Origin of the sequence: Mucilaginibacter antarcticus, from assembly GCF_042686155.1 — a bacterium.
Taxonomy (GTDB): domain Bacteria; phylum Bacteroidota; class Bacteroidia; order Sphingobacteriales; family Sphingobacteriaceae; genus Mucilaginibacter; species Mucilaginibacter antarcticus.
In genome coordinates this window covers 57260-112766 of record NZ_JBHUON010000013.1, presented here as the reverse complement: position 1 = coordinate 112766, position 55507 = coordinate 57260, and the positions used below count along the sequence as shown (strand labels likewise).

General features: G+C 42.6%; 66 protein-coding genes (2 of these 66 cut by a window edge). 25 read left to right on the top strand and 41 right to left on the bottom strand.

Annotation, left to right across the window (positions count from 1 at the left end; all coding sequences use genetic code 11):
* A protein-coding gene (locus ACFSYC_RS12150; protein ID WP_377127775.1) for a UbiD family decarboxylase crosses the window boundary here: on the bottom strand, positions 1-735 show its 5' portion. The gene continues 1095 nt to the left of window position 1, outside the view; the window shows 735 of its 1830 coding nt (coding positions 1-735); the start codon lies at positions 733-735; its stop codon lies beyond the left edge, outside the window.
* A gap of 116 nt (positions 736-851) precedes the next feature.
* Between ACFSYC_RS12150 and ACFSYC_RS12145 the strand changes: the two genes are divergently transcribed.
* The 3 genes from ACFSYC_RS12145 to ACFSYC_RS12135 all read left to right on the top strand — a co-directional run bounded on the left by ACFSYC_RS12145 (position 852) and on the right by ACFSYC_RS12135 (position 2627).
* Positions 852-1304 (top strand): DoxX family protein, encoded by a 453-nt coding sequence (locus ACFSYC_RS12145; protein ID WP_377127772.1) that lies wholly within the window; start codon positions 852-854, stop codon positions 1302-1304.
* Between the two features lie 111 nt (positions 1305-1415).
* Positions 1416-2252: a sulfite exporter TauE/SafE family protein gene (locus ACFSYC_RS12140; RefSeq protein WP_377127769.1), complete on the top strand. Its 837-nt coding sequence runs from the start codon at positions 1416-1418 to the stop codon at positions 2250-2252.
* Positions 2253-2627 carry a DUF1634 domain-containing protein gene (locus tag ACFSYC_RS12135; protein ID WP_377127766.1) on the top strand — a complete coding sequence of 125 codons (375 nt, stop codon included), beginning with the start codon at positions 2253-2255 and terminating at the stop codon, positions 2625-2627.
* Here the strand turns inward: ACFSYC_RS12135 and ACFSYC_RS12130 are convergent.
* Positions 2624-5077 carry an outer membrane beta-barrel protein gene (locus ACFSYC_RS12130; RefSeq protein WP_377127763.1) on the bottom strand — a complete coding sequence of 818 codons (2454 nt, stop codon included), beginning with the start codon at positions 5075-5077 and terminating at the stop codon, positions 2624-2626. The genes ACFSYC_RS12135 and ACFSYC_RS12130 overlap by 4 nt on opposite strands.
* A 193-nt stretch (positions 5078-5270) precedes the next feature.
* Here ACFSYC_RS12130 and ACFSYC_RS12125 point away from each other — a divergent pair, with 193 nt between their 5' ends.
* Complete coding sequence (locus tag ACFSYC_RS12125; protein ID WP_377127760.1) at positions 5271-6242, top strand: alpha/beta hydrolase; 972 nt, start codon at positions 5271-5273, stop codon at positions 6240-6242.
* 6 nt (positions 6243-6248) lie between these two features.
* Here the strand turns inward: ACFSYC_RS12125 and ACFSYC_RS12120 are convergent, their stop codons facing one another.
* The gene (locus ACFSYC_RS12120; RefSeq protein WP_377127757.1) at positions 6249-6719 is read right to left on the bottom strand and encodes a DinB family protein; all 471 of its coding nucleotides are present in this window, start codon (positions 6717-6719) and stop codon (positions 6249-6251) included.
* A gap of 74 nt (positions 6720-6793) precedes the next feature.
* On the opposite strand from ACFSYC_RS12120, the gene ACFSYC_RS12115 reads away from it, so the two are divergent.
* From ACFSYC_RS12115 to ACFSYC_RS12100, 4 genes are all read left to right on the top strand, one after another.
* Positions 6794-8542, top strand: coding sequence for a DUF885 domain-containing protein (locus ACFSYC_RS12115; protein WP_377127754.1), 1749 nt, complete (start codon positions 6794-6796; stop codon positions 8540-8542).
* Positions 8543-8558: 16 nt separating this feature from the next.
* Complete coding sequence (locus tag ACFSYC_RS12110) at positions 8559-9482, top strand: DUF5996 family protein (protein WP_377127751.1); 924 nt, start codon at positions 8559-8561, stop codon at positions 9480-9482.
* Positions 9483-9610: 128 nt separating this feature from the next.
* Positions 9611-11041, top strand: a complete 1431-nt coding sequence (locus ACFSYC_RS12105; protein ID WP_377127748.1) for a C1 family peptidase — start codon at positions 9611-9613, stop codon at positions 11039-11041.
* Between the two features lie 2 nt (positions 11042-11043).
* On the top strand, positions 11044-13350 hold the full coding sequence (locus ACFSYC_RS12100; protein ID WP_377127745.1) for a caspase family protein: 2307 nt from the start codon (positions 11044-11046) through the stop codon (positions 13348-13350).
* Positions 13351-13398: 48 nt separating this feature from the next.
* Here the strand turns inward: ACFSYC_RS12100 and ACFSYC_RS12095 are convergent, their stop codons facing one another.
* Positions 13399-14319 (bottom strand): hypothetical protein, encoded by a 921-nt coding sequence (locus ACFSYC_RS12095; protein WP_377127742.1) that lies wholly within the window; start codon positions 14317-14319, stop codon positions 13399-13401.
* Positions 14320-14500: 181 nt separating this feature from the next.
* Here ACFSYC_RS12095 and ACFSYC_RS12090 point away from each other — a divergent pair, with 181 nt between their 5' ends.
* The 3 genes from ACFSYC_RS12090 (at position 14501) to pruA (ending at position 17347) form a co-directional block, all read left to right on the top strand.
* A complete protein-coding gene (locus ACFSYC_RS12090; RefSeq protein WP_377127739.1) occupies positions 14501-14992 on the top strand; it encodes an RNA polymerase sigma factor in 492 nt (163 codons plus the stop codon).
* A gap of 58 nt (positions 14993-15050) precedes the next feature.
* Positions 15051-15614, top strand: coding sequence for a hypothetical protein (locus tag ACFSYC_RS12085; RefSeq protein ID WP_377127736.1), 564 nt, complete (start codon positions 15051-15053; stop codon positions 15612-15614).
* 101 nt (positions 15615-15715) lie between these two features.
* A complete protein-coding gene (pruA, locus tag ACFSYC_RS12080) occupies positions 15716-17347 on the top strand; it encodes an L-glutamate gamma-semialdehyde dehydrogenase (RefSeq protein ID WP_377127733.1) in 1632 nt (543 codons plus the stop codon).
* A gap of 132 nt (positions 17348-17479) precedes the next feature.
* On the opposite strand, the gene can (ACFSYC_RS12075) is transcribed toward pruA, so the two are convergent.
* From can (ACFSYC_RS12075) to ACFSYC_RS12060, 4 genes are all read right to left on the bottom strand, one after another.
* Complete coding sequence (can, locus tag ACFSYC_RS12075) at positions 17480-18142, bottom strand: carbonate dehydratase (protein ID WP_377127731.1); 663 nt, start codon at positions 18140-18142, stop codon at positions 17480-17482.
* A gap of 198 nt (positions 18143-18340) precedes the next feature.
* Positions 18341-19048, bottom strand: a complete 708-nt coding sequence (gene can, locus ACFSYC_RS12070) for a carbonate dehydratase (protein ID WP_377127728.1) — start codon at positions 19046-19048, stop codon at positions 18341-18343.
* Positions 19049-19122: 74 nt separating this feature from the next.
* The gene (locus ACFSYC_RS12065; RefSeq protein ID WP_377127726.1) at positions 19123-20730 is read right to left on the bottom strand and encodes a SulP family inorganic anion transporter; all 1608 of its coding nucleotides are present in this window, start codon (positions 20728-20730) and stop codon (positions 19123-19125) included.
* A gap of 72 nt (positions 20731-20802) precedes the next feature.
* Positions 20803-21123 (bottom strand): hypothetical protein, encoded by a 321-nt coding sequence (locus ACFSYC_RS12060; protein ID WP_377127723.1) that lies wholly within the window; start codon positions 21121-21123, stop codon positions 20803-20805.
* 105 nt (positions 21124-21228) lie between these two features.
* Between ACFSYC_RS12060 and ACFSYC_RS12055 the strand changes: the two genes are divergently transcribed.
* From ACFSYC_RS12055 to ACFSYC_RS12015, 9 genes are all read left to right on the top strand, one after another.
* Positions 21229-22770, top strand: coding sequence for an acyl-CoA carboxylase subunit beta (locus tag ACFSYC_RS12055; protein WP_377127720.1), 1542 nt, complete (start codon positions 21229-21231; stop codon positions 22768-22770).
* 130 nt (positions 22771-22900) lie between these two features.
* Positions 22901-23326, top strand: a complete 426-nt coding sequence (locus ACFSYC_RS12050; protein WP_377127717.1) for an endonuclease domain-containing protein — start codon at positions 22901-22903, stop codon at positions 23324-23326.
* A 65-nt stretch (positions 23327-23391) separates the two neighbouring features.
* On the top strand, positions 23392-23811 hold the full coding sequence (locus ACFSYC_RS12045; RefSeq protein WP_377127714.1) for a GNAT family N-acetyltransferase: 420 nt from the start codon (positions 23392-23394) through the stop codon (positions 23809-23811).
* Positions 23812-23924: 113 nt separating this feature from the next.
* Positions 23925-25043, top strand: a complete 1119-nt coding sequence (locus tag ACFSYC_RS12040; protein ID WP_377127711.1) for a M42 family metallopeptidase — start codon at positions 23925-23927, stop codon at positions 25041-25043.
* 53 nt (positions 25044-25096) lie between these two features.
* The gene (locus ACFSYC_RS12035) at positions 25097-26002 is read left to right on the top strand and encodes a nucleotidyltransferase family protein (RefSeq protein ID WP_377127709.1); all 906 of its coding nucleotides are present in this window, start codon (positions 25097-25099) and stop codon (positions 26000-26002) included.
* An 82-nt stretch (positions 26003-26084) separates the two neighbouring features.
* On the top strand, positions 26085-26282 hold the full coding sequence (locus tag ACFSYC_RS12030; RefSeq protein WP_377127706.1) for a hypothetical protein: 198 nt from the start codon (positions 26085-26087) through the stop codon (positions 26280-26282).
* A complete protein-coding gene (locus ACFSYC_RS12025) occupies positions 26233-26625 on the top strand; it encodes a DUF6660 family protein (RefSeq protein ID WP_377127703.1) in 393 nt (130 codons plus the stop codon). The genes ACFSYC_RS12030 and ACFSYC_RS12025 overlap by 50 nt, the downstream gene beginning before the upstream one ends.
* Positions 26626-26685: 60 nt before the next feature.
* Positions 26686-28866: a TonB-dependent receptor gene (locus ACFSYC_RS12020; protein ID WP_377127700.1), complete on the top strand. Its 2181-nt coding sequence runs from the start codon at positions 26686-26688 to the stop codon at positions 28864-28866.
* Positions 28867-28923: 57 nt separating this feature from the next.
* Positions 28924-31185: a glycoside hydrolase family 31 protein gene (locus tag ACFSYC_RS12015; protein ID WP_377127697.1), complete on the top strand. Its 2262-nt coding sequence runs from the start codon at positions 28924-28926 to the stop codon at positions 31183-31185.
* Positions 31186-31335: 150 nt separating this feature from the next.
* On the opposite strand, the gene dnaK is transcribed toward ACFSYC_RS12015, so the two are convergent.
* The 31 genes from dnaK to ACFSYC_RS11860 form a co-directional block, all read right to left on the bottom strand.
* A complete protein-coding gene (gene dnaK / locus ACFSYC_RS12010) occupies positions 31336-33249 on the bottom strand; it encodes a molecular chaperone DnaK (protein ID WP_377127694.1) in 1914 nt (637 codons plus the stop codon).
* 294 nt (positions 33250-33543) lie between these two features.
* Positions 33544-34167 (bottom strand): 50S ribosomal protein L17, encoded by a 624-nt coding sequence (gene rplQ, locus ACFSYC_RS12005; protein WP_377127691.1) that lies wholly within the window; start codon positions 34165-34167, stop codon positions 33544-33546.
* A gap of 185 nt (positions 34168-34352) precedes the next feature.
* A complete protein-coding gene (locus ACFSYC_RS12000; protein ID WP_377127689.1) occupies positions 34353-35345 on the bottom strand; it encodes a DNA-directed RNA polymerase subunit alpha in 993 nt (330 codons plus the stop codon).
* A 97-nt stretch (positions 35346-35442) separates the two neighbouring features.
* A complete protein-coding gene (gene rpsD / locus ACFSYC_RS11995; protein ID WP_377127686.1) occupies positions 35443-36051 on the bottom strand; it encodes a 30S ribosomal protein S4 in 609 nt (202 codons plus the stop codon).
* A 67-nt stretch (positions 36052-36118) separates the two neighbouring features.
* Positions 36119-36508 (bottom strand): 30S ribosomal protein S11, encoded by a 390-nt coding sequence (gene rpsK / locus ACFSYC_RS11990; protein WP_377127683.1) that lies wholly within the window; start codon positions 36506-36508, stop codon positions 36119-36121.
* 140 nt (positions 36509-36648) lie between these two features.
* On the bottom strand, positions 36649-37026 hold the full coding sequence (rpsM, locus tag ACFSYC_RS11985) for a 30S ribosomal protein S13 (protein ID WP_377127680.1): 378 nt from the start codon (positions 37024-37026) through the stop codon (positions 36649-36651).
* A gap of 69 nt (positions 37027-37095) precedes the next feature.
* A complete protein-coding gene (gene ykgO, locus ACFSYC_RS11980) occupies positions 37096-37212 on the bottom strand; it encodes a type B 50S ribosomal protein L36 (protein WP_022833269.1) in 117 nt (38 codons plus the stop codon).
* Positions 37213-37221: 9 nt separating this feature from the next.
* The gene (infA, locus tag ACFSYC_RS11975) at positions 37222-37440 is read right to left on the bottom strand and encodes a translation initiation factor IF-1 (RefSeq protein WP_090643449.1); all 219 of its coding nucleotides are present in this window, start codon (positions 37438-37440) and stop codon (positions 37222-37224) included.
* 71 nt (positions 37441-37511) lie between these two features.
* Positions 37512-38294, bottom strand: a complete 783-nt coding sequence (gene map / locus ACFSYC_RS11970; RefSeq protein WP_377127675.1) for a type I methionyl aminopeptidase — start codon at positions 38292-38294, stop codon at positions 37512-37514.
* Between the two features lie 6 nt (positions 38295-38300).
* Positions 38301-39641, bottom strand: coding sequence for a preprotein translocase subunit SecY (gene secY / locus ACFSYC_RS11965; protein ID WP_377127672.1), 1341 nt, complete (start codon positions 39639-39641; stop codon positions 38301-38303).
* A gap of 15 nt (positions 39642-39656) precedes the next feature.
* Positions 39657-40103 (bottom strand): 50S ribosomal protein L15, encoded by a 447-nt coding sequence (gene rplO, locus ACFSYC_RS11960; RefSeq protein WP_377127669.1) that lies wholly within the window; start codon positions 40101-40103, stop codon positions 39657-39659.
* Positions 40104-40107: 4 nt separating this feature from the next.
* The gene (rpmD, locus tag ACFSYC_RS11955) at positions 40108-40287 is read right to left on the bottom strand and encodes a 50S ribosomal protein L30 (protein ID WP_377127666.1); all 180 of its coding nucleotides are present in this window, start codon (positions 40285-40287) and stop codon (positions 40108-40110) included.
* Positions 40288-40292: 5 nt separating this feature from the next.
* Entirely contained in the window at positions 40293-40811 is a 519-nt protein-coding gene (gene rpsE, locus ACFSYC_RS11950; RefSeq protein ID WP_345103235.1) for a 30S ribosomal protein S5, read from the bottom strand.
* A gap of 12 nt (positions 40812-40823) precedes the next feature.
* Positions 40824-41180: a 50S ribosomal protein L18 gene (gene rplR / locus ACFSYC_RS11945; RefSeq protein ID WP_377127663.1), complete on the bottom strand. Its 357-nt coding sequence runs from the start codon at positions 41178-41180 to the stop codon at positions 40824-40826.
* A 5-nt stretch (positions 41181-41185) separates the two neighbouring features.
* A complete protein-coding gene (gene rplF / locus ACFSYC_RS11940) occupies positions 41186-41743 on the bottom strand; it encodes a 50S ribosomal protein L6 (RefSeq protein ID WP_377127660.1) in 558 nt (185 codons plus the stop codon).
* A 19-nt stretch (positions 41744-41762) separates the two neighbouring features.
* Positions 41763-42161: a 30S ribosomal protein S8 gene (gene rpsH, locus ACFSYC_RS11935; RefSeq protein ID WP_377127657.1), complete on the bottom strand. Its 399-nt coding sequence runs from the start codon at positions 42159-42161 to the stop codon at positions 41763-41765.
* A gap of 164 nt (positions 42162-42325) precedes the next feature.
* Positions 42326-42595, bottom strand: coding sequence for a 30S ribosomal protein S14 (gene rpsN / locus ACFSYC_RS11930; protein ID WP_377127654.1), 270 nt, complete (start codon positions 42593-42595; stop codon positions 42326-42328).
* The gene (gene rplE / locus ACFSYC_RS11925; protein WP_377127651.1) at positions 42588-43157 is read right to left on the bottom strand and encodes a 50S ribosomal protein L5; all 570 of its coding nucleotides are present in this window, start codon (positions 43155-43157) and stop codon (positions 42588-42590) included. Before rplE ends, rpsN begins: the two co-directional genes overlap by 8 nt.
* Positions 43157-43495 (bottom strand): 50S ribosomal protein L24, encoded by a 339-nt coding sequence (gene rplX / locus ACFSYC_RS11920; protein WP_377127648.1) that lies wholly within the window; start codon positions 43493-43495, stop codon positions 43157-43159. Before rplX ends, rplE begins: the two co-directional genes overlap by 1 nt.
* A 1-nt stretch (position 43496) precedes the next feature.
* Positions 43497-43865, bottom strand: coding sequence for a 50S ribosomal protein L14 (gene rplN / locus ACFSYC_RS11915; protein WP_377127645.1), 369 nt, complete (start codon positions 43863-43865; stop codon positions 43497-43499).
* A gap of 1 nt (position 43866) precedes the next feature.
* Positions 43867-44121 carry a 30S ribosomal protein S17 gene (rpsQ, locus tag ACFSYC_RS11910; protein ID WP_144246489.1) on the bottom strand — a complete coding sequence of 85 codons (255 nt, stop codon included), beginning with the start codon at positions 44119-44121 and terminating at the stop codon, positions 43867-43869.
* Positions 44122-44141: 20 nt separating this feature from the next.
* Positions 44142-44351, bottom strand: coding sequence for a 50S ribosomal protein L29 (gene rpmC / locus ACFSYC_RS11905; RefSeq protein ID WP_377127642.1), 210 nt, complete (start codon positions 44349-44351; stop codon positions 44142-44144).
* A gap of 87 nt (positions 44352-44438) precedes the next feature.
* The gene (rplP, locus tag ACFSYC_RS11900; protein WP_377127639.1) at positions 44439-44861 is read right to left on the bottom strand and encodes a 50S ribosomal protein L16; all 423 of its coding nucleotides are present in this window, start codon (positions 44859-44861) and stop codon (positions 44439-44441) included.
* 47 nt (positions 44862-44908) lie between these two features.
* Complete coding sequence (gene rpsC / locus ACFSYC_RS11895; RefSeq protein ID WP_377127637.1) at positions 44909-45766, bottom strand: 30S ribosomal protein S3; 858 nt, start codon at positions 45764-45766, stop codon at positions 44909-44911.
* 5 nt (positions 45767-45771) lie between these two features.
* Positions 45772-46200, bottom strand: a complete 429-nt coding sequence (gene rplV, locus ACFSYC_RS11890) for a 50S ribosomal protein L22 (RefSeq protein ID WP_377127635.1) — start codon at positions 46198-46200, stop codon at positions 45772-45774.
* Positions 46201-46203: 3 nt separating this feature from the next.
* Positions 46204-46470 carry a 30S ribosomal protein S19 gene (gene rpsS, locus ACFSYC_RS11885; protein WP_095703461.1) on the bottom strand — a complete coding sequence of 89 codons (267 nt, stop codon included), beginning with the start codon at positions 46468-46470 and terminating at the stop codon, positions 46204-46206.
* 2 nt (positions 46471-46472) lie between these two features.
* On the bottom strand, positions 46473-47300 hold the full coding sequence (gene rplB, locus ACFSYC_RS11880; protein WP_377127631.1) for a 50S ribosomal protein L2: 828 nt from the start codon (positions 47298-47300) through the stop codon (positions 46473-46475).
* Positions 47301-47308: 8 nt separating this feature from the next.
* Positions 47309-47599 carry a 50S ribosomal protein L23 gene (gene rplW / locus ACFSYC_RS11875; protein WP_377127628.1) on the bottom strand — a complete coding sequence of 97 codons (291 nt, stop codon included), beginning with the start codon at positions 47597-47599 and terminating at the stop codon, positions 47309-47311.
* A gap of 1 nt (position 47600) precedes the next feature.
* Positions 47601-48230, bottom strand: a complete 630-nt coding sequence (rplD, locus tag ACFSYC_RS11870; protein WP_377127626.1) for a 50S ribosomal protein L4 — start codon at positions 48228-48230, stop codon at positions 47601-47603.
* A gap of 1 nt (position 48231) precedes the next feature.
* Positions 48232-48849 (bottom strand): 50S ribosomal protein L3, encoded by a 618-nt coding sequence (gene rplC / locus ACFSYC_RS11865; RefSeq protein WP_377127623.1) that lies wholly within the window; start codon positions 48847-48849, stop codon positions 48232-48234.
* A gap of 322 nt (positions 48850-49171) precedes the next feature.
* On the bottom strand, positions 49172-49657 hold the full coding sequence (locus tag ACFSYC_RS11860; RefSeq protein ID WP_377127620.1) for a TlpA family protein disulfide reductase: 486 nt from the start codon (positions 49655-49657) through the stop codon (positions 49172-49174).
* Between the two features lie 84 nt (positions 49658-49741).
* On the opposite strand from ACFSYC_RS11860, the gene ACFSYC_RS11855 reads away from it, so the two are divergent.
* Positions 49742-51271 carry a rhomboid family intramembrane serine protease gene (locus ACFSYC_RS11855; protein WP_377127617.1) on the top strand — a complete coding sequence of 510 codons (1530 nt, stop codon included), beginning with the start codon at positions 49742-49744 and terminating at the stop codon, positions 51269-51271.
* Between the two features lie 62 nt (positions 51272-51333).
* The gene (locus ACFSYC_RS11850; protein WP_377127615.1) at positions 51334-51723 is read left to right on the top strand and encodes an acyl-CoA thioesterase; all 390 of its coding nucleotides are present in this window, start codon (positions 51334-51336) and stop codon (positions 51721-51723) included.
* A gap of 34 nt (positions 51724-51757) precedes the next feature.
* Here ACFSYC_RS11850 and ACFSYC_RS11845 read toward each other — a convergent pair whose 3' ends face one another.
* On the bottom strand, positions 51758-52702 hold the full coding sequence (locus ACFSYC_RS11845) for a hypothetical protein (protein ID WP_377127612.1): 945 nt from the start codon (positions 52700-52702) through the stop codon (positions 51758-51760).
* A gap of 16 nt (positions 52703-52718) precedes the next feature.
* Entirely contained in the window at positions 52719-53978 is a 1260-nt protein-coding gene (locus ACFSYC_RS11840) for a prephenate dehydrogenase/arogenate dehydrogenase family protein (RefSeq protein ID WP_377127609.1), read from the bottom strand.
* A gap of 132 nt (positions 53979-54110) precedes the next feature.
* On the opposite strand from ACFSYC_RS11840, the gene ACFSYC_RS11835 reads away from it, so the two are divergent.
* The 3 genes in view from ACFSYC_RS11835 to ACFSYC_RS11825 are tightly spaced (at most 6 nt apart) and all read left to right on the top strand, a layout consistent with a single transcriptional unit that may run on beyond the window.
* Positions 54111-54938 (top strand): hypothetical protein, encoded by an 828-nt coding sequence (locus ACFSYC_RS11835; protein ID WP_377127607.1) that lies wholly within the window; start codon positions 54111-54113, stop codon positions 54936-54938.
* Between the two features lie 6 nt (positions 54939-54944).
* The gene (locus ACFSYC_RS11830; RefSeq protein WP_377127605.1) at positions 54945-55379 is read left to right on the top strand and encodes a hypothetical protein; all 435 of its coding nucleotides are present in this window, start codon (positions 54945-54947) and stop codon (positions 55377-55379) included.
* A 3-nt stretch (positions 55380-55382) separates the two neighbouring features.
* Positions 55383-55507 carry the 5' end (the start) of a DUF92 domain-containing protein gene (locus ACFSYC_RS11825; protein WP_377127602.1) on the top strand. 583 nt of this gene lie beyond the right edge of the window, so only the first 125 of its 708 coding nucleotides appear in the window; it begins with the start codon at positions 55383-55385; the stop codon falls past the right edge of the window.

The window sequence follows — 55507 nt, the reverse complement described above, 5'->3', positions numbered from 1 at the left end:
GTAGCGAAAGCGGCGGTTACCCAAAGCACCCGCGAAGGTCATTTCAGACAGGCCCTCCGGCAGCGGCATCACCGCAGCCACCGGGTGAGATGGCGGACCACCGACAAATATGCTCACCTTTAGCGGCTGCCCCTTGGCATTGGCTTTGGTTTGATGCACGCCTATACCGCGGTGTAATTGGTAGTGCAGGCCTATCTCTTTATTTAATAGGTAATCGTTACCCGCTAGCTGGATGCGGTACATGCCCAGGTTGGCGTTCATCACGCCGGGCTTGTCGCTATCTTCGGTATACACCTGCGGCATGGTTACAAAGGGCCCACCGTCTTTGGGCCAGTTTACTATCTGCGGCAGATCACTGATATTGCACTTCTCAAAATGCCTTTTGCCCACCTTCATAGGTAATGCAGACAGAGCGGTAAGCGCGACATTAGCATACGTAAACGGTTGCTTTATCGCCTTCAGCGGATCGGTTTTGATATCAACCAGCGTTTTCACCTTATCCAGCGAATCGCGGAAGATGAACTTAGAACGCTCCAGCGTACCAAACAAATTTGATACTGCCGGGAACTTGCTGCCCTTAACGTTTTCGAAAAGCAGAGCCGGTCCACCTGCCTCAAACACACGCAGATGGATCTGTGCCATTTGCAGGTGAGGGTCAACTTCTTCTTTTATACGTATTAAATGACCGTGCTTTTCAAGATCGGCAATGCAGGCCTGTAGACTTGGGTAACCCATGTATTAATTGTATATGCTGTACGTGGCAAAGGTACAAAAGGCATTTAATGTAACGTGCCTGCGTAAAGCCCAAATATCGCAGCCCTTCATTAATGCTATTACAGTATCTTTAAACCATGAAACCTTTGATAGTACTCATCGTATCGTTCGCTATAAGCTGCCTTGCTTTTTACGCAGCTCAACATGATCCCCACATCATTTTAAGCGGACGAATAGCGATGGCCCTGATGTTATTGTTTACTTCGGTTGCTCATTTTGCGTTCTTTAAAGGCATGCTAATGACTGTGCCCCCTTTCATCCCCTTTAAAAACTTCATGGTTTATTTCACGGGAGTGCTGGAGGTTGCAGCTGCTGTTGGCTTAATGTTTACAGCCACGCATTATATAACCGGGCTAATGCTTATCCTATTTTTCATCGCGCTTATCCCCTCAAACATCTACACTGCCCAAAACCACATCAACCTCGAAAAAGCCGATTACACGGGCAAGGGCTTAAGCTACCTGTGGTTCAGGATACCTTTACAATTATTTTTCATTGGCTGGGTAGTATATTTCGCAGTACTTAATTAAAACGGCGACAGCAGCAGCAATGTCCTCCGTCTCTAAAGCTATCCAATCCCACTATATCCATAGAGAAACATTAAACTATCGCCCGCAAAAATTAATTATTAATTTAGGCGCATGTCGGTAATTGAACTTACGGTTATCATCCTCATCGGGTCGTATTTCGCGGGCTTACTAGGGTCGTTAACCGGCTTGGGTGGCGGTTTCATTATTATCCCGCTATTTAGCTTGGTATTAGGCATCAACATTCATTATGCTATTGGCGCCTCGCTGGTATCGGTTATAGCGACTTCATCAGGTTCGGCAGCAGCATTTATTAAAGAGGGCATTACCAATATGCGCCTTGGTATGTTTTTAGAGGTAGCTACAACCTTAGGCGCACTTGCCGGCGCCATGCTGGCTATTTACACATCAACCCATTACATTGCCGTATTATTTGGTTGTATTTTGATAATGTCGGCAGTAATGTCATTACTTAAAAAGTCAAATGAAACAGTGAAATATAAAAGCCGCCTGGCCGAGCGGTTAAAACTTAACAGCAGCTACCCTACTGCCGATGGCATTGTAAAGTACAATGTTGTTAATGTAGGAGGTGGTTTTTTTATGATGTTGTTTGCCGGGGTAATATCAGGGCTGTTAGGTATAGGATCAGGCGCGCTTAAAGTTATCGCTATGGATAACGTAATGCGCATACCCTTTAAAGTATCAACAACAACCAGTAACTTCATGATAGGCGTTACCGCCGCCGCCAGTGCGGTAGTTTATTTGCAACGCGGCTATATTGACCCGGGACTTTCCATGCCGGTAGTTATTGGAGTGTTACTTGGCGCTATGACAGGATCAAAAATATTAGTGCATAGCACATCATCAACCTGGGTGAGAATACTTTTCGCAATAGTAATTACTATTGTAGGCCTGCAAATGGTTTACAACGGCTTAATAGGTAGGGTATAAATGAAAACAAAAGACGTTATAATACAGGATATTATTGGTTGGGTGCTGCGCATTGGCGTTTTGCTATCGATAACTATTGTTGTATTTGGCGGTGCGATCTATTTATACCGTAACGGACAAAAACTTGCAGACTATCATACTTTTAAGGGCATCCCTGATTTCGTAAGGCCTGGGGCAATTGTAAAGGGTGTATTTAGCTTAAGGGGCCGGGCCATCATTCAAGCCGGCATTGTATTGCTCATTGCAACACCCGTAATGCGCGTAGTATTTTCAGCAATAGGGTTTATCTTAGAAAAAGATTACCTGTACACCTTTATCACTATTATAGTATTGGCTGTTATATTTTTCAGCCTGCTTACCGGGCAAGCTGGTTAGTTTGCCAATGTGTTACCGGCTAAGCCACCCGCCCGCTTTTGCTCTTCTTCATTTCCTGCCGGATGCTTGACTGTATTTTTCAAAGATGCATTGCCAAAACGATACGTGAACCCTATACGAAAAACACGGGTTTCCACCTTGTCGTAAATCGTCACATTTAGATTTTGATAGTTGATGGTTGAGCGGTCTCTTAACGTGTTAAATATATCAGACACACTGGCATTGATAGTACCCTTTTTGTTGAAAACCTGCTTGCTCAATCGGGCAGTAACCCAGTAATTCGATTTTAATTGGCCTATACCATAAAAATTTGGCGATTCGTACCTACCAGACAACTCGGCCAAAATGGTGTTGCTAAGCCTAAAGCTTTGGGTAGTAGTAAAAATAATGTCCTGCGTGCCTTTATTCAGATTTCCGTTTTGCGAATAGGCTTTAATGCGTTGGTAAGAAGCGTCCAACGAGAAGCTAGCGTTCCACCAATTATAAAACTGAACCGGGGCTAACAAGCGTAAACCCAGAATAGAATAAGTACCAAAATTATTGGCGCTAGTGATACTTACTTTAGACGAGTCGTTTTGTTGCAATACCCGCAGGTCATAAAAATCCGTCGTTACAGCACCATACAAAGCGGTTTGTAACATTTTATTATAAGTATGAGTAAGCTCTATTTTGTCAGTATACTGGGGCAACAGGCGGGGGTTTCCTCTAAAATAATCGTAAAGATCAACATACGACAAGAATGGGTTTATAGAGCTATACACAGCCCTGTTAACACCCCTATTGTAACTCAAGTTAAATTCGTGTTTATCATTAACAGTATAATTTAGTTGCAATTGCGGAAACAAGTTAAGATAATGCCTTATCACAGGTTTATTCATAGTGGCCGACATACCATCTGAGTTGGTTTGCTCAGCACGTAAACCGGCCGTAACACCAACCTTACCCATTTTGCCGATGTAATTCACATAGGCCGAGTTAATGTTTTCTTTAAATAAAAAGGTGTTGCTAAAAGTGGGCGAACTGGTATAAACACCATTCACTTTAGGACCAAATACCAGGTCATTGTCGCTGTTTACGTTACTGTACTTTAAACCAGCTTCTAAAACACCAGTTTTGGACAGTGGTGTAGTTACATCCAGCTTAGCGGCCCAAATGCGGATAGTTGAGGGGGTGAGGTTTTGAAAGTAAAGCGGGGCCCTGTAAGCTCCCCCACCGGCCAGGTTAAAATGATTATTAATATACTCGGACGATTTTCTGTTAACATCGTTATAAATAAAATCAGCCATTAGTGTGGTGCCTTTGTTACCTAGTTTGCCTAAGTAGTTAAGGTCATAACTAATATTGTTAAGCCCCCTGTCGGTGTTTGATGTGGTATTGATGATAGAATCAAGTTTGCCTTGATTAGACATTTGAAGCCAGTTATCCTTTACAAAAGCATTATCGGTAACAGTACCGCTTACTAAAAACCCGATGCTATGTTTAGGCGACAGTGCGACATCCATCCCCGCCCTAAACGTATGGTTTTTACTTAACTGTATTGATTTATAACTTACATTATACACGCTTAAAAGATCTTGATACATGATTGTCCGATTAGTAACAAAATCATGAAACTTCTTATCTTCGGAATAGTTGTAGTTTCCAAATACGTTAAAGGCGCCTTTACGGTTATTAAACGTTAAACCACCGTTAAACTTGTAGTAACTACCATATCCTCCGCCACCATTAATAACAATATTGGTACCGGCATTGGCTCCTTTTTTTGAAACGATGTTAATTACCCCACCCCCTGCAGCATCATACTTAGCCGATGGGTTTGTTATCAATTCAATTTGCTGAACTGATGTCCCCGCCATACCCTGCAACATATCTGCCAGGTCTTGCCCTGATAAGTTAGTTGGCTTGCCGTCTATGGTAACTAAAGCACTTTGCTTGCCAAGTATAGCAAAGGTGCCGCGACTATCAACATGCACACCAGGCGCCTGTTTTAAAATTTCGGCCACAGAATTACCTTCGGCAATGATACTGCCTTGTACGTATAATACTACCTTACCGGGTTTAGCATCAATGTACGATCGTTGTGCGGTTACAGATACCTCTTTTAACTGGGGCAGGTGAATTATCAGGTTAATTTCGGGGACGGCAAATCTTTTGCCTGTTTCTACAGTATAGGGGCCGGTTAATGATTGGTCATAACCTATCTTGCTTATTATTAAAAGGTATTTCCCCGGCTTGGCAGCCATGTTATACTTACCCTCATCATCGCAGGTGACAGATTTGATAATAGAGGAATCGGCAGCAGATAACAAAATAACCGTGGCTGCCGTAGCCGGCAGATGTCGTTCGTCAGAAGCTTTACCATAGATGCCCGAAGAAACGGTTTGAGCGAAGGTAAAGTGACAGCTAACCAGTAAGAATGCCAATAACAAGCACCTTGTTAAAAACCTCATTATACTATACGTGCGAATGATCAATTAATTTAGCTCATAAAGATGATTATAAATACTACAAATACCACATTTATACGTTCAAATTACATTAAAAGTTATCAATAGCCTGCTGTTGTATGTTAATAAGTATCACGGTATTTAATGTTTTTTATTAATTTTCGTGCTTACTGTTACTGTGTTACCAAACTGCCCAATGAAAAAGGTTTATATTATAATACTGGCCCTCTGCTTCGCTTCAAAAATTTTTGCTCAGGCAGAGATTAAGCTGGACCCTACCTTAAGCGAATCGCCGGTGGCGTTAAAAACGCTATCCGGTACAATTGCAGGCACGCTAACCATCCCCAAAAATACAAACGGCAAAATACCGGTGGTTTTAATTATTGCAGGCTCAGGCCCGGTTGACCGCGATGGAAACAGCGCGAAGTTAAACCTGGCAACTAATACCTATAAATTAATAGCCGAAGCTTTGGGCAAAGACGGCATAGCATCATTACGCTATGACAAGCGCATGGTGGGCGAAAGCGCCATTGGTCAAAAGGAAGAAAACCTTCGTTTTGATGACTATGTAGATGATGCTATCGGCTTAATTAACCTTTTAAAAGACGACCAACGTTTTTCAAAAGTCATTGTTCTGGGCCATAGCGAAGGCTCATTGGTTGGTATGCTGGCTGCTGCATCAACAGTTGGTAATACTAATGCGTTTATATCTGTAGCTGGTGCCGGGCGTAGGGCGGACCGTGTGTTGAGGGAGCAAATGAAATCGCAACCTGCATATATATCAGAGGGTTTTAACAAGTTGATGGATTCGCTGTCGGCGGGTAAAGTGCAAAAGAATGTAAACTCATCTTTATACTTTATCGGCAGGCCCAGCATACAAAATTACCTGATGAGCTGGTGCAGATTTGACCCTGAAAAGGAGATCAAAAACATTAAGGCACCAATATTAGTGGTACAAGGGAATACGGATTTGCAGGTAACTGTCGCCGATGCGTCGAACTTAAAAAAGTCTGGCACCACCTTAATCATTATTAATAACATGAACCATGTGCTTAAAGAAGCGCCTGCCGATCGTGAAAAAAACATGGCTACCTATTTGGAACCCAACCTGCCCTTAAAGCCCGAGTTTATTACAACGGTGTTGGATTTTATTAAGAAGCTTAAATAAGAGCAACTAATAATTACCCTGTAACCGTCGTATTACAATGATTTCGCTAATGTGATATGCCGTATGGTCGGCAATCTGCAAGGCTTCGCGCAGGATGCTTTGTCCATCGCCGTGAGGTAGCGGCTTATAAATGTCAGCTTTTTTAAATAAGGATATAAATTCATCCAGCTCGTCGTCAATTTGCTTAAGTGAACTTTGCCAGGCGGCTTCGTCAACAGGCGCGGTTTCTGTGGGCCAATACTCATCAGGCCATTTAGGCGATTGGTGGTTTGCATCAAAACTAAACTGCAGCATATCCCATTGCGCTATGCGGATATGCTCAACCAACTGCCATATGCTGTAAGGCAGTTGCGCGGGTTTATCCCCACGTGCACTTGGAGGCAAACCTTTTAAAGCATCGCGCAGGCTGATGTGCGCGCTGCCACCTTGCAATAGTTTAACAATTTCGGCAATAATGATATCGTGTTGGGCACTCATGGTTTGATTTGTTTTATTGTTAATGGCATTTTTGGCTTAAATGTTCTAAGTTTATCCCATAAAATTAATGCACCATGCGTAAGCTTTACTTCCTTGTAGTTTCTTCTTTGTTTTTGATAGGGTGCCAAAAAGACGGCCCCGGAGCCTTGCTTACTGCAAAAGGCGATGAGGCCTTTGATAATTATAAAGACCATTACCTTGAAGCATTATGGAAAGTAAGTCCTGATAAAGCAGCAGGTGAAGGCTATCACAAATATGATAGTATCCTAGTTATCCCGAATGACAAGGGCCGCGAGGCTATCATCAACTTTGTAAAAACGCAGCAGGATTCGCTATCCCGTTTTGAAGTAAACGATTTGACAGAACCTAATAAAATTGATTACCGCATACTTCAAAATCAACTCGAGTATACAAATTGGCAACAAACCGTATTAAAGCCCTGGCAGTTTAATGCCGGCTATTACAACCCAGTACCCGCATTTGCACACATCCTTAATGAAAGTTATGCGCCGCTGGCTAAACGCCTGCGCAATTTGCATCAAAAAATGGCTAGCCTGCCTCAATATTACAAAGAGGCCGAAAAGGTGCTTAAAGACGCCGTGCCCGAACTAACAGCACTTGCCATTGACCAGCAAACCGCCGGATTAAACATTATTGACCGCGATTTTATAGACTCGATAAAAAAAGCCAACCTGCCGGCTGCTGAGCAAAAACAAATGACCGACCGTGCTAACCTTGCCACAGCAGCCATGCGGATGCATATTGCCTGGCTAAAAGCTGTAAAGAGCGACAAGCCCCGCAGTTTCCGCTTAGGCAAAGCGCTTTATGAAGAGAAGTTTAAGTACGAAATGCAGTCGGCCCTTACAGCGCAGCAGTTGTTTAACACAGCTACTGAGCGTAAAAAGCAAATTCATAAAGACATGGCTAAACTAAGCCGTCAGCTGTGGCCAAAATACATGGGCAAAAAAACCATACCGGCCGATTCGCTTGCAATGATAGCGCAGGTATTAGACACTATATCAGCCAATCATACTACCGCAGCTAACTTCCAGTCGTCTATTGAGGATATGTTGCCTAAGCTGTCGACCTTTGTTAAAGAGAAAGACTTGCTGACACTTGACCCGTCTAAGCGCTTGTTGGTACGTAAGAGCCCGGCCTATTTTGGCAATGTGGCCGGCGCTTCATTAAGTGCGCCGGGGCCGTATGATAAAAATGCCAACTCATATTATAATATTTTAAGCCTCACGGGGATGTCTACCGAAAAGGCACAAAGTTACCTGCGCGAATACAATAATTACACCTTGCAGATATTGAGCATCCACGAGGCTATCCCCGGTCATTATGCACAATTGGTATATGCTAATAAGGCGCCAAGTATGATCAAATCCATCTTCAGCAGCGGGCCAATGGTTGAGGGTTGGGCCGTTTATGGCGAAGAAATGATGTTGGATGCCGGTTATGATCCATCGCCCGAAATGAAGCTGATGTGGTACAAATGGCATCTACGCTCGGTTTGTAACGCTATTTTAGATTATGCTGTGCACTGCAATAACATGAGCCAGGAGTCGGCATTGAAGTTTTTAACGCAGGACGCATTTCAACAACAGGCAGAAGCAGAGGGTAAATGGAAACGCGTAAGCCTAACCAGCGTACAACTTTGCAGTTATTACCTGGGCTACAAAGAGATTGTGGACCTGCGCGATGCTTACAAGATTAAAACCGGAGCAACAAAATATAAGCTGAAAGAGTTTAACGAAAAGTTTTTGAGCTATGGCAGTGCGCCCGTCAAGTTAATAAGAACGGCAATGCTGGGGAATAAATAAAAGATCAAACCCAATCATGAAAACTGCCTGGCCACAACTAGTTTACCCCGATTTAAAGGACACTATAGCTACCGTACAACTTTGGACGCAGATAGTAGGTAAAATCCGCCTTAAAGCCATGCCATGGCTTAATCACTCGTGGCATGTTACGTTGTATGTGTCGCCCAGTGGATTGTCGACACATAGCATCCCGTATGGCGATCGCAGCTTCCAGATCGACTTTGATTTTATAGCACATCAACTTATTGTTACCTGCAGCAGTGGCCAGCAGCAAACCCTTGGCCTTTATCCACGGACCGTTGCTAATTTTTACCAAGAGCTATTTGAGAAACTGGCTACGCTGGGTATAGCTGTTGAAATATACGCTAAACCCAATGAGGTAGACCCGGCCATACCGTTTGCTGAAGACGAAGAGCATAAAACCTACGATAAACAACAAATAGCGGTTTTCCACAAAGCACTACTTAATATCGACAGTATCTTTACCAAATTTAGGGCAGGGTTTAGCGGTAAATGCAGCCCGGTACATTTCTTTTGGGGAGCGTTTGATTTGGCCGTTACCCGCTTCTCGGGTCGCAGGGCACCTTTACATCCTGGTGGGGCGCCAAATATGCCTGACAAGGTGATGCAGGAAGCTTATTCGCACGAGGTTAGCAGTTGCGGTTTTTGGCCCGGCAGCGACGCTTTTCCGCACCCCGCATTTTACGCCTACTGCTACCCCACCCCGGCCGATTTTGGCCAGCAACCAGTAAAACCCGCGGAAGCCTTTTACAGTACCGATATGGGCGAGTACTTTTTAAAATATGAAGATGTAATTAGGTCTGCAAACCCCGAAAAAGCTTTAATGGATTTTTTGCAAAGCACCTACCTCGCGGCAGCAAATACCGGCAACTGGGACAGGGAAAACCTTGAATGTGATTTTAGCTGGTTAAAACAATAATATATTATAAATATATTTAAATACGCGGTCGTTATCGTCTTTTAACCAGCATATTAAACTGATATAACTATTAAAAATATTTTTTATAATTATTATAGTAAGTATATTAGCATTACTAATTTAAGCTAATGAAAATACCTATACGCGCCTTATATTTCGCCGTACTTTTTTGTTTCGGCGTTTGTGGCGCTGCTAACGCCCAATTTGCTACCGGTCTTGATTTTGACGACGATGGCTATCAGCAAGTCCCTAAAAAAGCTACTTTAACCCGCGCCCTAACGGTATTACCTGCCAAGGCTTCCATTAAACAATACGCACCCTACCCTAAAAGCCAGGAACAGTTTGGCACCTGTGTGGCGTGGTCTGGCGCTTACTGCGGCCGCACCATTATAGAAGCTATTAAAAACAATTGGACCGACCGTAACTATATTACTGCTAACGCTTTCTCGCCTGCATTTTTATTTCGCTTGCTTGAACCCAATGACGCCGTTTGTAAAGGTGGCGCTAATGTCGAGGATGCCTTTAGCCTGATGAAAAACAGGGGCGCTATTCCATTTTCAGCGTTGCCGGTGCAGTGCGTATCAAACTTAACTGCCGAGCAGCTCAGCCTTGCCGCTAATGCCAAAATCAAAGACTTTGTACGCCTGTTTGATATCGGCGCAGCAGAAAATCTAAAGGTTCAATCAGTAAAAAAATCTATTGCTGAGAAAAACCCGGTAGTTATCGCTATTCGGGTTGCTCCTTCATTTCAAACTGCCAGAAACTGCTGGTTACCGGTTGAAACACCTGCAGCCAATATGGGCGGCCACGCCATGTGTGTGGTAGGCTTTGACGACAACATGTACGGCGGTGCTTTTGAAATTCAAAATAGCTGGGGCCAAACCTGGGGTAATATGGGTTATATATGGATCCGTTATGCAGATTTTGCCAATTTTGTTAAATACGCATTCGAGTTTGTTGATCCTCCTATAATAGCGCCAAACGTAACGGATTTGTCAGGCGAAATAAAGCTGGCTTTAGCGGGTAATACCGAGATGCCTGCCAACCTGCTGGTATCTACCCGTGGGCTTAAAGTTGTATCAGCCAACAAAACAGCGCAACCTTTAACCATTTATAAAACTAACGGAGCTTATACAGCAGGCACCAATTTCCGTATCTATTTAAGCAACGATCAGCCGGCTTACGTTTACGCCATTAGTTCTGATTTGAGCAATGAAATCACCAGGATCTTTCCGTACGAAGATGGTATCAGTGCGGCATTGAGCTATAAAAAAAATGCTGTAGCCATACCAGACGAGGACCACTTTATCCAGTTCGACGATAAACCGGGTACAGATTTTTTATGCGTTCTGTACAGCAAAAACGAACTGAATATCAATCAATTAATTAAACAGGTAAGCACGCAAACAGGCACTTTCAACGAAAAGGTTTTTAAAGCACTTGGCGATAGGTTAGTTGCCCCGGCGGACATTAATTTCAGTACAGACAAGATCGCTTTTAAAGGCATTAGCAAAGGGAAAGAAGTTATAGCGATGATGGTAGAATTAGATCATAAATAAGCATGAAAAAAATTGCTATACTAATATTTGCTTTGTTGTTTGTTTCGGCGCTTACAACGTCGGCACAGGTTATTTACGATAAAAAGTTCACTACAGCCGAAGCGCCGTTTGCTTATTATAACGATGATAACATGACCGGGCTGGTGCGTAACGGGCAATACGTGCTTACCCACAAAAAGAATTCCTATTCAATCACCACAACAGAGGTAGCAATAGATTATGCGCGCGACTTTACGATAGAAAGCACCATTACGCATTTAGGCGGGGTGACTAACTACCCACTTGGAATAACCTTTGGAGGGTCGGATTTTTTAAACCTGTATTATTTTGTTATTGCGCCTTCCGGAAATTTTTTACTCAGGGCAACAAATAAGGGTGCCCCCGTTGATCTTAAACCATGGACCGCTTCAACCGCAATCCGAACGGGCAGTAATGTGCCTAACAAATTGAAGATTGCTAAAGTAGGTACGGAGCTGGTAGGTTATATTAATGATATTGAGGTGATGCGCATGTTGTTTTACCGCCCCTTTGGTAATAAGGTTGGATTTTTGGTACAAGATGTACAAACCGCAGGATTCAATAATATAAAAATAGCTTATACAGATAACCGCCCTGCAATTGTAACCGCGCCAAAAACAGTTACACCTACAACGCGTAACGTTACCGCCCCGTCTCGTAATATTATCGAGATGGCTTATAGCACTGATTTTAACGCCGATGATAAAAATGAGTGGGTATTACCGCCTACGGATTCGGCGAAAACATCAATCAGCAATGGCGAATTTGTGATAAGCCGTACCGCCAAGTTAGGTTTTACGGCCTCTGTAACCGCGCCCGAAACTAAGGTAGATATGAGCCGAGATTTTATCATTGAAGCCGAGACCGAACATTACCTAGGCACCAATAATTATGGTTACGGCATAGATTTTGGCCGCGATAGCCTGGAGGCATACCAATTCACCATTGCCGCGGCGGGCTATTATTCGCTAGCACATTTTACAGACAAGGTTAGCAGCCTTATACCATGGACGGCTACCGACGCTATAAAGAAACAAATCGGTGCAAAAAATAAATTAACAGTTGAAAAGAACGGGGCCAAACTTAACCTATACATCAACGACGAATTGGTAGACACCTACCCTTCCATTATACTAAAGGGCTATCGTTTTGGCCTCACCGCAGGCAGTAACCAACACGTGGGTTTCAGTTCGTTGCGCGTGGGATACACAGATCAAAAACAAACACCCGTTGTTGCTAAAAACAAAACAGCTGATCAAAACGATACATCGCCCCCAACTATAAATATTAGCAGCCCGTCAGTAAGCAGGGGGCTGAAAATTGTACAAAATACAGACAAGGTGCATATTGTAGGACTAGCTAGCGATGCCAGCGGCATATTCCAGGTGGTAGTTAATGGCACCCAGGCTAAAGTAGATGCCCAGGGCAATTTTACCGCAGATATTGATTTAGCCATTGGCGAAAACCCGCTGATGGTAGTTGCAACCGATATGAATATGAACAAGGGGGTAGCCAGATTTTCGGTAACTAAAGAAAGCACTATTCAGAAAGAGAACAAAGTAGTTAACGTGGTACAAGCATCGGAAGGAAAATTTTATGCCCTGTTGATAGCTGTGCAGGATTATAAAGACCCATCTATACAAAGTTTAGATGGGCCGGTAAAGGATGCCGCCTTGCTGGCATCGGCGCTTAAAACCGGCTACACTTTTGATGCGGAAAATGTCATTACTTTAAACAACCCTGACAGGACCGGCTTTTTTGACGCTTTTGACGCATTGACCAAAAAAGTTACCGCAAAAGATAACCTGCTGATATTTTATGCCGGCCACGGCAATTGGGATGAAGCACGCATGCAGGGTTACTGGTATCCCGCCGACGCTAAGCTTAACCGCCGCGATACCTGGGTAACTAATGATGACCTTATTGGCTTTATACGTGGCATAAAATCTAAACATACCCTACTGGTTACTGATGCTTGCTTTGCAGGCAGCATATTTAAAACCCGCGGTATTGAGGCTGCCCCAAAGGGTATCCAAGAATTGTACAACACCCCAAGCCGCAAAGCCATGACCAGCGGATCAATGAAGGAAGTGCCCGATAAGAGCGTATTTATTGAGTACCTGGTTAAGCGCCTGAAAGAGAACACTGATAAATATCTGCCATCAGATCAACTATACACCAGTTTCCGAATTGCAGTAACAAACAACAGCGAGAACGGGCAGATGCCACAGTTTGGTGTAATAACCCAAACCGGTGATGAAGGCGGAGATTTTATCTTTATAAAGAAGTAATAGAAATCACAACTGCCGCAAGCGTTGGCGGTTTGGGGAGGGTACGCTTTAAAACGCCAACGAGTATTGCACATTCAACACCCATTTACGTGTTAAACCATCTGCACGCACCTGCCTGCCTTTTATAGGCATGGCGGCTAACAATTCTATCCGGTTATTATTTTTAAACTGTTTAGTTACGGTAAGACCTTCGTTTATAGTCAGCCCCCGGGTGCCATCAAGCACATCGCGTTGGCCACTAGGATTTAGATAAGTATCCTGCCCTAAATGGTAAATAGCCAATAGATTAGGCTTTAAAATGATGTTGGCCGGCAGGTTTATATAGTAACCCACCCTGAATAATACGTCGGGTTTACGTTCAAAATTATTAGTATTCGGAAAATATTTTATCCGGCTTTCGTCAGGATAAAGACCAGGCGAAAACGAACTTTTATTATTGTGAATCACCGGTAATTGCAGCGCAAGATCGGCCTCAAGATGCTTATGTAAAACGTAATTTATTCCACCAATAACATCGTAAGTACCAATGCTTGATTGGTAATCGAGCGGCAAAGGTAAGCCATTGGCATTTTTATCATTCGCAGTAGTAAGCGGAATTTTTATCCCACCTACTAAACGCAACTGATGCTTGGTGGTATTAGCCGCCCTATAAGTAACAACGCCATACACATCGCCTAAATTAAACCGACTGCCTAAAAAGCCCTTTGCATAGGTAGATGTAAGTTTTCCCTGCAACTGCCAATGCTCATTTAAAATGACACCATATTGAAGGTATGGGTTATAGGTTAGCGTTTGTTGCTCGCCATAGCCAAAGTTAAAACCAACATCGAGCATATGTTTTGGCTGCGCGTCACCATCTAGGTTTTTTAGTGCCCCCAAACTGCAAAAGCCGGCATCGCTGCAGCCTTGAGCAAGTGCATTAATTGAAAAAGCAGTTAAAGCAAGTGTAAAGCAAATATTTTTTATCATGATGGTAAGACATTATGTATTTACGTCTTAGTCGCATTCAAGTCAAATGCCTTACATAAGTTTAAAAAATATTGACATTGGCTGTCATGAGTATAATTAAACCGGTTTCTAAAAAAATAATTTCATTAATTGTAATTTTCCCCATCGCCGTTATACTAACTGTGTAGAAGTTAAATAATAGATGCCAAAACATTTACAATATCAGTACATCAACCTGGTTCAGCAACACGCGGGGATCATCCATAAGGTTATCGGCCTTTATGTCGATGATCCGGAGGACAAAAAGGATCTGTACCAGGAAGTCTTACTGCAGGGTTGGAAATCATTCGGCAGCTTTAAAGGCGATGCAGCTTTTAGCACCTGGCTTTACAAAGTTTGCCTAAATACGGTACTAACTTTTAAGCGACGCGAGTATAAGTTTAAAGAAGCAATTGCCGAAGCAGAACCACCAACACAAACTGTTAAAAATGAAAATAGCGAGTTGCTATATTACTTGATTAAACAACTGCCTGAAGTGGATAGAATGCTCATGATACTGCACCTCGACGGATACAAGAACATAGAGATAGCCGAGATTACCGGCACAAAGCAAAACTATGTTAACGTGAAAATACACCGACTAAAAAATCAATTAATCACCCAATTTAAAAACAAAGCCAATGGATCTTTTTAAAGAGTGGGATACACTGAATAAAACAAAGTTTAATACCACACTAACTAATCAAGAAATTATGAAAGCAATAACCCAAAAGTCAAACTCGAGCTTGTCAACCCTTAAAACTAATTTGAAGTATAATATATATTGGGCCGCCTTTTTTACAGCAGCAAACAGCATATGGATATTATTTAGCCTTAATAAAGGCGAGCTGCTAAGCATTCTTCTGCTATCATTTGTTATAAATGTCCTTTATTTGATCGTCACTGTTATTTATTATAAGAAAATACAACTAAATATTTCAGCTGATGCAGGTGTAACTCAGGCAATACAGCTTAATTATAAAATTATATCAAACACATTGATGTTTCAAAAAAACTGGGGAATGTTTGCCACGCCCATATCGCTGATTACCGGCTCACTCATAGTAAACTACTACTTTGGCCATACAGTGTCGGACTATTTTAACAACACCCATAAGCTGACATCTCTTCTTATCTGCCTGATCGTACTGGTTCCTTTAGCCGTTATTATGGGTTCAAAAATGACCCAAAAAGCCTTTGGGGGGCATTTAGATCAACTACAGAAATACATGATTCAATTAGAAACATTAGAGGATAAAGACACGCTACCGGCATAGGCTACAACAAAGTCCTTGCCTGTCATCAAAAAATCATTTGCATTGCTGCTCATTTACATATCCGCACATATTCCGTAACTTCGTGTAAATTAACTACTGCTATGCTAAAAGGATTTTTTAACGTTCCGACTCCGACGAACGAGACTGTACTAAACTACGGCCCGCAAAGCCCGGAACGTGCAGCGCTTAAAGCTGCCCTGGCCGAAGGCCGTGCCTATAAAATTGATATACCCATGTACATTGGCGATAAGCAGATCTTTGAAGGTAAACGCCTGGAGATCCGCCCACCGCATGACCATAAACACCTGCTGGCTAACTTTTTTGAAGGTGATAAAAGCACCGTTGAGCAAGCCATTGAGGCCGCCCTTGCCGCTAAAGCCGATTGGGAAGACATGCCCTGGGAGCAACGTGCTGCCATTTTTCTAAAAGCTGCCGATTTATTTGCAGGCCCTTACCGTGCAAAGATCAACGCAGCTACCATGCTGGGCCAATCAAAAAATGCTTACCAGGCCGAAATTGATGCCGCTTGTGAGCTGGTTGACTTTTTGCGTTTCAACGTAAGTTACATGACGGACATTTACGCGCAACAACCGCCGGTGTCGCCCAAGGGGATTTGGAACCGTGTGGAGCAGCGCCCGTTAGAAGGCTTCGTTTTCGCGCTTACGCCATTTAACTTTACTGCTATAGCCGGTAACTTGCCTGCAAGTGCCGCCATGATGGGTAACGTTGTGGTTTGGAAACCAGCCTACACCCAGATATACGCCGCTAACGTATTGATGCAAGTGTTTTTAGAAGCCGGCTTACCTCCAGGTGTTATCAACTTAATTTATGTTGATGGGCCGGTTGCAGGTGATGTAATATTTAATCACCCTGATTTTGCAGGTATTCACTTTACGGGCTCGACCAAAGTTTTCCAGGACATTTGGCAAACTATTGGTACCAACATACACAAATACAAAACTTACCCACGCATTGTTGGCGAAACAGGGGGTAAGGATTTTGTGCTTGCCCACCCAAGCGCTAACGCCGAAGTGGTAAGTACCGCCCTTGTCCGCGGCGCTTTTGAGTACCAGGGACAAAAATGTTCTGCAGCCTCAAGAGCTTATATTCCGGCTTCATTATGGCCTGCTGTTAAAGAATTTATGCAGCGCGATCTGGCTACCATTAAAGTTGGCCCTACCGAGGATTTTGAAAACTTTGTAAATGCTGTAATTAGCGAGGCATCGTTTGACAAACTGGCTAAATACATTGATGACGCCAAAGCAGATAGCAGTGTCGAGATTATTGCCGGCGGCACTTACGACAAGAGCCAGGGCTGGTTTATACAACCTACCGTACTGCAGGTGCAAGACCCATACTACGTAACGATGTGTACAGAGCTGTTCGGCCCGGTACTAACCATTTATGTTTATGAGGATGATAAATTTGACGAGATATTGCAGGTAGTAGATAAAACATCTATCTACGCCCTTACCGGCAGCATTATATCGCAGGATCGCTATGCTATTGCGAAGGCTACACAGGCATTGCGTAATGCAGCAGGTAACTTCTACATTAATGACAAGCCTACGGGTGCAGTAGTTGGGCAGCAGCCATTTGGCGGCGCACGCGGATCAGGCACTAACGATAAAGCCGGCTCAATGATCAATCTATTACGCTGGGTATCGCCACGTACTATCAAAGAAACCTTTGATCCGCCTAAGGATTATAGATATCCATTTTTGCAGAAATAAAGCTCCTTCCCCCCTAAAGGGGTACTTTCGAGAACGTTAATAAGAAAGGCCAAAGTTTATCACTTTGGCCTTTCTTATTTAATATCAAGCATAGCGAAATAAGTTATCCACTATATCCACCATTTCTCCCCTTTAGGGGGCCGGGGGGCTAAACCTAAACACACTCTCCATTTTACCATTGTCGGTAGTGCTAACTTCCATGTCTTTTATAATCCCTGTTTCAATACTGTATACCCAGCCATGCACAGATAAATCCTGACCATTGGCCCAGGCGTTTTGTACAATGGTGGTTTTGCAAAGGTTGTACACATTCTCTATCACGTTTAATTCCACCAGGCGATCAACGCGCTCTTGCTCATCTTCAATAGCAACAAGTTCATCGGCATGCAAGCGATACACATCTTTAATGTGGCGCAGCCAGTTGTCTATTAAACCAAATTCCTTATTACTCATTGCGGCTATAACACCGCCGCAACCATAATGGCCGGTAACGATAACGTGTTTAACCTTTAATACATTCACGGCATAATCTAACACGCTCAACATATTCATATCTGTATGGATAACCATATTGGCAATGTTACGGTGTACAAATATCTCGCCCGGCTTAGTATTGGTTATCTGGTTGGCAGGTACGCGGCTATCGGCACAACCTATCCACAACACCGGCGGCGACTGTCCTTTGGCAAGTTTGGCAAAATAGTCCGGGTCAATCTTCAGCGCGTCGGCAACAAACTTTTGGTTGCCTTCCAGTAGCTTTTGGTAACTAATACTATTGTCATTTTGAGCACACATAATATTTTGTTTTTCTTGTTATTTACTTACTTGTTGATGGTATATTCTTAGCAAAAGAACGTATTTTCTTATTAAAATCTGATATAATTTCTGCTTCCATGCATAATTAGCTTCACAAAAAACAAACGGTTGGTAAAGCAGTAAAAACCCCGGCTGGGTTTAGCCGGCACGGGGTTAACTTAAACCAAACAACTATTTTTAGTGAACAGCTACTTCATCGTCATTAAATTCATATACATAGCCCAGGCTATGCGAGTCGTTGTTACTAACCTTCAGGTCTTTTATTAAACCGGTGTTAATGTCAACTATCCAGCCATGAACTTCAAGATCAGAGCGTTCTTTCCAGGCATTTTGTATAATGGTAGTTTTACATAAGTTGTAAGACTGCTCAATAACATTCAGCTCAACCAAACGGTTAACTTTAGCTTCCTGGTCAGATATACGGTCAAGCTCATGCGCGTGCATACGGTAAACGTCTTTAATATGGCGTAACCAGTTGTCTATCAAGCCAAACTGCTTGTTAGTTAACGCCGCAGCAACACCGCCGCAACCATAGTGACCAGCTACAATAACGTGCTTTACCTTCAATACGTTAACCGCATAATCAAGCACGCTTAGCATGTTCATATCCGTATGCACGCATACGTTGGCAATGTTGCGGTGTACAAACACCTCGCCCGGGTTGGTACCGGTAACCTGGTTGGCAGGTACGCGGCTATCAGCACAGCCAATCCACAATACCTCGGGGCTTTGACCTTTGGCCAGGGTTTTAAAGTACTCAGGGTCTTCCTTCAGTTTACTGTCAACCCACTCGCGGTTGCCTGACAGCAATGCGGCATAGCTTTCTTTTTGGCTCAAAGCCGATTTAGAAACTGTTATATCGGTTTTGTTTTTCTCGTTATTCATCGTTATAATTTTGTTAGTGGTAACCATTATTAGCTATGTTGCATAGCTTTGATTTACTTTCGTACTTTTTTTATTTAGAGCCTGGATGATTGACTAAGGGTTTTAAGTTTAGGTACATCATAGCGGTCTTTTATACCTATTAGTTGTACAATAATGCCCTTCGTGTATGCATTGTGCTTGTAATTATAAATGATCTCTAATACGTCCGGATCTATATACCTTGAGTTTGAACCGTCAATTATTACTTCCGTCTCTTTGGGCATGCCAGTAAGCGTTACCTGTATGGCAGCTTTGTTCAAGAAAGAAACCTCTTCGGCAAGCCGTATCTTGATGATCTTTTTGTTCTCGCTCTCTTCAATGTGATAGAAATAGGGGTTGCGCATGTTTGTACGCAGTATGTAAAATACGCCCACTATTAAGCCTACACCTACGCCAATAAGCAAATCTGTAAATACCACAGCTACAATGGTTACCACAAACGGAACAAATTGATGTAAACCCTTCTGCCACATGTGTTTAAACAAACCAATACGAGCTAATTTATAACCTGTCATCAATAATATGGCAGCCAAACATGACAGAGGTATGTAATTGATCAGCGAGGGTATTAATATCAATGCCAGGGCCAACCACACACCATGAATAATAGCACTCATTTTTGTGCGCGCCCCGGCATTTACGTTTGCCGAAGAACGAACTATAACTGCCGTCATAGGCAAGCCGCCCAGCATACCGCTTATAATATTACCCGCGCCCTGGGCCACAAGCTCGCGGTTGGTTGGCGATATCCTTTTGATAGGGTCAAGCTTATCTACCGCCTCAAGGCTAAGCAACGTCTCTAAACTGGCTACTATAGCAATGGTTACAGCGGTTATCCAAACCTCTTTATTTGTTATTGCAGCAAAATTTGGCGATTTAAACAAGCCGAAAAATTCGCCGGCACTATTCACTATCGGGATCTGTACAAATTGCTTATCTCTTAACCCAAAACTTGTTCCGTCAAATACTAAACCTAATATTACGCCGGATACCACTACCAATAATGGCGCGGGCACCATGGCTACTTTTTTAAACTTAGGCCAGTAAATCATTATCAAAATAGATAATGCAGCAATTATCGTTGCACCATAGTTAATTTTTGACAGCGCACCAAAGATTCCAGAAAAGGTGTTATGTTGATCGGCCTGATTAAACGCTTCGTCGCCCTCAAAATCAGCGTCATAGCCAACCGCGTGCGGAAACTGCTTCATGATCAAAATAATACCGATAGCGGCAAGCATACCCTCGATAACTGCCGAAGGGAAGTAGTTACCTATAGTACCTGCCTTAATAATACCAAGTAAAATCTGGATAACACCAGCCAACAATACGGCCAGCAAAAACGTTTCGAAAGAGCCTAAACCGGTAATAGCGTTAAATACAATTACCGTTAAACCCGCTGCCGGGCCGGCAACACTTAATTGCGACCCGCTACACGCGCCAACAACTACGCCACCTATTATACCGGTTAATATGCCCGAAAATAATGGTGCGCCTGAAGCCAGGGCAATACCCAGGCACAACGGAAGGGCGACTAAAAACACAACAACACTTGCCGGAAGATCTCTTTTTAAATTTTTAGGCAGAAAATACTTTTGGAGATTAAGACCGCCCATAGCAGCCCCATCTTGCTTAATTTGCATACAGAATGTTTTGAATAAATGATTAAATGAATAGCAATGCATCCCCGGTGTGTACACACCAGGTTAGATCATTTAAACGTTGGGAGGGGGTGTCGGAACGACAGGATGGTAAAGATGAACAAGCAGCGCGTGTTCCTGGTTATGCAGATAGGTGGTTTCCAATTGGAAGGGATCGAAGTGGAAGATGGAAGTCAAAAGTTCGTCAAAACTCTTCTTTTCCTTAAAAGCATCTTTGTCAGGATCCTCCTTCTCGCCTTTATTCTCCTGCTCCAACTGCATAATTACCGCACGTGCGGTGTTTTTATCTAAAATCGAAATTAACGGCACAAGGGATATACTCATCTTTGCAGCAAAGATCAGCATAAATATTACGGCTGTTAGTTTACGGGGCATTAGTTAGTGCAAAGATACAAATCTAAAGTTTGTATTGTCAGGTCGTGTAACGGCATTTTTGTAATTAAATTGTTAATTTTATCAATCAGCTATAAATAACCCGTTGTGAACGACAAGATAAATTTACTAAAAAACAAACGTCAAAAAGCCCTTGCCGGGGGCGGAGAAGCCAGGATAGAGAGCCAACACAAAAAAGGGAAACTCACCGCCCGCGAGCGTTTACATTTTTTAATGGACGAAGGTAGCTTCCAGGAGATTGGCATGATGGTTACCCATCGTTCAACCGACTTTGGTATGGAGACAGAAAAGTACGCCGGCGACGGCGTAGTTACCGGATATGGCACAGTTAATGGAAGATTAGTATATGTTTTCTCGCAGGACTTTACCGTTTTTGGTGGTTCTTTATCAGAAACTCATGCCGAAAAAATCTGTAAGATCATGGACCTTGCCATTAAGAATGGCGCGCCGGTTGTGGGGCTAAATGATTCGGGTGGCGCGCGGATCCAGGAGGGTGTGGTATCATTAGGTGGCTATGCTGATATTTTTTACCGCAACACCATGGCGTCGGGTGTAGTACCGCAAATCTCGGCAATTATGGGTCCCTGCGCAGGCGGGGCGGTTTACTCGCCGGCTATTACCGATTTCATTTTGATGGTAGAGCATACCTCTTACATGTTTGTTACCGGCCCCAATGTTGTTAAAACCGTCACACATGAAATAGTGACATCAGAAGAACTTGGTGGCGCTAACACGCATGCCAGCAAATCGGGCGTTACGCACTTTGCCTGTACAAACGAGATTGAGGCTATTAACCATGTTAAAAAGCTGCTAAGCTATATGCCGCAAAATTGCGAGGATAAGGCCCCTGCCCTACCTTACGAGTCGGCTAATGAATTGCGCCCTGAGCTGAACAGCATTTTACCCGAGGCTTCGCTTCAACCCTATGATGTGCGCGAGATCATCAGCCATTTAATTGACAGCGAATCGTTTTTAGAAGTACATAAGGATTTTGCCGAAAATATAGTTGTAGGCTTTGCCCGACTGGCAGGCCGCAGCATTGGCATAGTGGCCAACCAGCCCGCATTTTTGGCGGGTGTGTTAGACAGGCACGCCTCTACCAAAGCCGCCCGCTTTGTACGCTTTTGTGATAGCTTTAATATCCCGCTGTTGGTTATTGAAGATGTGCCGGGCTTTCTGCCGGGCACAGACCAGGAGTGGAATGCCATCATCACCAACGGAGCTAAGCTATTATATGCTTTTTGCGAAGCTACCGTTCCGCGTGTTACCGTAATTACCCGTAAAGCATATGGTGGGGCTTATGATGTAATGAACTCTAAACACATTGGCGCCGATATGAACTTTGCATGGCCATCTGCAGAGATTGCCGTAATGGGCGCCAAAGGCGCTGCCGAGATCATCTTTAAACGTGAGATCAGTGGAGCGGAAGACCCGGAAGGCAAATGGCGCGAAAAGGAAAAGCTTTACGCCGACACCTTTGCCAACCCTTACCGTGCCGCTGAGCGTGGTTTTATAGATGAGGTAATTGAACCGGCGGAGACACGTCTAAAACTCATCCTCGCCTTTAAAATGCTGGAGAATAAGGTGGTTAATCATCCAAGAAAAAAACATGGGAATATACCGTTGTAAGGTAAGATTTCTAATGTTCGATGTCGGATTTAAATATTGTCCCAAATCGCCACTAAAGAAAAAGAGCCAAAGCCTCGTGCGATTCCCTCCCTCGGGAGGGTAGGGAGGGGTTCACCAAGTGACAAACAAAATGGTTAAGATAATCCCATACAACCCCAATCTAAAGCGACTGGCTCAAAAGCTCAGAAAAGACATGACGCCCGGCGAGGTCTTACTATGGAAGGAATTGAAAGACAATAAATTCCATGGTTTTGATTTTGACAGACAAAGATGCATCGACAATTACATAGTGGATTTTTATTGCAAAACGCTTCAACTGGCGATAGAGGTTGATGGCATGAGCCATAACGGCGAAGAAGCTTTCAATAAAGATGCGTTACGGCAAAAGAGATTAGAAAGTTTAGGGGTAAACTTTATCAGGTTTTCTGAAAGTGAAATAAAAAGCGAAATATTAAATGTTATCAGAGCGCTTGAGACAGTAATGATTGATTTGATCAAAGGCGATCCTACGTTAGTTTTACCTGCTAATTTTGACAAATCTATATTGAATAGTTAACGAAACCCCTCCCTACCCTCCCGAGGGAGGGAATCACTGGGCCGGTGCTTTTTCTTATTTTATTTATGACAATACCCCACATCCATATCGAACAAATCCGCCCAGAGCATACCTGGAAACTGCGCCGGGAGGTATTATATCCCGAACTAAAACTCAATGAAATGGCAATGGAAGAGGATAACCATGGCTACCATTTTGCTGCTTTTAAGGATAACTATATTGTGGGGGTGGTATCGCTGTTTAAAAACGGGGCCGACTTTCAGTTTCGCAAATTTGCGGTGGCGGAGGAAGTACGGGGTATGGGGATTGGTAAACAGTTGCTACATTTTATAATGGACTTTGCCGTAGACGACGGCGCAACCCGCATTTGGTGCAATGCCCGCGATACCGCTGTAGCTTTCTATGCAAAATACGGCTTTACCTCAACCGGCCAATTGTTTACCAGGGGTGGCTACAACTATGAGATAGTTGAAAAGCTTGTTTAAGCAGAAACATTACCGCCCTTTATGATGTTAACAGCTAAAAAAGCTATTGGCTTTGTGCGTCAAGCTTTAAGTAAATATTATATTTGTCGCGGTTTAAAAACCTGAACAACATTATGTCTAAAAAAAAATCAGATAAAAAAGAGCACGTTGCTGTAGTAACCGATACATCGTTAGCTTTTCTTGAAAAATATATCAATAACGCCTCGCCTACCGGTTTTGAGTGGAAAGGCCAGGAGTTATGGCTTGATTATATCAAACCTTATGTAGATGAGCACTACGTGGATAATTATGGCACCGCGGTCGCCGTTATCAACCCGGAAGCCGAATATAAAGTAGTAATTGAAGCGCATGCCGATGAGATCTCGTGGTTTGTTAATTACATTACCAACGATGGGTTGATCTATGTTATCCGTAATGGTGGTTCAGATCATCAGATTGCCCCGTCAAAACGCGTTAATATCCACACCGAAACCGGTGGGATTGTTAAAGCAGTATTTGGTTGGCCGGCCATACACACCCGCTTGGGTGGCGAGAAGGAAGAAGCCCCGTCACTTAAAAACATCTGTTTAGATTGTGGCGCCATATCAAAAGACGAGGTAGAAAAAATGGGTATCCACGTTGGTAGCGTTATTACTTACGAGGATGAGTTTATGGTATTAAATGACCGTTATTATGTTGGCCGCGCGCTTGATAACCGCGTTGGTGGTTTCATGATAGCCGAGGTTGCCCGCCTGCTGAAAGAGAACAATCAAAAACTACCATTTGGCTTATACATTGTTAACGCTGTGCAGGAAGAAATTGGGTTGCGGGGCGCCGAAATGATTGCCCACCGTATAAAACCTAACGTCGCTATTGTTACCGACGTTACGCATGATACGCAAACACCGATGATCAGCAAAATAACCCAGGGCGACCTGGCTTGCGGCCGTGGCCCGGTTGTATCCTACGCGCCTGCGGTACAAAACAACCTGAACAAGCTATTAATGGAAACTGCTGTAAAAGCAGAGATCCCTTTTCAACGTCAGGCATCATCACGTTCAACCGGTACAGATACCGACGCGTTTGCTTACTCAAACGGCGGCGTACCATCAGCATTAATTTCATTGTGCCTGCGTTACATGCATACCACTGTTGAAATGGTGCACAAAGAGGATTGCGATAACGTTATCCGTTTAATTTATGAGTCGCTGTTAAATATTAAAGCCGGCCAGGATTTTAGGTATATTAAATAATAGAATAATAACTCACAGACATAAAGGTGTTTTACTAACACTCCACAATTACTATGAAACCTACACTATTAATTTTGGCCGCAGGGATGGCCAGCCGCTACGGCAGCATGAAACAAATTGATGGCTTTGGCCCAAATGGCGAAACCATTATCGATTACTCTATCCATGATGCTATTAAAGCAGGCTTCGGTAAGATCAGCTTTATTATCCGCGAAGAATTTTTAGACTCGTTCAAATCTATCTTTGAACCTAAGCTAAAAGGACGTGGTGTAGAAGTTGATTACGTTTTTCAAAACTTTGATCTAACACCATTTGGTATTGATAAAGAAATTGAGCGCGCTAAACCATGGGGAACTGCCCACGCCGTTTTAGCTGCCCGCAACCAAATTAACGAGCCTTTTTGCGTAATTAACGCTGATGACTACTATGGCTATGACTCATTTGAGAAAATGGCTAAGTTTTTAACTACCGAGGCTGACGATACCCACTACGCGTTAGTTGGCTACCAAATAGACCGTACTTTGTCCGACCACGGATCAGTATCGCGCGGTGTGTGCGAGGTTAACGCCTTAGGCAATATGACCGAAGTTAACGAGCGTACCGAAGTTTATTTTAAAGAAGACGGCAGCGTAGCTTACAAAGACACCACCGGCGAACATCCATTACCAAACGAAACCCGTGTATCAATGAATTTTTGGGGCTTCACCCCCGCTGTTTTTCAGCAAAGCGAGCCGATGTTCCGCGAGTTTGTTATGGCTAACGAAGAGAATCCAAAAGCAGAGTTTTTCATTCCGCTTGTTGCCGATAAATTGATAAAAACCGGCACCGCATCTTTCAAAGTTATCCCAACCGGTTCAAAATGGTTTGGTGTAACTTATAAAGAAGATAAAGAAATTGTACAAAAATCAATCTCAGAATTGGTAGCTAATGGAGTTTATCCGGCTAACCTTTGGAATTAATTGAGTGCTATCAATAATAAGAAATCCTGCCCGTTTGGGCGGGATTTTTTGTTTACCTTGTTTTTTACTCACCTAAACCATTATGAAAACACTACTTACCTTTGCCCTGGTTCTGTTTACGCTAACTGATGCTGTTTGTCAGTCCACAGAAGACAATGTCGAGTTTAAAAACATTCACATTGGTGTTTCAAATAAAAATAAGCTAACAGACGCCGCTGTTGTTATTGATTATGATAGTAAGGGCATCATCAAGGAAATATGGATCGGCAACAATAGCTAAATCTATAACCAAAATCAATTACATTTACCACGTGAAGTTTCTGTGCACTATATTGACATTTATGGTACTACTGCTTACAGTAAAGCCATGCTGTGCAGATAATTGCGCCGACGAAACTTCAATATCAAAAACGGAACAAAACAGCACCTCTCCCACAGAAAAAGAATGTGCTGGCTGTTCGCCTTTCTTTGCCTGCGGTACTTGTGTTGGTTTTGTAGTTCATAAGTTAGTCCAACTTACTTTTATTGCACAGCCTGAAGTTGTAACGCATGTCAGCAGCTATAAGCAACCGCTGCTTAAAGAGATAACGCTCTCCATTTGGCAGCCGCCGCAGTTAAGTTAATCCACATTTGTTGAAGCCGCCTCGCGTCTTATTGTATTAACTTTTACGCTAAATTTTCTCATGAAAAAACTCATAGTGCTTTTTATTGCACTGCTATATACTGCTGCGGCCTGGTCGCAAAATACGCTTAAGGCTGTTGTTAAAGATGCTAAAACAAATCAGCCACTGGTTGGGGCCTCGATTAGTATACAGGGCACCACAATAGGCGCCACTGCCGACAGCAACGGCCTTGTCACCATAACCGGCGTTGCCGATGGTAAGATATTGATACGGACTACATACACCGGCTATCAACCACGGGTGGATACACTCACGTTTCCGCTTACAACCTATATTGTGTTATTTATAACACTTACCCCAAATGACGATGGCGAAGAACTGGAACAAATTGTTGTTACTGCTACACGCAGCAGCCGCACCATTCAAAACATCCCCACCCGAGTAGAAGTAATATCCGGCGAAGAGCTGGATGAAAAAGCCAACATGAAACCCGGCGATATCCGTATGCTACTGGCAGAAAGCACGGGCATACAAACCCAGCAAACATCTGCTACCAGCGGTAACTCCAGCATCCGCATACAAGGGTTAGATGGTAAATACACACAGATCATTCGGGATGGGTTCCCTTTATACTCCGGTTTTTCAGGCGGCTTGGGCCTGTTGCAAATTGCCCCGCTTGACCTGAAACAGGTAGAGGTAATTAAAGGCTCATCATCAACCCTGTACGGCGGCGGCGCCATAGCAGGGCTGGTGAACCTGGTGTCAAAAACGCCGACCGCTAACAGGCAGCTTAATTTTATGCTGAATGGCACATCGGCACTGGGATTGGATGCCAGTGGCTTCTATTCGCAAAAGTTCAAAAAGATGGGCGTTACTACTTATGTAGCTTATAATCATGGTTCGGCTTATGATCCATCGGGGATCGACCTTACTGCTATCCCTAAATTTGACCGCTTTACCCTCAACCCGAAGCTCTGGTTTTATTTAAGCGATAAAACGACCCTGATTACCGGCATAAATGCGATAGTAGAAAACCGTATAGGTGGCGACTTGCATTATATAAAGGGCGACGCCAGCCCGCAACACAGCTACTTTGAGCAAAACAAAACCGGGCGTTACAGCACGCAGTTACAATTAGACCATCATATCAGTGAGCAGTCGTCGCTGGTGTTAAAAAACAGCGTGAGCTATTACGACCGCAACATCGGCCTGCCGGGTTATAGGTTTTCGGGTGGGCAGTTATCAACTTATAGCGAAGCAACCTACGCGCATAACAGTGCGCAGTCCGATTGGGTAGCGGGCATTAATTTGTTAACTGATAACTTTAAAGAACATCAAAACACTGGCATAGCACTCAGAAGTTACACCTACAATACCCTTGGCGTCCTTGTACAAAACACCTGGAACGCCGCTAAAGTGCTGACTATTGAAAGCGGTATAAGAGGCGATTATCATAACCAATACGGCTTTTTTGTGCTGCCGCGATTATCGGCATTAGTCAAGATCAGCGACCACGTTACCACCCGGTTAGGCGGCGGCCTGGGCTACAAAGCACCGAGTGTATTTACCGAGGATGCTGAGCGTATACAGTTTAGAAATGTATTGCCGATAGATGTAGCCAATACCCGGGCAGAAAGGTCATACGGCGCCAATTACGATATTAACTACCGTACCACTTTGTTTAACGATGCGGTGTCGTTCAGTATCAACCAATTACTGTTTTACACCCGCATTGAAAGCCCCATCATACTTACTGCCTTACCCGATGGCAATTTGCAATACCAACAACCAGCCGGGCATTTAGACACCCGCGGCACCGAAACCAATGTCAAACTAACTTATGCCGATTTTAAACTGTTTATTGGCTACACCCTGGCCGATGTAAAAACGCATACCACCGCCGCTGAAACTACTTATCCGCTAGTATCAAAACACCGCTTAAATAATGTGCTGGTTTATGAGTTGGAAGATAACTTGAAGATTGGTGCAGAGGCATACTATTTTAGTCCGCAGGTACTGAATGACGGCACAAAAGGCCGCGGATATTGGACAATGGGCATTATGGGCGAAAAGATCTGGGAGCGGTTTTCGCTTTTCATCAACTTTGAAAACTTTACCGATATAAGGCAAACGCAATTTGCGCCGATATATACGGGCAGCGTAACCAGCCCCGTGTTTAAAGATATTTATGCCCCACTGGACGGCTTTGTGGTGAACGGGGGGATAAAGTTGAGATTATAGAGTAATAAAGACTAGGAAGTTTTGAAAACTTCACAAGTCTGAACTTGTTCTACTTATATGCAGATAGAAATATTAAGCAATGCCAACAGCGTCATTCAACAAGATAATTACCTGTTAATACAAACCGCCGAAGCCGAAGCCCGTGTTTGGGTTTATAGCCCGACTATTATCAGGGTTTGTATCAGCAAAACGTTTGCGCAAAGCGATGAATCATTCGCGGTAATTGAAAAGCCGCTGGATAATTTTACCTGGCAGCATTTGGCAGACATAGTGGAGGTAACTACGTCTGCCGTAAAACTGGTTATCAACCTAAAGCCACTGCGTTTTGAGTTTTTTACTGCCGATGGCCAGCCCCTAAGTGGCGATGATACACGCTTTGGCACCAACTGGCAGGCCGAGCGGGTTATGAATTACCGCAAGCTATATCCGGATGAAAAATTTATAGGTCTGGGCGAAAAGGCCGGAGATCTTAACCGCCGGGGGCAAAACTATGTAAACTGGAACACCGATGCGGCATTGCATACCATTACAACAGATCCGCTTTATAAAACCTTTCCCTTTTATATTGGCTTACATAGCGGCTTAACGTATGCGGTATTTTTTGATAATACGCATAAGAGCTATTTCGATTTTGGAGCCACTACGGACGAACAGATGATGTGGTTTGGGGCCGATGGTGGCGATATGGATTATTACTTTTTCGGTGCGCAAGGCATCCGCAATATATTAGAAGATTATACCTGGCTTACCGGCCGCATGGAAATGCCCCCGCTGTGGAGCCTGGGTTACCAACAATGCCGATGGAGCTACATGAGTGCTAACGAAGTGTTGGATGTCGCCCGCAAATTCAGAGAAAAGCAGATTCCAGCGGATGTGATGTATTGCGACATTGATTATATGGACGGCTACAAAATCTTCACCTGGAACAAGGAGACTTTCCCTGATCCTAAAGGAATGGTCGACGAATTAAAGTCGATGGGTTTTCAACTGGTAACCATTGTTGACCCTGGAATAAAAATAGACGAAAACTATCCCGAATATAAAGAAGGTGTAGAGAAAGGCTACTTTGCCACCTACCCTAACGGCGAATTATTTACTGGAAGCGTTTGGCCGGGCCGTTGCCATTTCCCTGATTTTCTAAATGCAGAGGTGCGCGAATGGTGGGGCGTTTCATTCAAAGCCCTGGCCGATCCCGGCGTGGAAGGTTTTTGGAACGATATGAACGAACCTGCCGCCTGGGGCCAAAACATGCCCTGGATGGTAAAGTTTGGCGACAAGTTTATGCCCGAGATACGAAATGTGTACGGCATGCAAATGTCTCGCGCCACCTATAACGGCACCAAACGCATCTTAAATGGCAAGCGGCCGTTTATACTCACCCGGGCAGCTTATGCTGGCACACAACGTTATTCGGCCGTCTGGACGGGGGATAACGCTGCCAGTGACGAACATTTGTTATTTGGCCAACGACTGGTAAATAGTTTGGGTTTGGTAGGTATGTCGATGATTGGTGTAGACATAGGTGGATTTATGGGTAATCCTACGGCCGAGCTTATGGTAAGGTGGAATTCACTTGGCCCTTATACACCGATGTTTCGTAATCACGCGGCTTTGGGCATGACTATGCGCGAACCATGGCAGTGGGGAGACGACTACGAGCAGATCATCAAAAAAGATATTGAGCAGCGGTATAAGTTGCTTCCTTACATCTATTCGGGGTTTTACCAATCTACAAAAACAGGTTTACCATTGAGCCGTACATTGGCCATTGATTATACGCAAGACGAGAATATATATGACACAAAGTACCAAAACCAATTCCTATTTGGCGATGCTTTACTGGTTGCGCCAGTCATTAGCACGGTGGATCATGTAGATGTATATCTACCCGCAGGCGATTGGTATCGCCTAAATACTGACGAGCGTTTTACAGGGAATCAAATGGTAAATGTATCATGTCCATTAACTGACTTACCGGTATTTATCAAAGCAGGCGGGATCATCCCCATGCAAAATATCATTCAAAGTACTAATGAGCAAGGTGATGGTGTACTACAGATCCATATTTGGAACGGTGATGACACTAACACCTTTGTTTATTACGAAGATGACGGTGCAACTTACAGTTACCAATCAGGCAGCTATCATAAGCGTACCATAACTTTTGATCCGCAGAAAAGAGAAATTGTGTTTAATCCGGTTGAGGGTGAGTATCAGTCTAAGTATCATAAGCTGGAGCTGGTTGGGCATGGGTTAGACGGTGTGCAATTAAATAGGCAGATAGACAACACAAATGAAGTCTTTGCAATCTCCTATTAAAAATGTCATGCTGAGGAACGAAGCATCGCCAAGCGGCGATTCTATAGTTCGCAGATTCTTCGCTATCGCTCAGAATGACAAACTCTAACAACAATAAAGAGGCTGCCCTGAAATTCAGAGCAGCCTCTTTATTAATATTTAATTTGACAACTATTTACTTTCGTCTTTTACTTCTTCAAAGTCAACATCAGTTACCGTGTCAGAGTGGTCCTGCGGACCTTGACCTGCGCCAGCGTCAGCACCAGGCTGTTGGCCACCATCGGCAGATGCTTTGTACATCTCTTCAGAAGCAGCTGTCCAGGCTGTATTCAGCTCGGCCTGTGCAACTTCAATATCAGCAATGTTTCTAGCTTCGTAAGCAGCTTTCAATTTAACCAAGCCTTCTTCGATAGGTGCTTTTTTGTCTGCAGGCAGTTTGTCACCAAACTCTTTCAGTTGTTTCTCTGTACTAAAGATTAAAGCATCAGCGCCGTTCAGTTTTTCAACTTCTTCTTTTGCCGCTTTGTCAGCATCAGCATTAGCTTCTGCCTCTTCTTTCATCTTCTTGATCTCAGCATCAGTTAAACCTGAAGAAGCCTCGATACGGATCTTTTGCTCTTTACCTGTTGCTTTATCCTTTGCAGATACATGCAGTATACCGTTGGCATCAATATCAAAAGTTACCTCAACCTGTGGCACGCCACGTGGTGCAGGTGGCAAACCATCTAAGTGGAAACGGCCAATAGTACGGTTACCTTGTGCCATAGGGCGCTCACCTTGCAAGATATGGATCTCTACAGATGGCTGGTTATCAGACGCGGTAGAGAAAGTCTCTGATTTTTTAGTTGGGATAGTTGTGTTCGACTCGATCAATCTGGTCATTACACCACCCATAGTTTCAATACCTAATGATAATGGGGTAACGTCTAACAACAACACATCTTTCACTTCGCCGGTTAATACACCACCTTGGATAGCAGCACCAATAGCTACAACCTCATCAGGGTTTACACCTTTTGAAGGCGCTTTACCGAAGAATTTTTGCACTGCATCCTGGATAGCCGGGATACGGGTTGAACCACCTACCAAAATCACTTCATCGATATCAGAAGTGCTGTAACCTGCATTTTTCAAGGCAGTACGGCAAGGCTCAATTGTACGTTTGATCAAGCTGTCAGCCAGTTGCTCAAATTTAGCACGGGTTAAAGTTTTAACCAAGTGCTTAGGCATACCGTCGGCAGCAGTGATGTATGGTAAGTTAATTTCAGTTTGAGGAGTGCTTGACAACTCAATTTTAGCTTTTTCGGCTGATTCTTTTAAACGTTGCAGCGCCATTGGATCACGACGCAAGTCAACACCTTCGTCAGATTTAAATTCGTCAGCCATCCAGTCAATAATAACCTGGTCAAAGTCATCACCACCTAAGTGTGTATCACCATCAGTTGATTTTACTTCGAACACGCCATCACCTAATTCAAGGATAGAAACGTCATGTGTACCACCACCGCAATCAAATACGGCAATTTTCATATCCTTATGCGCTTTGTCCAAGCCGTAAGCAAGGGCAGCAGCAGTAGGCTCGTTAATGATTCTGCGAACTTTTAAGCCTGCAATTTCACCAGCTTCTTTAGTAGCCTGGCGCTGTGCATCGTTAAAGTAAGCCGGTACGGTAATAACCGCTTCGGTAACTTCATGACCCAAAAAGTCTTCGGCAGTTTTCTTCATTTTTTGAAGTATCATTGCAGAAAGCTCTTGTGGGGTGTATTTACGATCGCCAATTTCTACACGTGGTGTATTGTTGTCGCCTTTAACTACCGTGTAAGGCATACGATCAGCCTCTTTAGTAACCTCGTTAAATTGGTTACCCATGAAGCGTTTGATAGATGAAATAGTTTTTGTAGGATTAGTAATAGCCTGACGCTTTGCAGGATCCCCTACCTTACGCTCGCCATTGTCGATGAAAGCTACCACTGACGGCGTAGTACGTTTGCCCTCGCTGTTTGCTATAACTACAGGTTCGTTACCTTCCATTACAGCTACGCAAGAGTTTGTTGTTCCTAAGTCGATTCCGATTATTTTAGACATATGATTATAATTTCTTGATTGTTTACTACAAGCTGTTTATCAATGCGTGTGCCAATTTGGGTTTGGCAGTTATTTTAGTAATAAGTAACAAATAGCAGCTAATGTGGGGTATTCTTTCGTCAGAATGGTGGCGGAGGGTGGTGACAGGTTGGCAGAAATGGTATGACTACTTAGTCAATTCTTAAAACAAATATAAACAAACAACATTCTTCACATATTAAGAAACCACTTATAATACAAAACGCCCCACTCAAATGAGCGGGGCGTTTTCAATATGCTAAAAGCGATAATTAATTATTCGCCTTTCTCTGCATTTTCTTCGTTCGCTGCTGGAGCCTCAGGAGTTGTTTCTTCTGCTGCAGGTGCTGCTTCAGTTTCCGGAGCAACTTCAGTTGCAGTTTCTGCTACCGGAGTTTCTTCTACTACTGTTGCATCTTCTGCTACTGCGGCTGCAGCTACAGGAGCAACAGTTTCGCCTGCTTCAGTTTTGCCTTTACCAGCACCGCCACGACGACGAGTTGATTTTTTAGCAGCTTGTGCAGCATCAACACCGTATACAGTGTTGTAGTCAACTAACTCTATGATTGCCATTTCAGCGTTATCACCTAAACGATTCTCTAATTTTACGATACGAGTGTAACCACCGGGGCGGTTAGCAATTTTCTCAGCAATTTCGCGGAAAAGGATAGTTGTAGCTTCTTTGTCTTGCAAATAGCTAAATACTGTACGACGTGAGTGTGTAGTATCGTCTTTACCTTTAGTAAGTATTGGTTCTACATATACACGTAGAGCTTTTGCTTTAGCTAATGTAGTAGTAATACGCTTATGCAAAATAAGCGAAGTAGCCATGTTACTCAGCATCGCCTTACGGTGACTGGTGGTGCGGCCTAAGTGGTTGTGTTTTTTACCGTGTCTCATTGTTTTGTTTTTTGTGGCACGTGCATACCGTTGGGCGGCTTTAAAGTCAAGCCCGCGGAATTATGCAAATACTCCGTGAAAAATTGTGTTTGGAGTTAGCAAGATCGCCTTGCTATAAAACTCTGTTGTTGTAAATAAAAAGAGGTTAAAGACCAATCACTGATCTCTAACCTCTAATCATTATATTATTCTTCGTCTAATTTAAATTTTGACAAGTTCATGCCAAAAGATAAACCTTTTGATTTTACTAAGTCTTGAATTTCAGTCAATGATTTTTTACCAAAGTTTCTGAATTTCAACATATCAGCAACGTCATAAGATACCAGGTCAGCCAGGCTGCGGATATCAGCTGCTTTTAAGCAGTTTAATGCACGTACCGAAAGGTCAAGATCAACTAACTCAGTTTTAAGGATCTTACGCATGTGTAAAATTTCCTCGTCAACTTCTTTAGTTTCTTCTTTAGCCTGAGCCTCTAACATCATGTTCTCGTCGCTGAACAACATAAAGTGCTGGATCAGGATCTTAGCAGCTTCTTTCAATGCGTCTTCAGGATGGATAGAACCATCAGTAGCAATGTCTAAAACCAATTTCTCGTAATCGGTTTTTTGCTCAACACGATAGTTTTCGATAGTGTACTTAACGTTTTTAATCGGCGTATAGATCGAGTCGATAGCAATAACACCAACGTTAGCGTCAGGGTTTTTGTTCTCATCGCTAGGGATGTAACCACGGCCTTTGTTAATTGTAAATTCAATCTCTAAAGTAACTGCAGTATCCATATTACAAATAACCAGATCAGGGTTTAATACCGTGAAGTTATTTGAAAACTTGGTGATATCACCGGCTTTAAAAGCATCCTGACCGTTAATGATAACAAATACTTTTTCATTGTCGCCAGAGTCGCCTGTCTTTTTAAACCTAACTTGTTTTAAGTTTAATATGATCTCGGTAACGTCTTCGACAACGCCTTTTATAGTCGAAAACTCATGCGACACACCTGAAAAACGTACAGATGTAATTGCAAAGCCTTCCAACGATGAAAGTAATATACGACGTAGCGCATTACCAATGGTTATACCAAAGCCTGGTTCTAACGGACGAAATTCAAACGTACCCTCAAAATCAGTAGACTTTTGCATGATAACCTTGTCTGGTTTCTGAAATGCTAATATTGCCATTTATATCCTTTTTGTTTATTGTTTAATAATTGGATTGATTTCAACCACAAAAATGATTGACAGAATCTGCCAACCATTACTTGTGTTATTATCGTTATTATTTTGAGTATAACTCGACGATCAGGTTTTCCTTGATGTTTTCAGGAATCTCATCACGATTTGGGTAGTTAAGGAAAGTACCTGATAAGGTAGCAGGATCCCAAGATAACCAACTGTATTTGTTAACTCTGTGGCCAGCTACTGAATTAGTAATAGCTTCCATAGATTTTGATTTTTCACGTACCGCGATAACATCACCGGCTTTAACATGGTAAGATGCAATGTTAACTACACCACCATTAACAGTAATGTGTTTGTGGCCTACTAACTGACGTGCGCCAGAGCGTGATGGAGCGATACCTAGACGGTATACAGCGTTATCTAAACGGGCTTCTAAGAACTTTAATAAGTTCTCGCCTGTAACGCCTTCTTTAGCAGAAGCACGGTGAAACAAGTTCTCGAACTGACGCTCTAATACACCGTAAGTGTATTTAACTTTTTGTTTCTCCATTAACTGTACCGCGTACTCAGATTGCTTTCCTCTTCTTTTAGAAGCACCATGCATACCTGGTCCGTAGTTTTTTCTGTCTAACGCTTTATCCGGACCGAAGATCGGCTCGCGGAAACGACGTGCAATTTTTGATTTGGGGCCTGTATATCTTGCCATTGTTTGTGTGTTTTAAAGTATCATGCAACCTGTAGCTGCCGAATCTTAGCTTTAAAAAATATATTAATTAAACTCTTCTTCTTTTTGAAGGACGACATCCGTTGTGCGGAAGCGGGGTGATATCCTTAATTGTTGTTACCTCAATACCGGTAGTTTGCAAAGTACGGATAGCCGACTCACGACCAGAACCCGGGCCTTTAACAAACACTTCTACTTTACGTAAGCCTAAATCATAAGCTACTTTACCGCAATCGCCGGCAGCTTGACCTGCAGCGTAAGGAGTGTTCTTTTTAGAACCTTTAAAGCCCATTTTACCAGCAGAAGACCATGAAATAGCCTGACCGCTTTTGTTAGTAAGGGTGATAATGATATTGTTAAAAGTTGCGTTGATGTGTGCTTCGCCAACAGGCTCAATAACTACAATACGCTTTTTGGTAACTTTTTTGCTTTTAGCCATTTTATTTTTTTAATTATTGACTTAATGAATTACTGAATTATGGTTTTTATAATTCGGACCCACCAGTCGCTTTAATTTTTTCTATTCCTAATAACTAAAGACCGGTGAGCAAACACTGATCTTTAATCACTAATCAATTACTATTTAGTAGCTTTTTTCTTGTTAGCAACTGTCTTACGTTTTCCTTTACGGGTACGTGAGTTATTTTTAGTACGCTGACCACGTAATGGTAAACCTTTACGGTGACGTGTACCACGGTAGCAACCGATATCCATTAAACGTTTGATGTTCAACTGAACTTCTGAACGCAATGCACCTTCTACTTTAATCTCGTCGTTGATAATTGTACGAATAGCTGATAATTGATCATCGTCCCAGTCTTGAACTTTAACGCTGAAATCAATCCCTGCTTTGGTCAAAATCGCTTGTGATTTTGAACGGCCAATACCGTAGATGTAGGTTAAACCTATCTCTCCTCTTTTGTTTTTTGGTAAATCAATACCTGAAATCCTTGCCATGTTTGTTTTTTGTTTTTACGTAAGATCGAACGGCGGGCCACCGTTGTACGAGTCATTACAATACTTTAATTATCCCTGACGCTGTTTGAACTTTGGGTTCTTTTTGTTGATTACATAAAGTTTTCCGTTACGACGGATGATTTTGCAATCAGCACTGCGTTTTTTAATGGATGCTCTTACTTTCATCTCTATTTATTATTTATATCTGTACGTAATTCTACCCTTTGATAAATCGTAAGGGCTCATTTCCAGCTTAACCCTGTCGCCAGGTAATATCTTGATATAGTGCATGCGCATTTTACCAGATATGTGAGCTATAATCTCGTGACCATTTTCTAACTCAACCCTGAACATTGCATTAGATAATGCTTCCCGAATTGTGCCGTCCTGTTCAATCGAAGATTGTTTTGCCATATTTTGCTGATTATTACTTTATTATCCGCCCTGAAAGCGGGACGCAAAATTAATAAATTATTTTGAATTAATTATTTTTTTTGTAAAACATTATCAACATACTCAAATGATGATAATATATCTGCTTTACCAGGTTTAACAGCCACCGTATGTTCGTAATGAGCTGATGCTTTACCGTCGATTGTTGACACTGTCCAACCATCACTCCAAAACTTAACACCAGCACGACCCGCGTTTATCATAGGTTCTATGGCTATTACCATTCCTTCCTCTAATTTAACACCGGCTCCGCGTTTGCCGTAGTTAGGCACTTCGGGCTTTTCATGGAGCTTTAAACCCACACCATGGCCAACCAACTCCTTCACTACGCCAAAACCATTGCTCTCTGCATGCTCCTGTACTGCATAACCTATGTCGCCAATGCGATTGCCTACCACCGCTTTTTCAATGCCTTTATCAAGACACTCGCGCGTTACGCGCATTAGCTTTTTAACCTCGTCGCTTACCTCGCCAATGGCAAAAGTAAAAGCAGAGTCGCCGTAATACTTGTTAAGTATTGCTCCGCAATCAACAGATACCAAATCGCCGTCTTTTAAAACATGCTTGCCTGGAAAACCGTGAACTACCTGGTCGTTCAGCGAGATACATAAAGAAAAAGGAAAACCTCCATAGTTGAGAAAGGCAGGTATTCCGCCGTTATCTCTTATGAAGGTTTCCGCTAAAGTATCTAATTCAAGTGTAGTAATGCCGGCGCGAATAACCTTTGCGATCTCGCCATGTGTTTTTGCAACAAGCATAGCGCTCTCTCTAATCAGCTCAATCTCTTCGGCAGTCTTATAATGAATTTTTGACATTCGTTATTAAATTGCTGTCGGCGTTGTTCCGGCTGCAGCAGGTATGGAAGTACGGCCGGTAATTCTGCCGGTTTTCATTAATCCATCGTAATGACGCATTAACAAGTGACTTTCAATTTGCTGTAACGTATCTAACACTACACCTACAAGAATGATCAGCGATGTACCACCGAAGAATCTCGCAAACAAAGTATTAACGCCTACTAAACTTGCCAATGCCGGTATAATAGCTATAATGGCTAAAAATATCGAGCCTGGTAAAGTGATCTTTGAAATTACATCATCAATATAAGCCGTAGTAGCCTCGCCTGGTTTAACACCCGGTATAAAGCCATTATTACGTTTCATATCCTCAGCCATTTGTTTCGGGTTAACCGTAATAGCTGTGTAGAAATAAGTAAACACAATGATCAACACTGCAAATACAACGTTATGCAACCATGAGTTGTAGTTAGACAGCGACATCAATATACTGTTTGACCCTGCATTAGGGAAAAACGATTGTATTGTAGCCGGGATAAACATTAATGCCTGGGCAAAAATGATTGGCATTACACCCGCAGCATTTACCTTTAAAGGTATGTACTGGCGCACGCCACCATATTGTTTGTTACCAACTATACGCTTAGCATACTGTACTGCAATTTTACGTGTGCCTTGTACTATCAGGATAGTAAACATAACTACGCCTAATAAAGCAACTAACTCTGCAATGAATAAGATCAAGCTACCGCTACCGGTTGTGCTGTTTTGAAACTCTGCAACAAACGCACCCGGCAATTGAGCGATAATACCAACCATGATGATCAGTGATATACCGTTCCCAATACCTTTATCAGTAATCTTCTCGCCTAACCACATTACAAATAATGTACCTGCTGTTAAAACAAAGGTGTTCATTATAGTAAACATTGGATTTGAAATCAGCATTTCATCAGCAGTAACCTGTGAGCGTAAATACGCCGCAGACTGTAATGCAGTGATGACTATGGTTAGATAACGGGTCCATTGGTTAATTTTATTACGTCCGCTCTCTCCCTCTTTTTGCATTTTAGCAAAGTAAGGAACAGCTATACCTAATAACTGCATAACGATAGATGCCGAAATGTAAGGCATTACACCTAACGCAAAAATAGAGACCCTTGAAAAAGAACCTCCTGCAAACATATTTAGTAAACCTACCAGGCCTTCTGCCTTAGTTTTTGACGCAATAGCGTCGCTAACTCCCGGCAAACGGATGAAAGATCCTACACGATATATTAAAAGAAATAAGAGTGTGTTAATGATACGCACTCTTAGATCTTCGATTTTCCAGATATTCGATAATGTAGTGAAAAACTTCTTCATTGGAAATTTTGTAGCTTAAAGCTTAACTATAGAACCACCAGCGGCCTCAATGGCTTTTTGTGCAGTAGCTGTAAATGCGTGTGCTGTAACTTCTATTTTAGCTTTCAGCTCGCCACGACCAAGGATTTTTACCAAGTCGTTCTTTGACGTTAAACCGTGCTCTTTTAAGGTAGCAAAGTCAACAGTTGTAAGCGAAAATTTCTCGATTAAAGCTTGCAACACGTCAAGGTTAACACCAACGTACTCTATACGGTTAGGGTTTTTAAAACCTACCTTAGGCACACGACGTTGTAATGGCATCTGGCCACCTTCAAAACCTATTTTGGTTTTTTTACCTGAACGAGAACCGGCACCTTTGTGACCACGTGTTGATGTACCACCACGGCCTGAACCTGTACCACGACCAATACGTTTTCTATTTTTGGTTGAACCTTCTGCAGGTTTTAGATTATTTAAATTCATGATATTAGATATTTTCTACCGCTACCAGGTGGTTAACTTTTCTAACCATACCAATAATAGCCGCGTTGGCTTCAACTTCCACACTGTGGTTAATTTTCCTTAAGCCCAGTGCCTGCACTGTTCTTTTTTGGCGCTCGGTTCTATCGATCACGCTCTTAATCTGGGTAATTTTGATTTTCGCCATGACAATTATCCGTTAAAAACTTTACCTAAACTGATTCCGCGTTGCTGAGCTACGGTATGAGCATCGCGCAATTGCGATAATGCTGATACAGTTGCTTTAACCACGTTGTGCGGGTTTGATGATCCTTTAGATTTTGCAAGTACGTTGTGTACACCTGCAGACTCTAAAACGGCACGCATTGCACCACCTGCAATTACACCGGTACCATTTGCTGCTGGTTTCAAGAAAACGAAACCGCCAGAAAATTTACCAATTTGCTCATGAGGTATAGTGTTGTTAATAATAGGAACTTTTACCAAGTTCTTTTTAGCATCATCAATACCTTTAGCGATAGCTTCAGTAACCTCTTTTGCTTTACCTAAACCGTAACCTACTACACCATGCTCATCACCTACCACTACGATAGCTGAGAAACTGAATGTACGGCCACCTTTAGTAACTTTAGCTACACGCTGTATGCTAACCAAACGGTCTTTTAATTCGATCTCGCTTGTTTTTACTCTTTTTATGTTGATTGTTGACATTTCTCTTTTCGATTAAAAGTTTAACCCACCTTCACGTGCACCTTCGGCCAGTGATTTAACACGACCATGATACAAGTATCCGTTCCTGTCAAAAACCACATCTTTGATACCTGCTGCAACAGCTTTTTCGGCAACTAATTTGCCTACTGCAACTGATTGGTCAGACTTGGTACCATTAGCACTAAACTCTTTTGATAAAGATGATGCTGATACTAGTGTTTTGCCTGTAACATCGTCAATAATCTGTGCATAAATGCCTTTATTGCTTCTATACACTGACAAACGAGGACGGGATGAAGAGCCTGAAAGGCGCTTTCTGATACCCATTTTAATTCTCTCTCTTCTTGATAATTTCGCTCTAGCTGCCATGACGATTATTTTTTAGATGCTGATTTACCTGCTTTTCTTCTTAAAACCTCGCCGACAAATTTAACACCTTTACCTTTGTAAGGCTCTGGAGCACGTAATGAACGTATTTTTGCCGCAACCTGGCCAATCAATTGTTTATCATTTGATTCCAGAATAATGGTTGGGTTTTTACCCTTCTCTGCAGTAGTTGTAACTTTTATTTCTTGTGGTAATTCAAATACGTAATGGTGAGAAAAACCCAACACTAAGTCTAAGGTATTACCTACGTTAGTAGCACGGTAACCCACACCTACTAACTCTTGTTCTATTTTGTAACCGGTTGTTACACCAACTACCATGTTATTCACCAAAGCTCGGTATAAACCGTGTAATGCTTTGTGACGTTTTTGATCTGTCGGGCGCTGAACTAATAGTTCTGTACCTTCCTGAACAATTTTCATATCCTGATCCACCGCTTGATGCAGCTCGCCTTTAGGGCCTTTTACAGTTACTACGTTATCTTCAGATACAGTAATAGTAACGCCGGCCGGTACCGCAATTGGTGATTTTCCTACTCTTGACATTGCTTAATTCCTCCTCTGATTAATAAACGTAGCATAAAACTTCGCCACCTACATTCTGTGTACGTGCTTCTTTATCGGTCATTACACCATGAGAAGTTGACAGGATAGCGATACCTAAACCATTTAATACACGCGGCAGGTTGGCTGTGCCGGCATATTTTCTGAAACCTGGTCTGCTGATACGTGAAATTGAACGGATAGCAGGGATTTTAGTGATGGGGTGGTACTTCAAAGCAACTTTGATGATGCCTTGTGGACCATTGTCCTCAAATTTGAAGTTTGCAATGTAACCTTTGTCAAAAAGAACCTTAGTGATTTCTTTTTTCAAGTTAGATGCAGGAATCTCAACAACCCTATGGTTGGCTTTAATAGCATTTCTTACACGGGTAAGATAATCTGCGATTGGATCTGTATTCATTATTTATTTGCTGTGACGGTGGTATCCTTCTCCTAACATCAGAGACGACCTGCCATCGATTAATTCTAATTTTGTAAAAAATTCGAGCCGCAAAGGTATAAAAAAATTCAAAACACACCATGGTATGCTTTGAATTACCTTGCTTTTGTCGAATTAGCCGGTTATTACCAGCTTGCTTTTTTCACTCCCGGGATCTTACCAGCTAAAGCCATCTCACGGAAAGTAACGCGTGAAATACCAAACTGACGCATATAACCACGTGGGCGGCCTGTTAATTTGCAACGATTGTGCAATTTTACCGGCGATGATGCTTTTGGTAAAGCGTCAAGTGCTACAAAGTCACCTGCTGCTTTTAAAGCTTCTCTTTTTTCAGCATATTTTGCTACTAACTTAGCACGTTTTACTTCGCGCGCTTTTACACCTTCTTTAGCCATTGTTAGTTGGAGTTTGATTTTTAAATGGTAAACCAAATTGCTTAAGTAACTCTAATGCTTCAACGTCGTTTTTAGCAGAAGTTACAAAGGTAATATCCATACCTTGTATTTTGTTGATTTTGTCAATGTTGATCTCTGGGAAAATGATTTGCTCAGTGATACCTAATGTATAGTTACCTCTTCCGTCAAAACCTTTATCGTTGATACCTTTGAAATCACGGATACGTGGCAGAGCTACAGAGATCAAACGATCTAAAAACTCATACATAGTATTGTCGCGCAAAGTAACACGTACGCCCACAGGCATGTTTTTACGCAATTTAAAGTTTGAGATATCTTTTTTAGATTTTGTTGAAACAGCTTGCTGACCGGTAATGGTAGTTAACTCAGTGATGGTGTTCTCTATCAATTTCTTGTCAGTAGTAGCACCGCCAACACCCTGGTTAATTGCAATTTTTTCCAGTTTTGGAACCTGCATTACGCTTTTGTACTGAAATTTATCTTTCAGCGCAGTGCGAATCTCTGTTTTATATTTCGATTTTAATCGTGGTGTGTATTCCATTACTTAATTTCCTCCCCTGATTTTTTTGCAACTCTAACCAATTTACCGGCGTCATTCAATTTACGGCCAACACGGGTAGTATTACCTGTTTTTGGATCAACCAATGCCAGGTTTGAAATGTGTATAGCTGCTTCTTGTTTAACAATACCGCCGTTAGGACTAGCCGCATTAGGTTTGGTGTGTTTTGATACCATATTGGCACCTTCAACAATAGCCCTGTTTTTAGCTAATATTACTTCTACTATTTTACCTTGTGATCCTTTAGAATCTCCGGCTATAACTTTTACTAAATCGCCTTTGCGGATCTTTAGTTTTCCTTGTGATGCTTTCTTATCCATGTTACAATACCTCCGGTGCTAATGATACAATTTTCATAAATTGTTTCTCACGCAATTCTCTTGCAACAGGGCCAAAGATACGTGTGCCTCTCGGCTCATCCTGGTTGTTTAACAAAACCGCCGCGTTATCATCGAAACGGATGTATGAACCATCTTTTCTGCGGATCTCTTTTTTGGTTCTAACCACAACGGCTTTTGATACCGTACCTTTTTTGATGTTACCAGATGGCAACGCGCTTTTAACGGTTACTACAACCTTGTCACCAATTGAGGCATATCTTTTACCGGTACCGCCTAACACACGGATCACTAAAACTTCTTTAGCTCCGCTGTTGTCAGCTACATTTAATCTTGATTCCTGTTGTACCATCTTATTTAGCTCTTTCTAAAATTTGAACTAATCTCCAATTTTTGCTTTTGCTCAGCGGACGAGTTTCCATGATCAATACCGTGTCACCGATACCGCATGTGTTAGTTTCGTCATGTGCCATAAATTTGGTAGTTTTCTTGATAAACTTACCATAGATTGGGTGCTTCACCTTCCGCTCTACAGCTACAACAATAGATTTCTCCATTTTATTGCTTACTACCAGACCGGTACGTGTTTTTCTTAAATTTCTTTCCATTTTCCTCGACGCGTTTAAAATTAATTTTGTTCAGAAGCTTTCGCTGCCTTACGATTAGTTAATTCAGTATTTAAACGAGCAATATCCTTGCGTACTTTTGTTATACGGCTTGGATTCTCGATCGCTGAAACCGCGTGGGCAAATTGCAGTTTGGTAAGATTTGATCTTTCCTCGCCGATTTTTGCTACCAACTCTTCAGTTGCGAGCCCTGTAATTTCTGAGTTCTTCATTGTCTTTATTCTAATTAGTGTTTGAGTTTTTAGTTCTAAGCTCAATATGGTTACTTAGTAACCGCAAACTCAAAACCGCTAACTTGTTTATGCTTCTACGTAATCTCTACGTGTTACAAATCTTGTTTGCACCGGTAGCTTTTGAGCTGCAAGGCGTAAAGCCTCTTTTGCAATCTCTAAAGGCACACCTTCTGCTTCAAAAATGATCCTTCCGGGGCGTACTACCGCTACCCAGTACTCTGGAGCACCTTTACCTTTACCCATACGTACCTCTGCTGGTTTTTTGGTTACAGGTTTGTCAGGAAATATCCTGATCCATACCTGGCCTTCACGTTTCATGTAACGTGTTACAGCGATACGGGCCGACTCGATCTGGCGGCTGGTGATCCAGGCTGCTTCGAGTGTTTTTATACCGAAAGATCCGAATGACAGTTCAGCACCACGAGTGGCTAAACCCTTCATTCTGCCTTTCTGCATTTTTCTGAACTTCGTTCTTTTTGGCTGTAGCATTTTCTTAAGCTTTTATATCTTGTCGATATCGTATTCTACTTTTGTTATTATCTCTTGGCTGGTCCACCAGGGCGGTTACCACCACCTCTGTTAGGGCCACCCGGGCGGTTGTTGTTACCAACACCTGGTTTGCGGTCGCCTCTGCGCTCGCCACCACGTTCACCGCCTCTGTCATTGCCACCTCTGCGGTCACCGTATCCACCGGCTGCGCCTTCTGGACGGCCACCACCTTTACCGCTGGCGCTGCTGGTACCACCAATGTTTGGTGACAAGTCGCGTTTGCCAAAAACCTCGCCTTTGCAAATCCAAACTTTAACACCTATTTTACCATAGGTAGTTAACGCTTCAGCTAATGCATAATCGATGTCTGCACGGAAAGTGTGCAATGGGATTCTTCCTTCTTTATATTGTTCGCTACGTGCCATCTCAGCGCCACCTAAACGGCCTGATGTCATCACTTTAATTCCTTCAGCACCCATACGCATGGTTGAAGCAATTGTAGTTTTCATAGCACGACGGAAAGAGATACGTGCTTCAAGTTGTTTTGCTATGCCTTCTGCAACTAATTGTGCATCAAGCTCAGGGCGTTTGATCTCGAAAATGTTGATCTGAACTTCCTTTTTAGTCAATTTTTTCAACTCTTCTTTGATCTTATCAACCTCCGCGCCACCTTTACCTATAACAATACCCGGACGGGCAGTGTGGATAGTTACAGTGATACGTTTTAAAGTACGCTCAATTACTACTTTTGATACGCCACCTTTATTGATACGCGCTGATAAATATTTGCGGATCTTTTCGTCTTCAACTAATTTATCGGCATAATGATTGCCACCGAACCAATTAGAATCCCAACCTCTGATGATGCCTAATCTGTTACCTATTGGATGTGCTTTCTGTCCCATTATAATTAATTGATTTCGTTTTTAGTACCAACAATTAGCGTAACGTGGTTTGAACGTTTACGGATACGGTAACCACGACCTTGTGGAGCCGGACGCATCCTTTTGTTTTGACGACCACCGCCTACTGAAACTTCTTTAACTACCAGAGCGCTGTCTTCAACACGTTGACCTTCATTTTTAGCTTCCCAGTTTTTGATGGCCGAAAGTAAAAGTTTCTCAACGCGTATTGCAGCTTCTTTATTTAAAAATTTTAAAGTGTTTAACGCTTTTTCAACCTCTATACCGCGGATAAGGTCAACCACCAAACGCATTTTGCGTGGTGAAGTTGGACAATTCTGCAGTTTCGCAACAGAAGCGCCACCTTGCTGAGCCTTCTCTTGCTCTTTGCGTTGTCTGATTAATACAGACTTTTTGATTTTAGTTGTTGCTTCCATTGCTTATTTTTTCTTTTCTGCGTGACCGCGGAATGTACGGGTTGGGGCAAACTCTCCCAGCTTATGACCAACCATATTTTCTGTTACATACACAGGTATAAATTTATTACCGTTGTGTACCGCGAATGTATGACCAACGAAATCAGGAGATATCATGGAACGACGTGACCATGTTTTTACAACCGATTTTTTATTTGACTCATTTAATACCAAGACTTTTTTGTCAAGGTTATGATCAATATAAGGTCCTTTTTTAATTGAACGTGCCATTATTATTTCTTCCTTCTTTCAATGATATAACGATCAGACCCTTTTTTCTTATCACGAGTTTTGTAGCCTTTAGCTAACAAACCTTTACGTGAGCGTGGATGACCACCTGAGGCTCTACCCTCACCACCACCCATAGGGTGATCTACCGGGTTCATGGCTACACCACGAACTCTTGGGCGACGGCCTAACCAGCGTTTGCGACCAGCTTTACCTAATACTTCATTTTGCTTCTCGCCATTTGAAACTGTACCGATAGTAGCTAAACAAGTAGCTAAGATCATACGGGTCTCGCCTGAAGGCAATTTGATAACGGCATATTTACCGTCACGTGCTGCAAGCTGTGCGTAAGTACCAGCCGAGCGTGCAAGAACGCCGCCCTGGCCTGGGTTCAATTCAATGTTATGAATGATAGAACCCAATGGTATTGATTTTAACTGCATGGTATTACCAACTTCAGGAGCTACAGACTCGCCAGACACTACTGTCATGCCAACTGTTAAACCTGCCGGAGCAATCATATATCTTTTTTCGCCATCTACAAAGTGTAGCAATGCTATACGTGCAGAACGGTTAGGATCATACTCAATAGTAGCAACTTTTGCAGGGATATCAAATTTATTGCGTTTAAAGTCAATTAATCTGTATAGCTGTTTGTGACCACCACCTAAGTAGCGCATAGTCATTTTACCGCTATGGTTACGTCCACCTGATCTGGTGTTAACATTACTTATTAACGACTTTTCAGGTACGTTAGTAGTAATGTCAGAGTTATCAGCACCTACCCTGAAACGGGTACCCGGAGTTACCGGTTTAAATCTTTTTACTGCCATCTCTCTACTTATATGTTGCTATAAAAATCTATTGTTTCTCCGTCTTTCAACGTGATGATCGCTTTCTTCACAGTAGCAGAACGGCCTTGTACCAAACCTGCTTTAGTGTTACGACTTTTCAGTTTACCAACGTATCTCATTGTATTAACAGCTACGATGTTAACGCCATACATGGCTTCGATTGCTGTTTTGATCTGAATTTTGTTAGCCCTTGGGTCAACGATAAAAGCATAACGGTTAAGCTTCTCTGTTAATTGAGCTACTTTTTCAGTAAGTAAGGGTTTCTTTAAAATTTCCATATTACTTAGCTAATGCTTCCTCCAAAATTTTAACAGCACCGGTTGTTAACACTAGTTTACCTGCGTTTAACACATCATAAGTGTTAAGCTGGTCAACCGTAATAACCTTTGTTCTTTTAAGGTTTCTGCTTGATAAATACACATTGTTATTTGCTGCAGGCAATACTAATAATGTTTTCACATCACTAGCTTTCAAATCTGCAACCATTTGTATATAGCTTTTGGTTTTGATAGCATCAAAGCTAAAATCCTCTAAAACTATTACATTACTATCTTTTGCTTTATATGATAAGGCTGAGTAACGGGCCAGTTGCTTAAGTTTCTTATTTAATTTGAAACTGTAATCGCGTGGTTGTGGGCCAAATACACGGCCACCACCGTTAAATAAAGGCGATTTTATGCTACCTGCACGTGCACCACCTGTACCTTTTTGCTTATATAATTTGCGGGTCGAGCCTGCAATTTCGTTACGCTGTTTTGATTTGTGCGTACCTTGACGTTGGTTAGCTAAAAACTGCTTAACATCTAAGTAAATCGCGTGATCATTAGGTTCGATACCGAATATAGCTTCAGGAAGTTGCACCTTGGCACCTGTTTCTTTACCTGATAGGTTTAATACTTTAACTTCCATCTTATTTATCCACTATAACGAATGAACCCTTAGCCCCTGGGATGGAACCTTTAACTACAATAAGGTTTTGCTCAGCATAAACTTTCAAAACCTCTAAGTTTTGAACTTTAACACGCTCATTACCCATTTGGCCTGCCATACGCATACCTTTAAATACACGAGAAGGCCAAGATGAAGCACCTAACGAACCCGGCGCACGTAAACGATTGTGCTGACCGTGAGTTTGCATACCCACACCACTGAATCCATGACGCTTAACTACACCCTGAAAACCTTTACCTTTTGAGGTACCAACTACATCGACAAAATCACCCTCAGCAAAAATCTCTACAGTAACAGTGTCACCAAGAGCTTTTTCATCTTCGAATGTTTTAAATTCAACAAGTTTACGTTTTGGGGCAGTACCGGCTTTTAGGAAATGGCCTTTTAACGGACCAGTAGTGTTTTTCTCCTTTTTCTCGCCATATGCTAGCTGTACAGCTGCATATCCGTCTGTTTCAACAGACCTTACTTGTGTTACTACGCAAGGGCCAGCTTCGATAACTGTACAAGGGATGTTCTTCCCTGAGTCGTCGAAAATGCTGGTCATTCCTACTTTTTTACCAATTATTCCTGACATTTTTTTATGTTATTTGTGCCCATCGAAGCAGTAGGGCTTCGTTCAAGGCATATTAATTCCCCCGTTAAGGGACGGCAAAGATAGCAACTTTACTTTAATTGTCAAATAGTTACCAAGTTATTTTTTCATAAATATTTGAATGAGATAAAAAGTTGATTGTATGGCCGCTAACCAACATTGATATCAGAATTTTTTAGGGTAATGTTAACCCTTATCCGCATCATAACGCCAGCATTTGCCGGAGCAGCTTATTTATTGATGATTTTAGTTAACCGGTTATACAGCTGTGCGTTGCCTGCTGCAAATGTGCTGCTATCAGTCATCAGGCCATTTTTACCAATGATAATATGACGGGCAAATAAAAACTCATTTTAAGGATACGATCTTTTCCTCTGTATTGCTTTTGAGCGTAGGTGGTATGCATATCCTTATTAACCTTGTCGTTCATCAATATATGATACCCTGCTAACTTGTTAGCGTTAATAAACGATTTCCAGATTTTGCCATCTTTATCGGCACACAAATACAACAGAACAATTTCGTTGCTGGCAGCGAATTTTTCGAAGGCTCGCATTTTTGCTGCCGACTGTAAATCGACACGACAAGGATGACACCAGGTAGCCCATATATTAAGGAATATCGTTTTACCTTTAAATTTATCAACCAATCCCCCAAAGTTGCATAAAGTGTCTGTTATATAATGTATACCATCCCCGGCGACGGCGACTTTCTGTTGTGCTTGTATGCTCTGTAAAAGCAACAAGCACAATACAGACAAAAGCAGGGCTGATTTAAAAGTGAGGCGCATCTTAGCAAATTTATAAATATATGTTGGTAGCTATTGCTCAATTAGCTGGATAAGCTATATTTATCAAACAATTAAAGCTAAACCATGGCCTGGGGCATATCACCACGCAAAACAATTACTATTCCCCTGGGCGATTATAGCGCCGATCATTACCTTACGCTACTTTACCATGCCTTTAACAACCTGGGCTGGCGTATTGGCTACTTTGACCGCGATGGGATTATCGGCTATACCCCTATCTCGTGGGAATCGCATGCCGAAGAGGTTTCGGTACGCATTGTAAACAACTATGCTATAGTTAAAAGCGAATGTGTAGGCTACCAGTTTTTCTTTAACGATTATGGTAAAAATGCTAAGAACCTGGAGCTGCTGCTTAACGGCGAAATAGCATACGTTGAATACCACCTTAAAGATACCCTGCAAGAAACAACACAACAACTGATAGATAGCATACCCGCAAACCAGTTTATTAACCTTGCAGACCCGCCTATGGGTTATAAAGAAAAGCTGCGCGGGTTTCTGTCGGCTTTTACGCCCAAGCAAGGCTATTTTGTAACTCCAATATTGGTGTTGGCTAACATCACCATATTTATAATCACCGTGGCATTTTTTATTGCTATGCTACTGGTATACGCTATTAAAGCACAAGCACACCCTGGCGGCCAACATATTTATGAACACCTGGAAGACATTTACCTATCGCTTGGCTTTAGCAACCGCAGGCAGGTGCTCAATGGGCAGGTGTGGCGATTGATAAGTAATACCTTTTTACATTTTAGCTTTATGCACCTGGCCGGCAATATGGTGGTGCTAATTTACATAGGTTCGTTGTTAGAGCGGAAGCTGGGGCGGTGGAATTACCTGTTATTATACCTGCTAACCGGTATCTGCGCCAGCATTACATCTGTAGTATGGCGAGACCAGGGTGTAGCAGCCGGCGCTTCGGGAGCGATATTTGGGCTATTTGGCATTTTGCTGGCTTTGTTAAGCACCAAATTTTACGAGCCCAGTGCGCGTAGAGCATTATTAATTAGTACGGCCATATTTGTTGGCTATATTATTTTACCCAAAGGCAATAATCGCATAGATCATGCGGCGCATTTCGGTGGTTTAATATCGGGCTATATTTTTGGGCAGATAGCTTACTTAGGGCTTAGGTATGACAAACCAAAGCTAACCGTGTTTTACGCTGCCGCAATAACTGTTTTTTATACCAGCCTTTGTATTTGGCTGGCGCCGGTCTATCAGTTTAATGAGCTTAAAACTTTAACAAAAAGGACCGAGCAGATCTCTGACGAATTAAAAAACGATTTCTACGGCAACTATAATATGCAGCGCGATTCGATGATGCAGAAGTTTGTTTATAAGGCCCTGCCCGAAATTGATACCCTTAACAAAATAGCCAAGCAAATGCAACAACTTATTTTACCTAAAAAAGAAAAGCTGGTTGCCGACGTTAAAGCAAGGATCATTTTTGAAGAGTGTAAACTATATAAACTACTCTATAAAGAATACCGCGATAAGGACCAGAAAAAATATCGCCCGCAAATAAACAGTAGTATACAAACCATTAATAACTTACGCCTTGAATGGGGCAAAATCAGCCAACCTTAATATTGGTGTAATTTATACACTCAGTTATTACCGGTTTTGTATATTTACCCCAAAAAACCGCTATGAATTTTTACACCCGCAAATGGGTAAAACCCGAGGACCTAAACGCGCACGGAACGCTGTTTGGTGGTAGACTGTTAGCTTGGATAGACGAAGAAGCCGCTATTTATACTATTATACAATTGGGCACTAACGGCTGTGTTACAAAGTATATGTCAGAGATTAACTTTGTAAGCTCGGCACATCAGGGTGATATTATTGAGCTGGGTATAAAAGCCATCAAATTTGGCCACACCTCTATTACCCTTACCTGCCACGTACGCAACAAGATCACCCAAAAAACGATACTAACAATTGATGAAATTGTATTTGTAGCTGTTGACGATAGCGGCAAACCGGTTAAGCATGGTCGTACAGAGATCACTTATACGGATGCAAGGTTGAGAGAGTAAATCACATACTGTGCCCCGAACTTTTATGGCATACCTACTGATCTAATTTGTAAGGTTCAAAGTTGTATCCGTTTAGGTCATTTTTTAAGGCCCTGTCTCTTAACGGCACAGCTGCAATCATAAGTATAAAAAGCACCGTGCCAATTACCAATGATACAATAAGCCACAGTCCTTTGTCGCCATTTCTGTCTTCAAAGTTACCCCACCTGGGTACCAGAATAATGAAAGGCGTATCATACACTCCAGAGAATGTAACCGCGTCCGCAAAAGTTTTTAATTCGCTGCTAGGGCCAATACGGTCCAGGTAAGTAAAAGTAGTCAGATCCCGCTTGTCAAAATCGTCCTGGCTTTTCTTCGTAAACATTTCAAACTCCTGGGTCTTCTCTGCTCCTGACAAACCGTTACTTATTGTTTTTTGATATTTGATTCCAAGCCAGGCCAATGGTTCTGCGGCTTGATGAGCATTCGGCGTGTCAAATATCGGGCATGGCATATAAACTGCCATGTTGTAGTTAACGTTGTATTTACCGCTGGTGTTTATGATTGTATTAGGCCTCGCTTGTGCCTTATCGGGATAAACCTTTTTGAGCGTATAGTATTTCGTCTTCGGACGCTTTTCTATCTCTTTGATGGAAGTCAATACAGTCATTTCTCCGGTGGCCGATATCAAATACTCCTGGGCAATAACGGTGGGCACGCCTATAGCTATCGCTGCCATCAACAGATATCCTATTACCGGATTTTTAGCCTTCTTCCCGGTAAAGTCCAACAACTTTAAACGCGGAAGCAACCATATTAATACAGGAATAAATGATGTGGCTAATGGAACGAAAAAATTCAATATCGCTTCGTCGACTGCAAATATTTCATTCCTGACAAACAGCCACCAGTGTATAAAAGAATAAGCACTAATAGAAGTGATGCCAATAACCAGGAAGGGTTTTATGATCAGCTGAAATTTTATACCGAAATCTTTCATCGAGTGGATATTGCAATTACTCCGTCATCAACCTTCTTATCAATTCGGCGCTTTGCTCGTTGCCTTCCTGCAAGCGGTCTTTAAAAAAAGCCTGTACATCCGTAAAATGCTTTTTGTAGCCTTCCATATCGCCATAACCAATAATAGATGACCATTCTCTAACCGCCGAATGAAACTCCAGATCATCACCACGGATGGTTTTATCGTACAAAGCAGCTTGTATTGATTCTTCCAGCAGCTCCTCGTCTTTAAACAGGTACTCAGCAATGCCCAAACGTAACCGGAAAGGCGGTGTCTGGCAGATCAGATTATCATAAGGATTAACACCCAAATGGTACCAGGCATCCACCATACTTAATATACTTAGGTGCGAGTTTGGCTTTTGCAGATCATGGTTTTGCGATAGCCTGAACTCTTTCATCACCTTATCATTTAACATAATCGGCTTCCGGCTTTCGTGAAAAACAAAATCACGAGCCCGATATAGGCGTTCGCGGAAAGCCACCTCGTCTTCCTGTATCATCAGTTTAAACAATTCAGACTCTGATACAGCATATTGCCTCACCTGCTGGCGGGCATAAGGATTTAATATTGCCAAACCTGCGTAAACGTGCGCTTTATAGCTAAATATCCGCAGCGTAGTCAAAATCTTTACGTTATCAATACCCCCTATATACGATGCATTCTCCCATGGGAAGAACCCGGCTGCTTTCCAGGCGGTGCCCATGCTTTCAAAACCAACATGCGTAACGGCCTGTGTGTCGGCAACAATTTTATCGTGTTCGTGGTAATCGGTTAACTCCACAATATCAGAGCCAATGGCGTTAAACAAGTCGCGCATGCGCTGCTTAGCCGCTTCATCAGCCCGATGAGGGATCAAAATCAGCGTTTGCCCTTTTGGATCAAAGCCCGGGCCATGCATACCATGAAAGGTAATGATCTGCGCAGTATCAGGCAGATATCGCTCAAAAGCTTCTATCTCGGGAGTTTTAACAGATGTTTGCCCGGCAACAATAGCGCCCGGCTTGGTGTATAGGGCATACTCGGCAACAACTTTACCTATCTTTTCGGCCTCTACAGAATAAATGATCAGATCGCAGGTTTGCGCTATAATTTTACCATCATCAAATACCTTGATGTTGTGCGGGGCTAACTCTTGTTCTAACTGCTCACGATTAGCCGGCAGATCGCAGCCGCTAACCGTATAGCCAGCCTTTGCAAAAGCTTTGGCGTACAGCCGCCCCATGTCACCCAAACCAATAATTCCGATATTCATGCTGCTAATATAACTATGCGGAGCCAAATTGCGTACTAGGCTTACATTCACAGGGGCAATTATCCCCCAATAGGGCAACAAAAAGCTTTTTTTTGATGTTTTTTTAAGATATCATTGTCTAATTTTACAATTATGAATAATCCTTTCATGTTGAAACTATCTTTATTGTTGCTGATGTTAACCACCGGCGCTGCGCTGGCAAATGCTCAAGACACCCTAAAAAAGGTGACGCCAGCAAAAGCTACCGTTAAAAAAGCGGGCGCTATCCCCATAAATCCAAAAACGGGCCGGCCCTATTCAAAATATGGTTATGGTACCCACGCCGCAACTTATAAATCGAAGTTGAAAGCTGATAGTTTGAAAAAAGCACTGATTGCCCAAATACCCGTAAAACCAGCAAGCACAATAGTGGCACCGGTACCACAGGTTGCTAAAGCTGATACTGCACTTGCTGTAGCGCCACCGAAGGTTGATAAAAGCCTGAACGGGCAGTACCAATACTTACTTACCAAAGTATACAACTACCAAAGACCATTTATAGAAGCATTTTGGAAAAACGCTAAAGATTCGCTTAAAGCTACCCGCACCCAGTTAAATACTTCAAGCGATAAAATAACTGAACAAGCTAAAACCATAACCGGCCTACAGGCTGATGTGAGCAAAAAGGAGGAGCTGCTTACTAAAACTGATACCATTAGCCTTATCGGCATCCCACTGGCAAAATCAACCTATAATATGATTATGTGGGGACTGGTACTTGTGTTTGGTGCTTTGGCCGGCATTGTTATAGCCCGCTCTGGCTGTGCGCAGCGCGAGGCCCGGTACCGTACCGGTTTGTACAACGAGCTGGAAGAGGAGTTTAAAACCTTTAAAGCCAAAGCTAACGAGAAAGAAAAGAAACTTGCCCGCGAGCTACAAACCGAGCGCAACAAAGTAGACGAGCTGATGGGGCGCGGGTAAGCCGTTATGAAGGCGTACCTTTTTGGCTGGAATCCGCTTAAGTTTGAATGGGCGGATATTGACGACGATATCCGGATACTGGCTGACACCGGCAAACTAGAGGATAACTGGAGCGTTGCCAGCCATAAAACTATACAACCCGGAGACAGGGCCTACATTGTCCGGGTGGGTGTTGAACCCAAAGGGATATTTGCTTCGGGTGTTATTGCTTCAGAACCTTACCTGGCTTTCCGCAAAGGCAGGCATTATCACCGCATAACTATCGCTATGGATGTTTTGCTTAATCCGGACAGAGAATCCATACTTTCCCTTGATATTTTAAAAACCGGCAACCTTGCCGCGCAAACCTGGCTGCCACAAGCATCGGGCATTTCTATCCGGCCCGAACTGGTGGATGAGTTGGAAGGTGTTTGGCAGGACTTTTTAAATCCCGAAGATTAAGCCATGCCTGCTGTCGACGTCATTATTTATATCATTTTACTCTTTGGCGCTGTATTTAGTTACATGGCAAAAAAACTTACGCTGCCGGGCGCCATTACAGGCGCAATGGTTGGTTTGCTAATTTACGA

Excerpts from the sequence above, each read along its gene's own strand:
- ACFSYC_RS12035 (WP_377127709.1), top strand. The coding sequence starts at position 25,097 with ATGAAACCTACACTATTAATTTTGGCCGCAGGGATGGCCAGCCGCTAC.
- ACFSYC_RS12090 (WP_377127739.1), top strand. The coding sequence starts at position 14,501 with ATGCCAAAACATTTACAATATCAGTACATCAACCTGGTTCAGCAACAC.
- can (WP_377127731.1), bottom strand. The coding sequence starts at position 18,142 with ATGTGTGCTCAAAATGACAATAGTATTAGTTACCAAAAGCTACTGGAA.
- rplV (WP_377127635.1), bottom strand. The coding sequence starts at position 46,200 with ATGGAAGCAACAACTAAAATCAAAAAGTCTGTATTAATCAGACAACGC.
- ACFSYC_RS11850 (WP_377127615.1), top strand. The coding sequence starts at position 51,334 with ATGAATTTTTACACCCGCAAATGGGTAAAACCCGAGGACCTAAACGCG.
- ACFSYC_RS12040 (WP_377127711.1), top strand. The coding sequence starts at position 23,925 with ATGTCTAAAAAAAAATCAGATAAAAAAGAGCACGTTGCTGTAGTAACC.
- ACFSYC_RS12095 (WP_377127742.1), bottom strand. The coding sequence starts at position 14,319 with ATGATAAAAAATATTTGCTTTACACTTGCTTTAACTGCTTTTTCAATT.
- rpsD (WP_377127686.1), bottom strand. The coding sequence starts at position 36,051 with ATGGCAAGATATACAGGCCCCAAATCAAAAATTGCACGTCGTTTCCGC.
- dnaK (WP_377127694.1), bottom strand. The coding sequence starts at position 33,249 with ATGTCTAAAATAATCGGAATCGACTTAGGAACAACAAACTCTTGCGTA.
- rplN (WP_377127645.1), bottom strand. The coding sequence starts at position 43,865 with ATGGTACAACAGGAATCAAGATTAAATGTAGCTGACAACAGCGGAGCT.
- pruA (WP_377127733.1), top strand. The coding sequence starts at position 15,716 with ATGCTAAAAGGATTTTTTAACGTTCCGACTCCGACGAACGAGACTGTA.
- ACFSYC_RS12130 (WP_377127763.1), bottom strand. The coding sequence starts at position 5,077 with ATGAGGTTTTTAACAAGGTGCTTGTTATTGGCATTCTTACTGGTTAGC.
- map (WP_377127675.1), bottom strand. The coding sequence starts at position 38,294 with ATGTCAAAAATTCATTATAAGACTGCCGAAGAGATTGAGCTGATTAGA.
- rpsE (WP_345103235.1), bottom strand. The coding sequence starts at position 40,811 with ATGTCAACAATCAACATAAAAAGAGTAAAAACAAGCGAGATCGAATTA.
- rplO (WP_377127669.1), bottom strand. The coding sequence starts at position 40,103 with ATGAATTTAAATAATCTAAAACCTGCAGAAGGTTCAACCAAAAATAGA.
- ACFSYC_RS11860 (WP_377127620.1), bottom strand. The coding sequence starts at position 49,657 with ATGCGCCTCACTTTTAAATCAGCCCTGCTTTTGTCTGTATTGTGCTTG.
- ACFSYC_RS12100 (WP_377127745.1), top strand. The coding sequence starts at position 11,044 with ATGAAAAAAATTGCTATACTAATATTTGCTTTGTTGTTTGTTTCGGCG.
- ACFSYC_RS12045 (WP_377127714.1), top strand. The coding sequence starts at position 23,392 with ATGACAATACCCCACATCCATATCGAACAAATCCGCCCAGAGCATACC.
- ACFSYC_RS12110 (WP_377127751.1), top strand. The coding sequence starts at position 8,559 with ATGAAAACTGCCTGGCCACAACTAGTTTACCCCGATTTAAAGGACACT.
- rpsN (WP_377127654.1), bottom strand. The coding sequence starts at position 42,595 with ATGGCTAAAGAAGGTGTAAAAGCGCGCGAAGTAAAACGTGCTAAGTTA.
- ACFSYC_RS12105 (WP_377127748.1), top strand. The coding sequence starts at position 9,611 with ATGAAAATACCTATACGCGCCTTATATTTCGCCGTACTTTTTTGTTTC.
- rplF (WP_377127660.1), bottom strand. The coding sequence starts at position 41,743 with ATGTCAAGAGTAGGAAAATCACCAATTGCGGTACCGGCCGGCGTTACT.
- rpmD (WP_377127666.1), bottom strand. The coding sequence starts at position 40,287 with ATGGCGAAAATCAAAATTACCCAGATTAAGAGCGTGATCGATAGAACC.
- rpsQ (WP_144246489.1), bottom strand. The coding sequence starts at position 44,121 with ATGGAAAGAAATTTAAGAAAAACACGTACCGGTCTGGTAGTAAGCAAT.
- ACFSYC_RS12145 (WP_377127772.1), top strand. The coding sequence starts at position 852 with ATGAAACCTTTGATAGTACTCATCGTATCGTTCGCTATAAGCTGCCTT.
- ACFSYC_RS12020 (WP_377127700.1), top strand. The coding sequence starts at position 26,686 with ATGAAAAAACTCATAGTGCTTTTTATTGCACTGCTATATACTGCTGCG.
- ACFSYC_RS11835 (WP_377127607.1), top strand. The coding sequence starts at position 54,111 with ATGAATAATCCTTTCATGTTGAAACTATCTTTATTGTTGCTGATGTTA.
- ACFSYC_RS11830 (WP_377127605.1), top strand. The coding sequence starts at position 54,945 with ATGAAGGCGTACCTTTTTGGCTGGAATCCGCTTAAGTTTGAATGGGCG.
- rpmC (WP_377127642.1), bottom strand. The coding sequence starts at position 44,351 with ATGAAGAACTCAGAAATTACAGGGCTCGCAACTGAAGAGTTGGTAGCA.
- ykgO (WP_022833269.1), bottom strand. The coding sequence starts at position 37,212 with ATGAAAGTAAGAGCATCCATTAAAAAACGCAGTGCTGATTGCAAAATC.
- rplX (WP_377127648.1), bottom strand. The coding sequence starts at position 43,495 with ATGGATAAGAAAGCATCACAAGGAAAACTAAAGATCCGCAAAGGCGAT.
- ACFSYC_RS12115 (WP_377127754.1), top strand. The coding sequence starts at position 6,794 with ATGCGTAAGCTTTACTTCCTTGTAGTTTCTTCTTTGTTTTTGATAGGG.
- rpsK (WP_377127683.1), bottom strand. The coding sequence starts at position 36,508 with ATGGCTAAAAGCAAAAAAGTTACCAAAAAGCGTATTGTAGTTATTGAG.
- rplW (WP_377127628.1), bottom strand. The coding sequence starts at position 47,599 with ATGGAAATTTTAAAGAAACCCTTACTTACTGAAAAAGTAGCTCAATTA.
- ACFSYC_RS12015 (WP_377127697.1), top strand. The coding sequence starts at position 28,924 with ATGCAGATAGAAATATTAAGCAATGCCAACAGCGTCATTCAACAAGAT.
- rpsC (WP_377127637.1), bottom strand. The coding sequence starts at position 45,766 with ATGGGACAGAAAGCACATCCAATAGGTAACAGATTAGGCATCATCAGA.
- rplP (WP_377127639.1), bottom strand. The coding sequence starts at position 44,861 with ATGCTACAGCCAAAAAGAACGAAGTTCAGAAAAATGCAGAAAGGCAGA.
- ACFSYC_RS12000 (WP_377127689.1), bottom strand. The coding sequence starts at position 35,345 with ATGGCAATATTAGCATTTCAGAAACCAGACAAGGTTATCATGCAAAAG.
- rplB (WP_377127631.1), bottom strand. The coding sequence starts at position 47,300 with ATGGCAGTAAAAAGATTTAAACCGGTAACTCCGGGTACCCGTTTCAGG.
- rplE (WP_377127651.1), bottom strand. The coding sequence starts at position 43,157 with ATGGAATACACACCACGATTAAAATCGAAATATAAAACAGAGATTCGC.
- ACFSYC_RS12065 (WP_377127726.1), bottom strand. The coding sequence starts at position 20,730 with ATGCAAATTAAGCAAGATGGGGCTGCTATGGGCGGTCTTAATCTCCAA.
- ACFSYC_RS12125 (WP_377127760.1), top strand. The coding sequence starts at position 5,271 with ATGAAAAAGGTTTATATTATAATACTGGCCCTCTGCTTCGCTTCAAAA.
- infA (WP_090643449.1), bottom strand. The coding sequence starts at position 37,440 with ATGGCAAAACAATCTTCGATTGAACAGGACGGCACAATTCGGGAAGCA.
- ACFSYC_RS12140 (WP_377127769.1), top strand. The coding sequence starts at position 1,416 with ATGTCGGTAATTGAACTTACGGTTATCATCCTCATCGGGTCGTATTTC.
- rplC (WP_377127623.1), bottom strand. The coding sequence starts at position 48,849 with ATGTCAGGAATAATTGGTAAAAAAGTAGGAATGACCAGCATTTTCGAC.
- rplD (WP_377127626.1), bottom strand. The coding sequence starts at position 48,230 with ATGGAAGTTAAAGTATTAAACCTATCAGGTAAAGAAACAGGTGCCAAG.
- ACFSYC_RS12085 (WP_377127736.1), top strand. The coding sequence starts at position 15,051 with ATGAAAGCAATAACCCAAAAGTCAAACTCGAGCTTGTCAACCCTTAAA.
- rpsH (WP_377127657.1), bottom strand. The coding sequence starts at position 42,161 with ATGAATACAGATCCAATCGCAGATTATCTTACCCGTGTAAGAAATGCT.
- ACFSYC_RS12060 (WP_377127723.1), bottom strand. The coding sequence starts at position 21,123 with ATGCCCCGTAAACTAACAGCCGTAATATTTATGCTGATCTTTGCTGCA.
- ACFSYC_RS12025 (WP_377127703.1), top strand. The coding sequence starts at position 26,233 with ATGATAGTAAGGGCATCATCAAGGAAATATGGATCGGCAACAATAGCT.
- rpsM (WP_377127680.1), bottom strand. The coding sequence starts at position 37,026 with ATGGCAAGGATTTCAGGTATTGATTTACCAAAAAACAAAAGAGGAGAG.
- ACFSYC_RS11840 (WP_377127609.1), bottom strand. The coding sequence starts at position 53,978 with ATGAATATCGGAATTATTGGTTTGGGTGACATGGGGCGGCTGTACGCC.
- secY (WP_377127672.1), bottom strand. The coding sequence starts at position 39,641 with ATGAAGAAGTTTTTCACTACATTATCGAATATCTGGAAAATCGAAGAT.
- ACFSYC_RS11855 (WP_377127617.1), top strand. The coding sequence starts at position 49,742 with ATGGCCTGGGGCATATCACCACGCAAAACAATTACTATTCCCCTGGGC.
- ACFSYC_RS12135 (WP_377127766.1), top strand. The coding sequence starts at position 2,253 with ATGAAAACAAAAGACGTTATAATACAGGATATTATTGGTTGGGTGCTG.
- rplQ (WP_377127691.1), bottom strand. The coding sequence starts at position 34,167 with ATGAGACACGGTAAAAAACACAACCACTTAGGCCGCACCACCAGTCAC.
- rplR (WP_377127663.1), bottom strand. The coding sequence starts at position 41,180 with ATGGCAGCTAGAGCGAAATTATCAAGAAGAGAGAGAATTAAAATGGGT.
- ACFSYC_RS12030 (WP_377127706.1), top strand. The coding sequence starts at position 26,085 with ATGAAAACACTACTTACCTTTGCCCTGGTTCTGTTTACGCTAACTGAT.
- can (WP_377127728.1), bottom strand. The coding sequence starts at position 19,048 with ATGAATAACGAGAAAAACAAAACCGATATAACAGTTTCTAAATCGGCT.
- rpsS (WP_095703461.1), bottom strand. The coding sequence starts at position 46,470 with ATGGCACGTTCAATTAAAAAAGGACCTTATATTGATCATAACCTTGAC.
- ACFSYC_RS12120 (WP_377127757.1), bottom strand. The coding sequence starts at position 6,719 with ATGAGTGCCCAACACGATATCATTATTGCCGAAATTGTTAAACTATTG.
- ACFSYC_RS11845 (WP_377127612.1), bottom strand. The coding sequence starts at position 52,702 with ATGAAAGATTTCGGTATAAAATTTCAGCTGATCATAAAACCCTTCCTG.
- ACFSYC_RS12050 (WP_377127717.1), top strand. The coding sequence starts at position 22,901 with ATGGTTAAGATAATCCCATACAACCCCAATCTAAAGCGACTGGCTCAA.